The 57,671-nt window shown below is 43.5% G+C and carries 55 protein-coding genes, 2 tRNA genes, 1 rRNA gene and 3 pseudogenes; 7 read left to right on the top strand and 54 right to left on the bottom strand.

The window, feature by feature from the left end:
• Window positions 1-3: 3 nt before the first annotated feature.
• The 19 genes from rpsP to hflX all read right to left on the bottom strand — a co-directional run bounded on the left by rpsP (window position 4) and on the right by hflX (window position 19,585).
• Window positions 4-246: a 30S ribosomal protein S16 gene (rpsP, locus tag JOD02_RS00295; protein ID WP_204485898.1), complete on the bottom strand. Its 243-nt coding sequence runs from the start codon at window positions 244-246 to the stop codon at window positions 4-6.
• A 124-nt stretch (window positions 247-370) separates the two neighbouring features.
• Window positions 371-1,708, bottom strand: coding sequence for a signal recognition particle protein (gene ffh / locus JOD02_RS00290; RefSeq protein WP_204485896.1), 1,338 nt, complete (start codon window positions 1,706-1,708; stop codon window positions 371-373).
• Window positions 1,698-2,096, bottom strand: coding sequence for a YlxM family DNA-binding protein (ylxM, locus tag JOD02_RS00285; protein ID WP_204485894.1), 399 nt, complete (start codon window positions 2,094-2,096; stop codon window positions 1,698-1,700). The genes ffh and ylxM overlap by 11 nt, the downstream gene beginning before the upstream one ends.
• A gap of 145 nt (window positions 2,097-2,241) precedes the next feature.
• The gene (gene ftsY, locus JOD02_RS00280) at window positions 2,242-3,159 is read right to left on the bottom strand and encodes a signal recognition particle-docking protein FtsY (protein WP_204485893.1); all 918 of its coding nucleotides are present in this window, start codon (window positions 3,157-3,159) and stop codon (window positions 2,242-2,244) included.
• Between the two features lie 40 nt (window positions 3,160-3,199).
• Window positions 3,200-6,769 carry a chromosome segregation protein SMC gene (smc, locus tag JOD02_RS00275; RefSeq protein ID WP_204485891.1) on the bottom strand — a complete coding sequence of 1,190 codons (3,570 nt, stop codon included), beginning with the start codon at window positions 6,767-6,769 and terminating at the stop codon, window positions 3,200-3,202.
• 14 nt (window positions 6,770-6,783) lie between these two features.
• Window positions 6,784-7,488 (bottom strand): ribonuclease III, encoded by a 705-nt coding sequence (gene rnc / locus JOD02_RS00270; RefSeq protein ID WP_204485889.1) that lies wholly within the window; start codon window positions 7,486-7,488, stop codon window positions 6,784-6,786.
• A 144-nt stretch (window positions 7,489-7,632) separates the two neighbouring features.
• On the bottom strand, window positions 7,633-8,871 hold the full coding sequence (fabF, locus tag JOD02_RS00265) for a beta-ketoacyl-ACP synthase II (RefSeq protein ID WP_204485888.1): 1,239 nt from the start codon (window positions 8,869-8,871) through the stop codon (window positions 7,633-7,635).
• Between the two features lie 474 nt (window positions 8,872-9,345).
• Entirely contained in the window at window positions 9,346-9,579 is a 234-nt protein-coding gene (gene acpP, locus JOD02_RS00260; protein WP_204485886.1) for an acyl carrier protein, read from the bottom strand.
• Window positions 9,580-9,739: 160 nt separating this feature from the next.
• The gene (gene fabG, locus JOD02_RS00255; protein ID WP_204486584.1) at window positions 9,740-10,483 is read right to left on the bottom strand and encodes a 3-oxoacyl-[acyl-carrier-protein] reductase; all 744 of its coding nucleotides are present in this window, start codon (window positions 10,481-10,483) and stop codon (window positions 9,740-9,742) included.
• Entirely contained in the window at window positions 10,483-11,427 is a 945-nt protein-coding gene (gene fabD, locus JOD02_RS00250) for an ACP S-malonyltransferase (protein WP_204485884.1), read from the bottom strand. The genes fabG and fabD overlap by 1 nt, the downstream gene beginning before the upstream one ends.
• Window positions 11,428-11,688: 261 nt before the next feature.
• Window positions 11,689-12,684 (bottom strand): beta-ketoacyl-ACP synthase III, encoded by a 996-nt coding sequence (locus JOD02_RS00245; RefSeq protein WP_204485882.1) that lies wholly within the window; start codon window positions 12,682-12,684, stop codon window positions 11,689-11,691.
• Window positions 12,684-13,688 carry a phosphate acyltransferase PlsX gene (gene plsX / locus JOD02_RS00240; protein WP_204485880.1) on the bottom strand — a complete coding sequence of 335 codons (1,005 nt, stop codon included), beginning with the start codon at window positions 13,686-13,688 and terminating at the stop codon, window positions 12,684-12,686. The genes JOD02_RS00245 and plsX overlap by 1 nt, the downstream gene beginning before the upstream one ends.
• Window positions 13,689-13,711: 23 nt before the next feature.
• Complete coding sequence (gene fapR, locus JOD02_RS00235) at window positions 13,712-14,281, bottom strand: transcription factor FapR (RefSeq protein WP_204485878.1); 570 nt, start codon at window positions 14,279-14,281, stop codon at window positions 13,712-13,714.
• A gap of 188 nt (window positions 14,282-14,469) precedes the next feature.
• Complete coding sequence (gene pepF / locus JOD02_RS00230) at window positions 14,470-16,254, bottom strand: oligoendopeptidase F (RefSeq protein ID WP_394355725.1); 1,785 nt, start codon at window positions 16,252-16,254, stop codon at window positions 14,470-14,472.
• A gap of 196 nt (window positions 16,255-16,450) precedes the next feature.
• Window positions 16,451-16,624 (bottom strand): 50S ribosomal protein L32, encoded by a 174-nt coding sequence (gene rpmF / locus JOD02_RS00225; RefSeq protein ID WP_204485877.1) that lies wholly within the window; start codon window positions 16,622-16,624, stop codon window positions 16,451-16,453.
• Window positions 16,625-16,626: 2 nt separating this feature from the next.
• Complete coding sequence (locus JOD02_RS00220) at window positions 16,627-17,160, bottom strand: YceD family protein (RefSeq protein WP_204485875.1); 534 nt, start codon at window positions 17,158-17,160, stop codon at window positions 16,627-16,629.
• 226 nt (window positions 17,161-17,386) lie between these two features.
• The gene (locus JOD02_RS00215) at window positions 17,387-17,839 is read right to left on the bottom strand and encodes a carboxypeptidase-like regulatory domain-containing protein (RefSeq protein ID WP_204485873.1); all 453 of its coding nucleotides are present in this window, start codon (window positions 17,837-17,839) and stop codon (window positions 17,387-17,389) included.
• 75 nt (window positions 17,840-17,914) lie between these two features.
• On the bottom strand, window positions 17,915-18,262 hold the full coding sequence (locus JOD02_RS00210) for a hypothetical protein (protein WP_204485872.1): 348 nt from the start codon (window positions 18,260-18,262) through the stop codon (window positions 17,915-17,917).
• 246 nt (window positions 18,263-18,508) lie between these two features.
• Window positions 18,509-19,585: a GTPase HflX gene (gene hflX, locus JOD02_RS00205; protein ID WP_341534497.1), complete on the bottom strand. Its 1,077-nt coding sequence runs from the start codon at window positions 19,583-19,585 to the stop codon at window positions 18,509-18,511.
• 92 nt (window positions 19,586-19,677) lie between these two features.
• Between hflX and JOD02_RS00200 the strand changes: the two genes are divergently transcribed.
• From JOD02_RS00200 to JOD02_RS00190, 3 genes are all read left to right on the top strand, one after another.
• A tRNA-Leu gene (locus tag JOD02_RS00200) sits at window positions 19,678-19,766 on the top strand.
• A gap of 173 nt (window positions 19,767-19,939) precedes the next feature.
• Window positions 19,940-20,842 carry an ATP-binding protein gene (locus JOD02_RS00195; protein ID WP_204485870.1) on the top strand — a complete coding sequence of 301 codons (903 nt, stop codon included), beginning with the start codon at window positions 19,940-19,942 and terminating at the stop codon, window positions 20,840-20,842.
• A 39-nt stretch (window positions 20,843-20,881) separates the two neighbouring features.
• Window positions 20,882-21,649, top strand: a complete 768-nt coding sequence (locus JOD02_RS00190) for a tRNA (adenine-N1)-methyltransferase (RefSeq protein WP_204485868.1) — start codon at window positions 20,882-20,884, stop codon at window positions 21,647-21,649.
• Window positions 21,650-21,713: 64 nt separating this feature from the next.
• On the opposite strand, the gene JOD02_RS00185 is transcribed toward JOD02_RS00190, so the two are convergent.
• The 5 genes from JOD02_RS00185 to JOD02_RS00165 all read right to left on the bottom strand — a co-directional run bounded on the left by JOD02_RS00185 (window position 21,714) and on the right by JOD02_RS00165 (window position 28,286).
• Window positions 21,714-24,362 carry a GH116 family glycosyl-hydrolase gene (locus tag JOD02_RS00185; protein WP_204485866.1) on the bottom strand — a complete coding sequence of 883 codons (2,649 nt, stop codon included), beginning with the start codon at window positions 24,360-24,362 and terminating at the stop codon, window positions 21,714-21,716.
• A gap of 191 nt (window positions 24,363-24,553) precedes the next feature.
• The gene (locus JOD02_RS00180; protein WP_204485864.1) at window positions 24,554-25,531 is read right to left on the bottom strand and encodes a radical SAM protein; all 978 of its coding nucleotides are present in this window, start codon (window positions 25,529-25,531) and stop codon (window positions 24,554-24,556) included.
• 16 nt (window positions 25,532-25,547) lie between these two features.
• Window positions 25,548-25,973: a type VII toxin-antitoxin system HepT family RNase toxin gene (hepT, locus tag JOD02_RS00175; protein WP_204485862.1), complete on the bottom strand. Its 426-nt coding sequence runs from the start codon at window positions 25,971-25,973 to the stop codon at window positions 25,548-25,550.
• Window positions 25,970-26,413 (bottom strand): type VII toxin-antitoxin system MntA family adenylyltransferase antitoxin, encoded by a 444-nt coding sequence (gene mntA / locus JOD02_RS00170; protein WP_204485860.1) that lies wholly within the window; start codon window positions 26,411-26,413, stop codon window positions 25,970-25,972. The genes hepT and mntA overlap by 4 nt, the downstream gene beginning before the upstream one ends.
• Window positions 26,414-26,588: 175 nt before the next feature.
• Window positions 26,589-28,286 (bottom strand): AAA family ATPase, encoded by a 1,698-nt coding sequence (locus JOD02_RS00165; protein ID WP_341534496.1) that lies wholly within the window; start codon window positions 28,284-28,286, stop codon window positions 26,589-26,591.
• Between the two features lie 127 nt (window positions 28,287-28,413).
• Between JOD02_RS00165 and JOD02_RS11830 the strand changes: the two are divergent.
• Window positions 28,414-28,683: pseudogene (locus tag JOD02_RS11830) on the top strand (hypothetical protein); the annotation flags it as partial.
• 397 nt (window positions 28,684-29,080) lie between these two features.
• Here JOD02_RS11830 and JOD02_RS00160 read toward each other — a convergent pair.
• The 5 genes from JOD02_RS00160 to JOD02_RS00140 form a co-directional block, all read right to left on the bottom strand.
• Window positions 29,081-29,587, bottom strand: coding sequence for a hypothetical protein (locus tag JOD02_RS00160; protein ID WP_204485857.1), 507 nt, complete (start codon window positions 29,585-29,587; stop codon window positions 29,081-29,083).
• Between the two features lie 256 nt (window positions 29,588-29,843).
• Entirely contained in the window at window positions 29,844-30,623 is a 780-nt protein-coding gene (locus JOD02_RS00155) for a hypothetical protein (RefSeq protein WP_204485855.1), read from the bottom strand.
• A gap of 71 nt (window positions 30,624-30,694) precedes the next feature.
• The gene (locus JOD02_RS00150) at window positions 30,695-31,234 is read right to left on the bottom strand and encodes a hypothetical protein (RefSeq protein ID WP_204485853.1); all 540 of its coding nucleotides are present in this window, start codon (window positions 31,232-31,234) and stop codon (window positions 30,695-30,697) included.
• Window positions 31,235-31,253: 19 nt separating this feature from the next.
• Window positions 31,254-31,862 carry a J domain-containing protein gene (locus JOD02_RS00145; RefSeq protein ID WP_204485852.1) on the bottom strand — a complete coding sequence of 203 codons (609 nt, stop codon included), beginning with the start codon at window positions 31,860-31,862 and terminating at the stop codon, window positions 31,254-31,256.
• Entirely contained in the window at window positions 31,768-32,829 is a 1,062-nt protein-coding gene (locus tag JOD02_RS00140; protein WP_204485851.1) for a DUF5685 family protein, read from the bottom strand. Before JOD02_RS00140 ends, JOD02_RS00145 begins: the two co-directional genes overlap by 95 nt.
• Before the next feature lie 227 nt (window positions 32,830-33,056).
• On the opposite strand from JOD02_RS00140, the gene tnpA (JOD02_RS00135) reads away from it, so the two are divergent.
• Both tnpA (JOD02_RS00135) and tnpB (JOD02_RS00130) read left to right on the top strand, forming a co-directional pair.
• The gene (gene tnpA / locus JOD02_RS00135; protein WP_204485849.1) at window positions 33,057-33,374 is read left to right on the top strand and encodes an IS66 family insertion sequence element accessory protein TnpA; all 318 of its coding nucleotides are present in this window, start codon (window positions 33,057-33,059) and stop codon (window positions 33,372-33,374) included.
• Complete coding sequence (tnpB, locus tag JOD02_RS00130) at window positions 33,368-33,544, top strand: IS66 family insertion sequence element accessory protein TnpB (RefSeq protein ID WP_279380575.1); 177 nt, start codon at window positions 33,368-33,370, stop codon at window positions 33,542-33,544. Before tnpA (JOD02_RS00135) ends, tnpB (JOD02_RS00130) begins: the two co-directional genes overlap by 7 nt.
• A 334-nt stretch (window positions 33,545-33,878) precedes the next feature.
• Here the strand turns inward: tnpB (JOD02_RS00130) and JOD02_RS00125 are convergent, their stop codons facing one another.
• Both JOD02_RS00125 and JOD02_RS00120 read right to left on the bottom strand, forming a co-directional pair.
• Entirely contained in the window at window positions 33,879-34,289 is a 411-nt protein-coding gene (locus tag JOD02_RS00125) for a type II toxin-antitoxin system VapC family toxin (RefSeq protein WP_204485846.1), read from the bottom strand.
• Window positions 34,273-34,524 carry a type II toxin-antitoxin system Phd/YefM family antitoxin gene (locus JOD02_RS00120; RefSeq protein WP_207754184.1) on the bottom strand — a complete coding sequence of 84 codons (252 nt, stop codon included), beginning with the start codon at window positions 34,522-34,524 and terminating at the stop codon, window positions 34,273-34,275. The genes JOD02_RS00125 and JOD02_RS00120 overlap by 17 nt, the downstream gene beginning before the upstream one ends.
• Before the next feature lie 591 nt (window positions 34,525-35,115).
• Between JOD02_RS00120 and JOD02_RS00115 the strand changes: the two genes are divergently transcribed.
• Window positions 35,116-35,721: a hypothetical protein gene (locus tag JOD02_RS00115; RefSeq protein WP_204485844.1), complete on the top strand. Its 606-nt coding sequence runs from the start codon at window positions 35,116-35,118 to the stop codon at window positions 35,719-35,721.
• Window positions 35,722-35,886: 165 nt separating this feature from the next.
• Here the strand turns inward: JOD02_RS00115 and JOD02_RS00110 are convergent, their stop codons facing one another.
• The 23 genes and pseudogenes from JOD02_RS00110 to rrf all read right to left on the bottom strand — a co-directional run bounded on the left by JOD02_RS00110 (window position 35,887) and on the right by rrf (window position 57,512).
• Window positions 35,887-36,213, bottom strand: coding sequence for a hypothetical protein (locus JOD02_RS00110; protein WP_204485843.1), 327 nt, complete (start codon window positions 36,211-36,213; stop codon window positions 35,887-35,889).
• Entirely contained in the window at window positions 36,203-37,345 is a 1,143-nt protein-coding gene (gene wecB, locus JOD02_RS00105) for a non-hydrolyzing UDP-N-acetylglucosamine 2-epimerase (protein ID WP_204486577.1), read from the bottom strand. The genes JOD02_RS00110 and wecB overlap by 11 nt, the downstream gene beginning before the upstream one ends.
• Window positions 37,346-37,379: 34 nt before the next feature.
• A complete protein-coding gene (locus JOD02_RS00100; RefSeq protein ID WP_204485841.1) occupies window positions 37,380-38,654 on the bottom strand; it encodes a nucleotide sugar dehydrogenase in 1,275 nt (424 codons plus the stop codon).
• Window positions 38,655-38,989: 335 nt separating this feature from the next.
• The gene (gene tnpB / locus JOD02_RS11825; protein WP_204485839.1) at window positions 38,990-39,136 is read right to left on the bottom strand and encodes an IS66 family insertion sequence element accessory protein TnpB; all 147 of its coding nucleotides are present in this window, start codon (window positions 39,134-39,136) and stop codon (window positions 38,990-38,992) included.
• A complete protein-coding gene (gene tnpA / locus JOD02_RS00090) occupies window positions 39,130-39,447 on the bottom strand; it encodes an IS66 family insertion sequence element accessory protein TnpA (RefSeq protein ID WP_204485838.1) in 318 nt (105 codons plus the stop codon). The genes tnpB (JOD02_RS11825) and tnpA (JOD02_RS00090) overlap by 7 nt, the downstream gene beginning before the upstream one ends.
• A 63-nt stretch (window positions 39,448-39,510) precedes the next feature.
• Window positions 39,511-40,668 (bottom strand): glycosyltransferase, encoded by a 1,158-nt coding sequence (locus tag JOD02_RS00085; protein ID WP_243426247.1) that lies wholly within the window; start codon window positions 40,666-40,668, stop codon window positions 39,511-39,513.
• A 257-nt stretch (window positions 40,669-40,925) separates the two neighbouring features.
• The gene (locus JOD02_RS00080) at window positions 40,926-42,299 is read right to left on the bottom strand and encodes an O-antigen ligase family protein (protein ID WP_204485834.1); all 1,374 of its coding nucleotides are present in this window, start codon (window positions 42,297-42,299) and stop codon (window positions 40,926-40,928) included.
• Between the two features lie 240 nt (window positions 42,300-42,539).
• Window positions 42,540-43,598 carry a glycosyltransferase gene (locus JOD02_RS00075; protein WP_204485832.1) on the bottom strand — a complete coding sequence of 353 codons (1,059 nt, stop codon included), beginning with the start codon at window positions 43,596-43,598 and terminating at the stop codon, window positions 42,540-42,542.
• Between the two features lie 229 nt (window positions 43,599-43,827).
• On the bottom strand, window positions 43,828-45,198 hold the full coding sequence (locus tag JOD02_RS00070; protein WP_204485831.1) for a hypothetical protein: 1,371 nt from the start codon (window positions 45,196-45,198) through the stop codon (window positions 43,828-43,830).
• A 263-nt stretch (window positions 45,199-45,461) separates the two neighbouring features.
• A pseudogene (gene tnpC, locus JOD02_RS00065) lies at window positions 45,462-46,094 on the bottom strand (IS66 family transposase); the annotation flags it as partial.
• Between the two features lie 91 nt (window positions 46,095-46,185).
• Entirely contained in the window at window positions 46,186-47,961 is a 1,776-nt protein-coding gene (locus JOD02_RS00060) for a heparinase II/III family protein (RefSeq protein WP_204485829.1), read from the bottom strand.
• A complete protein-coding gene (locus JOD02_RS00055; protein WP_204485827.1) occupies window positions 47,921-49,132 on the bottom strand; it encodes a glycosyltransferase family 4 protein in 1,212 nt (403 codons plus the stop codon). The genes JOD02_RS00060 and JOD02_RS00055 overlap by 41 nt, the downstream gene beginning before the upstream one ends.
• Before the next feature lie 410 nt (window positions 49,133-49,542).
• On the bottom strand, window positions 49,543-50,616 hold the full coding sequence (locus JOD02_RS00050; RefSeq protein ID WP_204485825.1) for a glycosyltransferase family 4 protein: 1,074 nt from the start codon (window positions 50,614-50,616) through the stop codon (window positions 49,543-49,545).
• Between the two features lie 36 nt (window positions 50,617-50,652).
• A pseudogene (locus JOD02_RS00045) lies at window positions 50,653-50,811 on the bottom strand (polysaccharide biosynthesis protein); the annotation flags it as partial.
• Window positions 50,812-51,357: 546 nt separating this feature from the next.
• A complete protein-coding gene (locus tag JOD02_RS00040; RefSeq protein ID WP_204485823.1) occupies window positions 51,358-51,906 on the bottom strand; it encodes a hydrolase in 549 nt (182 codons plus the stop codon).
• A 66-nt stretch (window positions 51,907-51,972) separates the two neighbouring features.
• A tRNA-Lys gene (locus JOD02_RS00035) sits at window positions 51,973-52,048 on the bottom strand.
• Window positions 52,049-52,280: 232 nt separating this feature from the next.
• Window positions 52,281-52,415: a hypothetical protein gene (locus JOD02_RS11575; RefSeq protein ID WP_279380574.1), complete on the bottom strand. Its 135-nt coding sequence runs from the start codon at window positions 52,413-52,415 to the stop codon at window positions 52,281-52,283.
• Between the two features lie 18 nt (window positions 52,416-52,433).
• Window positions 52,434-53,201 (bottom strand): sugar phosphate isomerase/epimerase family protein, encoded by a 768-nt coding sequence (locus tag JOD02_RS00030; RefSeq protein WP_204485821.1) that lies wholly within the window; start codon window positions 53,199-53,201, stop codon window positions 52,434-52,436.
• Between the two features lie 116 nt (window positions 53,202-53,317).
• Window positions 53,318-54,478, bottom strand: a complete 1,161-nt coding sequence (locus tag JOD02_RS00025) for a Gfo/Idh/MocA family protein (protein ID WP_204485819.1) — start codon at window positions 54,476-54,478, stop codon at window positions 53,318-53,320.
• Between the two features lie 6 nt (window positions 54,479-54,484).
• Complete coding sequence (locus tag JOD02_RS00020) at window positions 54,485-55,345, bottom strand: TIM barrel protein (protein ID WP_204485818.1); 861 nt, start codon at window positions 55,343-55,345, stop codon at window positions 54,485-54,487.
• A 37-nt stretch (window positions 55,346-55,382) separates the two neighbouring features.
• Entirely contained in the window at window positions 55,383-56,156 is a 774-nt protein-coding gene (locus tag JOD02_RS00015; RefSeq protein ID WP_204485816.1) for a sugar phosphate isomerase/epimerase family protein, read from the bottom strand.
• A gap of 13 nt (window positions 56,157-56,169) precedes the next feature.
• Window positions 56,170-57,189, bottom strand: a complete 1,020-nt coding sequence (locus tag JOD02_RS00010; RefSeq protein ID WP_204485814.1) for a Gfo/Idh/MocA family protein — start codon at window positions 57,187-57,189, stop codon at window positions 56,170-56,172.
• Window positions 57,190-57,395: 206 nt separating this feature from the next.
• A 5S ribosomal RNA gene (rrf, locus tag JOD02_RS00005) occupies window positions 57,396-57,512 on the bottom strand.
• Window positions 57,513-57,671 lie beyond the last annotated feature (159 nt).

Below are 57,671 nucleotides of genomic sequence, written 5' to 3'. Positions count from 1 at the left end.
ATATTATAGCACTCCACACTTTTTCAGAAGAGCCCTCACCGTGTCGGTGGGCTGAGCACCCTTTTTCAACCAGGCTTGCGCTTTTTCCACATCGATCTTGACCTCTGCCGGGTCGCTGAGCGGGTTATAATACCCGATCTCTTCTATAAATCTACCATCGCGCGGAGACCTCGAATCGGCTACCACCACTCTATAATGGGGCGTTTTCTTGGCACCCATTCTCTTGAGCCTTATCTTTACGGCCACAGTCTCACCTCCGTTCCTTGCGGCTTTTTTTATATATTGCTACCGGCAACCTGCCCACATCACAGGTAGCCAGTTGCTTGCCAAACACAATAAACCGGAAAGCCATTTGCTCTATAACTTGGTATCATAGAAACGGGAACCTGAACCTTCCTCGTTTCATAGCCTTCTCTATGTTTGACATCTGCTTCATCATCTGCCTGAATTGTTCAAAGGATTTAAGCAATCTATTGACATCCTGTATGGTGGTACCGCTGCCCATGGCGATACGCTTTTTGCGGCTGGCGTTGATGATGGACGGATTACGCCTCTCCTCACGGGTCATTGACTGGATTATGGCTTCAGCTTTAATAAGCTCCTTCTCGTTAAGCGCTCCCGCCGCCGACAGCTTTTGCACATCAACGCCCGGCAGCATACCTATGATATCGGTAAGAGACCCCATCTTTTTAATCTGTTGTAGCTGGTCCAGAAAGTCCTCCAAGGTGAACTGCTGCTCCCTGAGCTTCTTCTCCAGCTCCTGGGCCTTCTTCTCATCGATGGAAGCCTGAGCTTTTTCTATCAAGGTAAGTATATCGCCCATGCCCAGAATGCGCGATGCCATGCGATCAGGATGGAACGGCTCCAGGTCATCCAGCTTTTCACCGGTCCCAACAAACTTGATGGGCTTGCCCGTAACAGCCTTTATGGACAGTGCAGCACCCCCGCGGGTATCCCCATCCAGCTTTGTCAGTATAACTCCATCCAGGCCCAGCCTTTCATCAAAACTTTTGGCCACATTTACGGCATCCTGGCCCGTCATGGCATCCACCACTAAAAGTATCTCATGGGGCTTTACCTGGGATTTAATCCTAGAAAGCTCCTCCATCAGCTCCTCATTTATGTGAAGCCTTCCCGCGGTGTCTATTATCACAACATCCCGCTGTTCCTTTTTGGCAAACTCCACCGCTTCCCTGGCAATTTGAACGGGGTCGATCTGCCCGCGTTCAAATACCGGTACCCCCACTTTTTGGCCCACTACCTGTAGCTGTTTGATGGCTGCAGGTCGGTATATATCACAGGCTACCAACAGAGGATTTTTCCCCTGTTTTTTAAAATACCCCGCCAGCTTACCGGCCGTTGTGGTCTTCCCTGAACCTTGCAGCCCCACCATCATTATCACCGTAGGTGGATTGGGCGCCATGTTGACCTTGCTCTGCGTGCCGCCCATCAGAGCTGTCAGCTCTTCATTGACTATCTTTATGACCTGCTGGCCCGGAGTTAAGCTCTGCATGATCTCCTGGCCAACAGCCCTTTCGGTAATTCTCTTTATAAGGTCCTTTACCACGACGAAATTTACGTCGGCCTCCAAAAGCGCCAATCTCACATCGCGCATGGCCTCTTTAACGTCTTTTTCGCTGAGCTTACCCTTCCCCGTCAGCTTCTTCAAGGCCGCCTGCAATTTCCCCGTCAGCCCTTCAAACGCCATTTTCCAACCTCCCGATCCACGTATCGCCCAATTCTACCAGCCTTTGCTTTAAGTTCATCAGCCTCTGTTTTATCTCGCCAGGCGACTCTGCAAAGCTCTCGTCCGGCAGCTGGCATATGTACTCCAGCTCCCTTATAGCCTGACACATTTTATCCTCAAACGCCGTCCATCGCCTGTAATAGTTCAATTTCTTGTCCAGCGCGTACAGCGCCTGCTCTCCCCTTTTGATCAGGTCATGGACGCCCTGCCTGCTTATATTGTGCATCTCGGCAATCTCACCTAGAGAGAGGTCGTAGTTGTAATAGAGGTCAAGCACATCCCTCTGCCTGGGCGTCAAAAGCCCGCCGTAAATATCCAGCAACAAGGCCACCTTGGCTAACTTCTCCATACATCCACCCGCTGTAAAGTACTTGTGCTTTACAGCGAAATATTATACCCCACTTCCTCACATAAAACAAGTGCTTTTTTGTGAACCACCTACCGCTTATATTCTTTGTTAAAAATTCCATACAAACTTTTGCGTTATACCGGCCTTAAGCTTCCTCAAACAGAGCCTCTACAAAGGCTTGGGCATCAAATGGTTGCAGGTCATCCATCCCTTCGCCCACGCCTATAAATCTTATGGGAATGCCCATCTCAGACTTGATGGCTATTATGATACCGCCCTTCGCCGTCCCATCCAGCTTTGTAAGTATGATGCCCGTCACATTGACCTTTTCCTTAAACATCTTTGCCTGGGAAAGTGCATTTTGGCCGGTGGTGGCATCAAGCACCAGGAAAACCTCTTTGTGGGCTTCCGGATACTCCCGGTCAATTACCCTATTTATCTTTTCAAGCTCGTTCATGAGGTTCTTCTTGGTGTGCAGCCTCCCAGCGGTATCGCATATCACCAGGTCCATGCCCCTCGACTTTGCAGCCTGCACGGCATCGAACACCACTGCAGCAGCATCAGCCCCTTCGGTATGGCGCACAATCTGGCAGCCCACCCGGTTTGCCCACACCTCAAGCTGTTCTATGGCAGCGGCACGGAATGTGTCCCCTGCTGCCATGAGCACTCTCTTGCCCTGGGTTTGGAACATATAGGCCAGTTTGCCTATGGTAGTAGTCTTCCCCACTCCATTGACGCCAACTACCAGAAAAACTGCCGGAAACCTCAAATTGAACTCCTCATGCTCGCCCAGCAGCGCCACTATCTCTTCTTTTAATACGGCCCGTACCCTCTGCGCCTCTTTTATCCTTTCCGCCTTGACGCGCTCTCGAACCTTCTCCATCAGCTTAGCGGTGGTGCTAACTCCCACATCTGCAAGTATCAGCAGTTCCTCAAGCTCGTCAAACAGCTCATCATCCACCTCATTGTGGTATTTAAACAGCTGGTCCATCTTCTCGGTTATATTCTGCCGCGTCTTGCTCAAACCTTCCTTCAGCCTGCTAAAAAAGCCTCTTTTCTCCATTTGTGCCAACTCCCCTTCATTTGCCTTGTGTAGTAAACCATTAACTGGCTTTGTCAAGCCGTACAGAAACCAGCTTGGATACCCCTTTTTCCTCCATGGCTATGCCATAGAGGGCATCAGCCACCTCCATGGTAGGCCTCCTGTGAGTGATTATTATAAACTGGGTATGGCGTGAGAACTCCTTTATAAACCGCCCAAGGTTAGCCAGATTGGCCTCATCCAGAGCGGTGTCGATCTCGTCCAAAACGCAAAACGGCGTAGGCTTTCTCTTCAATATAGCAAAAAGCATGGCTATAGCCGTAAGGGCTTTTTCTCCACCTGAGAGCAAAGACAGGCTTTGCAGCTTTTTACCCGGTGGCTGAGCCACAATGTCTATGCCGCACCCCAGCACATCATCTTCGTTCTCCAGTACCAGCCTGGCCACCCCTCCTCCAAACAGTCGCGAAAATACCTGCTGAAATTCATGGTTGATCAATTCAAACTCCTGGCGAAATCTCTCTTCCATCACCCTGGTTACATCCTGAATGACGTTGCTCAGGTTGCGCTTTGCCTCCACCAAATCGCGCCTTTGCGACTCCAAAAACTCAAACCTCTCCTTTATACGCTTGTATTCATCTATGGCGCTCACATTAACCTGACCAAGCACCTGTATACTTTCCTTAATATTTTGAATTTCCTGGTTTATATTATTCAGCTTAAGGCCTTTATCCAAATAGGCAAGAGCACTGTTATAAGTTACCCCATATTCATTCCACATGTTATTTTGAAGGTTTTCCAGTTCCGCCTCTAGCCTGGACCTTTGCACCTCGAACCGGTGCTTTTTGTCTACTATCTCTTCAATAGTACCGGAAAGCCGTTTTATCTCGCTTTGTAGCTCTTCCAACCGCTTTAAAAGCCCTTCCCTTTCGCCTTCCATTCCCTTTAACACATCGCTTAGCTGCTCTGCCTCTTCTTTTAAGCTTTCAAGCGCCCCAGAATGCTGCTCAATTTCATCCAGGCAACGCCTTATCTGCTGCCGATTGTCTTCCATCAAATCCCGCTTTTTAGCAATACCTTCTTGTCTTTGGGTTATATCAGCCTCAAGCTGACTTATACGCTGCTTTAAATTTTCAGCGCTAAGCTCAAGGGTTGTTAGATCAAGCCGCAAATCGGCAATGCGCTTTTCCAGCTCTTCCTTGCTCTCACCAAGGCTCTTGAAGCTAGATTCAATAGCCTCAATGGCGCAACGAACGCCTGCGCTTTCCTTCTCCAGCTGCGAAATCTCTTTAAGCCCACCTTCAATAGAAGCCTCAACTCGCTTTAATTCGCTTTCCAGCCCCTTTTGCTCCTCCTCAAGCCTTCTGACCTCTTCTTCTAGCTTCAAGAGCTGGGCTGTTGCATGGTGCAGCCTTTCCTCCTGGGCCGCCTTGGCCAGCTCGAGGCTGTGTGCCTCTTTGTTGAGTTGGTCCAGCTGCCGCTCCAGCTGGGCATACCGCTGTTCGAGCGCCCTCAACCTATCCTGTTCATCGGCTATGCCACGCTCCTGTTGAAAGATAGCCTCCTTAAGCTCGGCTATTTCCCTTTTTCGGCTCAATATACCCGTGCTTTTAGCAGTACCGCTGCTTCCCCCCGTTATGGACCCACCGGGATGCAGCACATCGCCTTCAAGGGTCACTATCCTGAAGGAGTACGAATACTTTCTAGCCATGGCAATGGCCTGATTAAGCGTCCGGGCAACAACCACTCTACCCAACAGATACTCAATCACCTTAGAGTATTTGGGGTCAAATTTGACCAACTCGGAGGCTATGCCTATGCACCCGTCAAGTTCCAGAGCGTCCATTTCGTGCTCGTTGAGGGTCCTGGGCTGTATAGAGGTCAGCGGCAAGAAGGTGGCGCGGCCATAGCCATTTTCCCGCAAAAACTCTATTATGTACTGCGCATCCTCTTCGGTTTCAGTCACTATATGCTGAAGGCTACCGCCCAACGCCGTCTCAATTGCCAGTTCATACTCCTGTGGCACCTCTATAAGGTCGGCCACCACCCCACACAAACGCTCAGCCAAAGCCTGATCACGCTTGCAGACTTCAAAGACCTTACGCACGCTCTTGCTGAAACCTTCGTAAGCCTCATCCATATCCTTCAGCAGAGCAAATCTGGACCTCATGCCCTCAAGATTTTGCCTTTTTATTTGAAGAAGGTTGCGCCGCTCAGCCATCTCCACCTTCAGGTCATTTAATATTCTTTTTACCTCTTCTCTGCGCTGAAGCACGCCCTGGCTCTCTGATATTATGGAGCTTAGGCTTTCTCTCGTCCGCCTTTGGCTTTCCAGCAAGGCTTCTTTCTGCTCAAGCCTTGAACGTATAAGTCGCTCAGTATTGCTGTACTTCTCCTCTAGGTTTTCCTTCAACGTTCGATACCGGGTTATGCTGTTTTTGCATTCTGCCAGCCTGTCCAATACCTGTGCAGCAGCACCACGCCGTGCATCCAGCTCCCGCTGCTTTGAAAGTAGCTCCTCGTTGATGTGCGCAAGCTCTAAAGCAAGCCTTTCAATATGTCCCTTTTTCTCTTCAACGGCCCTTTCCAGATTTGCAAGCTGCTCAATGCAGGCATTCCTTTCAGAGACGCTGCGATTAACATACAACCCCTCTTCTTGTATCTCCTTTTCAAACCGCTCATTGTCCTTCTGATACTGGCTTATCCTTTGCTCCAGCAACTGGATGCGCCCTTTGACTTTTTCCATCTCCTGAGCAAGGGCATATCGCCGTTTCACCAGCTGTTCAGCCTCTTTTTGCTTCCCTTCCAGCTCCTGCTGCAGCCTCAACCTCTCTTTCTCAAGCCGTTCCACATGCTGTCGGTGAAATGATATGTCACCTTCCAGCAAATGTATTTCATCATCAATCTCCCTCAACCTTGACACATACCTGTCATACTGTTGAATGAATCTGTTGACCTCCAGCAGCTTCAGCCGTTCCCGTAGGTTTAAGTACTGCTGTGCCACCTTGCTTTGGGCTTCCAAAGGCTTCAGCTGCTGGCCAAGCTCAGCCAATATGTCCTCTATGCGGGTTATATTTTCCTCGGTCTTTTCAAGCTTTTTTTGTGCCTCCTCCTTGCGTAGCTTGTACTTCATTATGCCGGCAGCTTCCTCGAATATGCCGCGCCTTTCTTCGACATGCATGCTGAGCAGCTCTTCCACTCTGCCCTGGCCAATGATGGAATAGCCCTCTTTGCCTATGCCGGTATCCACAAACAGCTCTACTACATCTTTTAAACGGCACGGCGTGCGGTTTATGTAATACTCGCTTTCACCCGACCGAAAAACCCGCCGGGTGATCGACACCTCGGAGTACTCTGTAGGCAATGTGCCATCCGAATTGTCCAATACAAGGGTAACCTCTGCAAAGCCCAGAGGCTTTCTGGTCTGGGCCCCAGAAAATATCACATCTTCCATCTTGCCGCCGCGCAAGGACTTGGCGCTCTGTTCGCCCAGAACCCAGCGTATGGCATCGGCTATGTTGCTCTTGCCGCTGCCATTGGGCCCCACTATAGCGGTTATACCTTTGTCAAACTCTATGCACACCCTGTCAGCAAAGGACTTAAAGCCATATATTTCCAAACGTTTCAGATGCAAAACCTCACACCTCTTTATTTGCCCATATCTTCTAAAGCTTTCTGGGCAGCGTGCTGCTCGGCCTCCTTCTTACTCCTGCCCACGCCTTCCCCTAGCAGCTTGTCGCCGTGATACACCTGTGCGATGAATATCTTCTGGTGGTCAGGCCCTGAATCCCGTACAATTCTATATTCGATGGCTTTATCCGACTCCCTTTGCAAAACCTCCTGCAGGTCGGTCTTGTAATCTCTGATCCCCTTACCGGTTAATGCATCATCAATAAATCCTGCTAGGTTTTTCAGCACAAATTTCCTGGCCTGCTCCAGCCCACCGTCTAAAAAGATGGCAGCTATAACCGATTCAAAAGCGTCTGCCAGGATGGAATCCCTGTCTCGCCCACCCGTGCGCTCCTCTCCTTTACCGAGTAGCATCCGCTGCCCCAGGCCAATACGTCTAGCAGCTTTTGCCAGGCACGCTTCCGACACCACCAGCGCCTTTATCTTTGTCAAGCTGCCTTCAGTAAGCTCAGGAAAATTGGTATACAGATATTCGCTTATCACCAAACCCAAAACCGAGTCGCCTAAGAACTCCAGCCTCTCGTTGTGCTGTAAGCCCCCACCTCGCTCGTTGGCATACGAGCTGTGCGTCAACGCTACGTCAAGCAATTGTATATTATCAAACTCATATTCCAAGTTGCTCTCAAACTCTTTCAACTGGCATTCCCTGTCTCGGGGCAACATACCTTTCTCCTTTCGAAGACCATATGGAAAAACATAGTGAAGCCGGTCTACCTCTATGCTAGATTATATTGTCAACAAATAGTTTGTCAAGCAAAAAAAAATAGAGCCAGAGGGCTCTATTCTATGGGTGAATGGAAATCTATTTTATTCATGATATCTCTTCATCAGTATGCAGGCGTTATGCCCGCCAAAGCCAAACGAATTGGACATGGCATACTCAATCTCCCATGGCCTCCCCTGATTGGGCACATAATCTAAATCACAGTCGGGGTCGGGGGTAGTATAGTTGATGGTTGGCGGGACAAACTGGTGTACAATCGATTTTACCAGCGCCACAGCCTCCACTCCACCCGCCGCCCCCAGAAGATGGCCCGTCATGGATTTGGTGGAGCTTACCGCCAGTTTGTAAGCGTGCTGCCCAAACACATTCTTTATGGCCATGGTCTCAAACTTGTCGTTGTAAGGTGTGGAAGTACCATGAGCGTTTATATAGCTCACCTGTTCGGGCGATACCCCGGCACTCTCCAAAGTGAGTTTCATGGCCCTTGCTGCCCCTTCGCCCTCAGGCGCCGGAGCAGTTATATGGTATGCATCATCGGTGGAGCCATATCCCACCACCTCGGCCAAAATTCTAGCTCCTCTCTTCTGCGCGTGTTCCAGGCTCTCCAAAATCAGTATCCCCGCACCTTCGCCCATCACAAACCCGTCTCTGTCCTTGTCAAACGGGCGACAGGCAGCCTTTGGGTCGTCATTTCTGGTGGACAGCGCCTTCATGGAACAAAAGCCGGCCAGAGCAATCCTAGTAATGGGCGCTTCACTGCCCCCTGTGATCACCACATCAGCATGGCCATAGCGTATGGCATTAAAAGCCTCCCCAATGGCATGGGTTCCTGAGGCACAAGCGGTCACCACCGTACAGTTAACGCCCTTAGCCCCCACCATGATTGCCAGCTGCCCTGCTGCCATATTGGCGATCATCATGGGCACCAGGAACGGGCTTATCCTGCCGGGTCCCTTTTGCATCAGCACCTCGAACTGCTCCTCCAGCGTCTGAATGCCCCCAATGCCGGTACCCAGTATGATCCCAAAGCGCTCCTTGTCGATTTGATCCAAATTGAGCTGCGCATCCTGTATAGCCATAAAAGCCGCTGCCACCGCAAACTGCGTGAACCTGTCCATTCGCTTGGCCTCTTTCTTGTCCATGTAATTTTCGGGCTTAAAGTCCTTCACGGTAGCAGCGATCTGCGTAGGAAATTCGCTCACGTCAAATTCAGTGATCCTATCAACTCCGCTTTGACCATTACAAAGGGCAGTCCAGAAGTCGTCTACAGTATTGCCGATGGGGGAAATAACTCCCAAGCCGGTTACTACAACTCTTTTCACAAACACACCTCCTTGAAACTTACGACATTACTTCCACCTTTGAAGAAGGTGGGCTTCCCTCTCACCAAAGAAATCTTATGCTGACTAGAGATTACTCCCTAGCACCTATGCAAAGTCCGTCCTTTTTAAGAAACTTCAATCAAGGCTGATCGATTCTATAAGATAAACTGCACATCATCCTACCGGTGAACTGACCCCACCTACAGAAAGATGGCTTCCTGTTTCCCACAATATTACCTGCAAAGCAGGCCTTACATATTCTCTACCTGCTTGAATCAAGGTATTTCTCTCCCAGTTATCACCAATTCATCTCCCTGAAAGATGAGAGACTTCTTGGCAGTTTGATAAAAGTAGGTTTCCTGGGCTTAAACTCATGATTGCATAAAAGTTTAAATATATAAATTTATAAATGAGTCCGAAAAAGCCTTTAATATTAAATGTGGGTTCCCCATTTTGTGGGGAACCCGCTTTATATTACTCTTTTGAATGAGCCTTGATGTACTCCACCACATCCCCCACCGTGGAGATCTTTTCGGCATCCTCATCGGGAATTTCCATGTCAAACTCCTCTTCCAAAGCCATGATGAGCTCAACGATGTCCAGAGAATCCGCTCCCAGGTCATCGATGAATTTGGACTCCAAGGTGACCTCCTCAGCATCAACCCCCAGCTGCTCAACGATTATGTCCCTAACCTTTTCAAAAATCATCCTTTTCACCTCCCTTCAACGTTCAAACTCTGTGCTGCATTTGTTGCTCCACATATGCTACATTTGTTAGTCCAACCTGTGGTACTATTTAACTTTGTGCACTGTAAGCAGTCATATTACTATGACAAGTATATTATGATTGCTTTTAATACCAATCATATTACATTATCATTCCACCGTCAACATGTATTACCTGCCCCGTTATATACTGGCTTTTGTCGGACGCCAAAAAACCCACCACATAAGCCACGTCCATCGGATCCCCGTATCTTCCCAAAGGGATTTGCTTGAGCATCTCCTGCTTCACCGACTCGGGCAGTGCGGCTGTCATGTCTGTCTCTATAAACCCCGGGGCCACAACGTTCACCTGAATGTTGCGCGGTGCCAGCTCCCTGGCTATCGCCTTAGAAAAGCCGATGACCCCTGCTTTTGCCGCAGCATAATTGGCCTGACCTGCATTGCCGGCTACACCCACCACAGACGATATGTTTATTATCTTTCCCCTGCGCTTTTTAATCATGATTTTAGCCGCTGCTTTGGAGCAGTTGTACACCCCTTTCAGGTTGGTGTCCAGCACGGCATCCCAGTCCTCCTGCTTCATCCTGATGAGCAGCCCATCGCGGGTAATCCCCGCATTGTTGACCAGTATATCAAGGTCACCAAACTCCTCCAATACCCTCTCAAACATGGCCTCTACTTCCTGCGGATTTGATACATCGGCTTTAACCGCAATCGCCCTACCGCCTTTCTCTTGTATGGCCTCCACCACCTCAAGTGCTCGCTGCTCAGAGCTTGAGTAGTTGACGGCCACCTGTGCTCCCAGCTCCGCTAGATACAGGGCAATGGCACGGCCAATTCCCCGTGAGGCACCGGTCACAAGGGCTGTTTTCCCTTCCAGTTCCATCACATCAACCCCTCCAGATCTTTCAGTGTGGCTTCCAGGGACTTTAGGTCTTCCACATTGTATCCCTTGACCTCACCGGAAATCTTCTTCAAAAAGCCATTAAGCACTTTACCCGGTCCTACCTCGATAAATACCTCTATCCCCTGGCTTAGCATATACCTGACGCTGTCCTCCCACCTTACAGGGCTGCTTACCTGCTCAACCAGCAGCTTGCGTATGTGCGCCGCATCTCGCACCGGAAGTGCCTCTACGTTGGATATAACAGGAATCTCCGGGTCTTTGATGTTTATTTTATCAAGCTCTTTTTGTAGGGCCTTGCCAGCCGGCTTGAGCAGCGAACAGTGGAATGGCGCGCTCACCGCCAAGGGCACAGTTCTCTTGGCACCCATCTCTTTGGCTATGGCACAGGCTTTCTCCACAGCAGCGACATGACCCGATATAACGATTTGACCCGGGCAGTTGTAGTTTGCAGGCTCCACAACTCCCACATCCGAAGCCAGCCTGCAGCACTCCTCCACCTTTTCTCGCTCAAGGCCCAACACAGCAGCCATGGTACCCTGACCCAAGGGCACCGCCTGCTGCATGAACTGTCCCCTTTTCATGACCAGAGGAAGAGCATCTTCAAAGGTTATAGAGTTTGCCGCCACCAAAGCGCTATACTCGCCCAGGCTGAGCCCCGCCACCATCTCGGGATAAACGCCATGCTTTTGAAGCACCCTCATGGCAGTCACGCTCACAAGGAGGATGGCCGGCTGGGTATTCTCGGTCTTCTTCAGCTCATCCTCGGGCCCTTCAAAGCATAGGCTTTTGATGCTCTTGCTCAGTATCCCATCAGCCTTATCAAACAGTTCTCTTGCTTCAGCATAGTTATCATACAGCTCTTTCCCCATGCCCACATACTGCGCTCCCTGGCCGGGGAATATAAAGGCGATCTTGTTTCCCATAAAATACCTCCTTTGTTTTCTATTATCACGGCTATCGTCCCTGAAGGCTATCACCCTTGAAAATCCTTGACTGTACTTTTTACCGATTTTGGCCGCCCATATCATGATGAAGGGTCATAATGAAATGTCATGGTTAAAATGTCATGGTTAAGGAACATATAGATAGTATGAAGGAACACGCCTATCTCAGTAGTTACACCGCCCATCTCGTGACTCAAGCACCAAAGCGCAACACACAATAATAGAATGATCGGTAATCAGTTATATCGCCCATTTCATGGCGCAGGCACCCCATGTGAGGCCGCCGCCAAACCCTACCATGACTATGTTGTCACCCTTCTTAATGCGCCCCAGCCTCACCGCTTCATCCAGCGCCACGGGTATGGATGCTGCCGACATGTTGCCGTAACGGTCAAGGTTTATATATACCTTATCCTCAGGGAGCTCAAGCCTCTTCCTTGCCGCCTCTATGATCCTTATATTGGCCTGATGGGGGATCAAGAAATCCACCTGCTCTTTTGTAAGCCCGGCTCTTTGCACCGCCTCTTCAGCCATGGTAGCCATGATCCGCACGGCAAACTTGAAGACCTCGCTGCCCTCCATGTGTATGTAATGCATCTCTCTTTCCACGGTCTCAAAGGATGGCGGCCGCCTTGAGCCCCCGGCCTCCAGCATGAGTAGTTCAGCCCCGCTGCCATCAGCTCCCAGGATCTGCGATAAAAAGCCATACCCTTCCTCCACCCGGCTCACTATAACCGCCCCTGCTCCATCGCCAAAAAGGACGCAGGTGTTGCGGTCCTTCCAGTTGACAAACTTGCTCAAGCACTCGGCACCGATCACCATCACATTTCGGTAAAGGCCAGTGGCTATAAACTGATTGGCCACAACTATTCCATATAAAAATCCGGCACAGGCAGCCTCCAGGTCAAAAGCTGCAGCATTGACCGCACCTATATTCCTTTGAACAAGGCAGGCAGTGGATGGGAAATGCATGTCTGGCGTCACAGTCGCAACTATGATCATGTCAATGTCTTGCGCAGAAAGATGTGCATTCTCGAGTGCCCTCTGTGCCGCTATTGTAGCCAGGTCGGATGTGGCAGTGTTTTGATCAGCGATGCGCCTCTCCCGGATACCCGTCCTTGTGACAATCCATTCATCAGAGGTGTCAACCATCTTTTCAAGGTCATGGTTGGTTATGACCTTTTCCGGCACATAGCTTCCCGTGGCAATTATGCCACCGTGAAACAGATTCCCCATTATTTGCCCTCCTCAGCCGACTTTACGTAATCACTTATATTGTCCAGCACGCTGTTCTGTATAAACAGCATGGCCTGGCGCACGGCATTCTTAATCGCCCTCGCATCTGAGCTGCCATGGGCCTTTATGACCCCGCCTCTTATGCCAAGGAGCGGAGCCCCACCGTGTTCGGCATAATCCATCCTGTTTTTGATCCTCTTAAACGCGGGCTTGAGAAGCATAGCCCCTACCTTGGTGACAGCATTTTTCGTGAGCTCCTCCTTAATCATCTGAAAAAGGCCCAGTGCCACGCCTTCGGTAAGCTTTAATATGACGTTGCCCACAAACCCGTCGCACACCAGGACGTCCACCACGCCTTCCAGCATATCCCGTGGCTCGACGTTGCCCACAAAATTGATGGACTTCTCAGCTTTGAGAAGTTTATATGCCTCTTTGGTCAGCTCGTTGCCCTTGGTCTCCTCCTGCCCTATGTTGACCAGTCCTACCGTAGGGCTTTTATACCCCATAACCTTCTCCATATATATGGAACCCATCACGGCAAACTGTACCAGGTTTTGCGGCTTGCACTCGGCATTGGCTCCCGCATCTATGAGCAGGGTACCTCTTTTCAAATTGGGTATCATGGGGGCAAGGGCCGGGCGGTCAATCCCTTTTATCCTGCCTGCTATAAGGAGCCCACCGGCCATCAAAGCCCCGGTATTGCCGGCCGAGACAAACACGGCCTTGGGGTCCTGCTTGAGCAGCTCAAACCCCTTTACCATGGACGAATCCTTCTTCGACCTTATGGCAGCCACCGGTGAGTCATCGGCATGTATTACCTCCGAAGCATGGATCACTGTAAATTTGCCTTCCGGCGCATTCCTCTTTTTTAATTCATCCCATATGACGTCCTCTTTCCCAACCAGCGTAAGTGAGACATCATACTCCCGTGCTGCATCGATACACCCCTGTATAATCTCACCCGGAGCATTGTCTCCACCCATGGCATCCACGATTATGTTCATAACTTAAACCTCCCAATAGATTTCTATTGCTCATCCTCCATCGAAACCAGTATGAATTTTCCCCTGAAGGCTTCCTGATGGTTTACCTTTGTCTTTACCCACACGAAATACTTGTTTCCCCTGCGCCTTACCACTTCAGCTTTGGCCACCAGCTTGTCACCTAGGTAAACCGGGACCTTGTACTTTATGTTGGCCACGCCTATCAAGGCTACCTTAGCGTCGATGACCGCAATGGCCAAAGACTCGGCCTGGGCATAGATGTAATGTCCACGCACTATCTTGGTCTTTTGAAATACCATGTCCTCAGTGGGGGTTAATATAGAAATGCCGCTTTTGCCCAGCTCCAGCTCAATCAGCTCTCCCACGATTTCCTGACCGCCGATGGCGCGAATCTTATCGTAATTCCGCTCGGCAACGCTTTTGATCCTCTCACGCAGTTCGGGGATTCCCAGCTCAAGCCTGTCTAAGCGAATGGTCTGCACGCTGACGTGGAATATATCGCTGAGCTCCTCATCAGTTAAAAATGGATCCGCTTTAAGGCGCTCCAGCAGCGCCTTTTGCCTGGCCTTTTTGGGCAGAGTAAGTCGCGCCATCCATACATCACCTCAGGGTATATTCTATGCTCATCAGCTACTATTAATACCAGGTACTAAAAGTAGTATACAAAATTTTGGGGTAGAATGCAATAGCCACATAATTATTTATGAAAAATTCTCAAAAATATTGAAAGGGCAGCGAAATCTACTGCCCTTATATCCTTTGTTCTCTAAGTAGGACGACATCACCTTTCAAACTCATCAAGCAGCCTCTCAAATACATCCAGCGCATCGTCAATTGGCTTTGGAACCGTGAGGTCTACGCCTGCTTTTTTCAAGATATTGAGAGGATAATCCGAGCTGCCGCTCTTTAGGAACTCCTTGTACCTTTCAACCGCCGCCCTGCCCTCATTCATGACCATCTGCGAAATGGCTATGGCAGCCGAAAAACCGGTCGCGTATTTGTATACGTAGAAACTCCTGTAAAAATGAGGAATTCTTGCCCATTCGTAGCTTATACCCTCATCCACCACCATCTCGTCCCCGTAATACAGCCTATTCAGCTCATAGTATTTTTTGCTGAGGGTATCGGCCGTGAGCGCCTCACCTCTTTCGGCCATCTCGTGGATTATCTTTTCAAACTCGGCAAACATCACCTGTCTGAACACCGTGGTCCTGAATTCCTCAAGGAAGTGGTTCAAAAGGTACAGTTTCTCCTTCTCATCGCTGGTGTTCTTTAAAAGATAGTCAATCAATATGGCCTCATTGCAGGTTGAGGCAACCTCGGCCAGGATAATCCTGTAATCGGCATACACATAAGGCTGGGTCGAATTCGAATAGTATGTATGAAGGGCATGCCCCATCTCATGGGCAATGGTGAACACGTCATTGAGATTGCCCTGGAAGTTGAGGAGCACATAGGGGTGTACTCCGTATGCCCCCCACGAATAAGCCCCCGAGGTTTTCCCCCTGTTTTCGTAAACATCAATCCACCGTGAAGAAAAACCCTCTTTCAAGAGGCTAAGGTACTCATCTCCCAGCGGCTTTAAACCTTCAAGCACCAGGTCTACCGCTTCCTCGTAAGTAAACTTCCTGTCATACTCCTGTATGAGCGGAACATAAAGGTCATACATGTGCATTTCGTCCAGCCCTAAAAGCCGTTTCTTTATGCCGACATACCTGTGCAGCGCTCCCAGCCTCTTGTGCACCGTATCTATGAGGTTGTCATACACGCTGACATCTACGTTGTCGTCAAACAGCGACGCCTCTAGGGACGAATTATACTTCCTGATTCTGGCATAAAAAACGTCTTTTTTGACGCTGCCGGCCATGGTGGCGGCAAAGGTGTTTATGTATTTTTTGTAGGTATCGTACATGGCGCTAAAAGCTGCCTTTCTTACATCCCTGTTGGCACTCTGCATAAAGCTTATGAAGTTGCCGTGGGTGAGCTCCACCTCGTTGCCCCGCTCATCCCTAATAAAGGGGAATCTCAAATCGGCGTTGTTTAACATGGTGTATATATCCGAGATTGATTGGGCCATAATCTGGGTCTCAGCCAGTATCTTCTCTTCTTCAGGAGAAAGGACGTGGGGCTTGTATCTTAAAAGATTATCCAGGTATTGTCGGTAAACCTTGAGTCCTTCTAATTCCTCTATCATGGCCCTCAGTTTGGTCTCATCTATGGACAAAATCTCGGGGGCTATAAAGGATGTGGCACTGGAAGCTTCAATACTAAGCCGCATTGCCCTGTCGGTCAAAGCCTGATACCTGGGATTGGCGTTATCCTCATCCCTTCGCATACGGGCATACGCAAATATCTTTTCCAGCTTCATGCCTATCTGGTCGTTTAATTTAAGCACTTTAAGCAGATTCTCAGCGGTATTTATCCTACCTTTAAAACCTGCAATCTCCTCAAGCAGCTGCTTTGTGCTCTGATAATCCTGCTCCCACAGCTCTTCGCTCTCGTATATGTCCTCCAGCCTCCATTTATACTTCTCATCGATCTCACTTCGATTTTTTAAAGTTCCCACCTGTATCCCTCCATATCACGGTGTTTTAAACATCTGAGGATATTATAGCATAAAATGTTTGTGATTCACCAAAAAACAGTAATCCACATGCAACAGCTACTCAACAGAAATATTTGTGTCAAATAACAGGAGCCGTCCAGGGGAATTTTCAGCGCCAAAAACAGAAGAACTGCCCTTCTCTCCGGGCAGATCCTTCTTACACCTCGATCACCTGTCTACGCTTGTAATAGCCACAATGCCTGCACGCCCTGTGCGAGAGCTTGGCCTCTCCACACTGCGGACACGTCACAATGCTGGGTAACTTAACCTTCCAGTTAGCTCTCCTTTTATCCCTTCTTGCCCTCGAGGTCTTTCTCTTAGGTACAGCCATCCTTACACCTCCTCACCATTTGCAAATAATGCTTTCCTCAGAGCCAGAAGGCGCAAATCCACATTGCCTTCTTCCTGATGCTCTACCTGCTCATCACAGTTACACTGCTCCACATTCAAATCACGCCCACAATATGGACACAGTCCTTTACATTCCTCGTTGCATCGCCTGCGCATCGGTAGCTCAAGCAGCAAAAATTCCAAGATTATATCCTTCAAATCCACTGTCTCGTCTTCATAAATAAAAATATCAGGGTCGTCTGGGTCGCTCACCTTGCTCAGCCTGGCAGTAAAGCTAAACTTCAACTCTTTATCATAGTACTTGGTGCACCTGCCACACTGCAGTGATAATTTAGCCACCGCATCAGCATCAACCACCAACAGTTTCCCCGTATTTGTGATATGGCCCGACACATCAACCGGCCCTAGAAAGCCTATCCTCTCTCCCTGATACATGATATCTTCCAGCAGCTGGCTTCCTCTAAACTCCTTTGAAGAGCCCTTTTCCTTCAAGATGTCCGACACATCAATAATCAATTTTATCACCCCATCCACAATCGTTTTTTATTATATAGACACCCTATATCTTTTGTCAAGTGTTCAATTTGTCGATTTTGTCGGGGTTTACCAGTATTACAAGCCCTGTAACGCCTTTGATGCAAAATATTAATGTTTGGCTTTTCTTTGCCTCCTCTTTATCCCTAATCGCGATATTCAAAACATAACCAGCACAAATAACAGCACCACACAGCTAAGTATAATATCACTTTAGTAATACTGATACATGTATTATTTGGCCGGGAAGTAGTTTAATAAAATGTGAATAATATTTTAAATCGCCATATTCAGCAGATAATGTGTAGTAACCAGGCGGTAAATCTTCGATAATAAAATTTCCATTACTATCAGAATTAGCCTCATATACTGGCATTAAGCTCTCATGACCAAAAAACAAACGTATCTTCACATTGGGAACAACTTTCTTGCTCTCTTCAATGTAAGTAACGCCGGTTAGCTTGGCAGCAAGACTGCCATTAGCACTACTTACGTAAATGTAAATATTTTGTGCATTTGTCTGCTTTGGATTCACATCAACCCTCTGCTCTTGATCCAGGTCCTGACAATTATACTGAACGCTTTTACTCTCTAATGTATCCCCTCTTTTTATTTCTCCCGTATCAGTTTTTCCCTCGAATATCCTTTCTTGCAGCTCCATAACAAATCCCCCCTAATATTTTTCCCATTCAGTTAATATGTATAAGGTGGGGAAGGTTCCCCACCGTAATTTCCATTAACCAAAGTATTTCCCTTTTTTGTCGGGTTCAACTTTTGATTCACTTTCAGACTTCGATTCGCTTTCAGACTTGGCTTTATTCTTGCTCTTTGCCTCGGCTTCAGCTTCGCTTTCAGATTCCACATCAGCTTCAGTCTCACTCTCAGCTTTCTGCGCCTGATACTGCTTCTGCGTCAAGATGTTGTAGTTGATTTGTTTGTTGTACTGCTTCTGGTTGTTATGCTCTTCCTCTTCCATTTCAACGTCTTGTTCTCCTTCAATCTCGGATTTTATAGCAGCCTTTAATTCAGCTTCAAGCTCGGCTTTCAATTGGGCTTTCAATTCATTAAAGTCGATATCCAGCATAAAGAACATTACCTCCTTGTTATCTAATTTTTTTGTTTACTAGCAAAATATTGATTTTTTGCCTTTTTACACCAAAAATCTACCAAACAAATTACGTTTATTGGCTTCTTAATATTTACTGGCAAACCACAGCAATATTTATTTGTTCTAATATATACTATGGGATATATCACTAAAAGGTGATAAATCAAAAAAATTTTTTAATGCAACAATATAGCGGTTTGTCTGCTTGACAAACCGCCAATCTCATTCAGACAACTCTTTTTCTATAGCCAGCTTCAAATTCTCTAACCCAACTCCATTTTTTGCCGAGATGAAAATGGCCTGCTTACGCTTTATATCAATCGAATTTACATCAATGAGGTCAATCTTGTTAAATACCTCTAACCTAGGTATAGATATAGCATCCAATTCAGATAATACTTTTTCAACCAGCTGTATCTTTTCATCAATATCCGGCGAGGTAATGTCGATCACATGGAGCAATAGGTCTGAATACCTAACTTCCTCTAAAGTAGATTTAAAGCCTTCAATCAAGTCATGTGGCAGTCGTCTTATAAAACCTACTGTATCAACAAGTATTACCTGCCTACCTGAAGGTAGAATTAGCTTGCGAGCCGATGTGTCAAGGGTGGCAAACAGCTTATCCTCAACGTAGCTTTCTGCTTTAGTAAGAACATTGAATAATGTGGATTTACCGGCATTGGTATAGCCTACTATAGACACCACGGGGACCCTGTTTTTTGCCCGCCTCTGGCGGTAAAGGTTTCTATGCCGTTCTATACTGGCCAGCTTTTTTTCTATGGCCTTTATCCTGTTTTGTATATGCCTTCTATCGGTTTCGAGCTTGGTCTCACCAGGCCCTCTTGTACCTATACCCCCACCCAATCTTGAGAGCTGCCCTCCCAAGCCTACAAGGCGTGGCAACCTGTATTTCAGTTGAGCCAGCTCCACCTGCAGCTTGCTCTCTTTTGTTCTAGCTCGCCTGGCAAAGATATCGAGGATGAGGCAAGTACGATCAACTATCTTTACCCCCAAAATGTCCTCCATGTTTTTAATTTGAGACCCACTTAGCTCGTCGTTTACTATAACAACGTCAATTTGGTTGGCTTCGATAAACGCCTTCAATTCCTCCAGCTTGCCTTTGCCGATATAATGGGCGCTGTCAACGCCCTTTCGCCTTTGCGTGACCATGCCCACCACGTGAGCACCGGCTGTCTCTGCCAACTCTTTAAGCTCTTCCATGCTCTCTTCATCTTTGGCAGACTCAATTAACCCTACTAAAACCGCCCTTTCAGCTGTTTGTTGCTCTATCGTTCTCACCAATGCACCACCTTTTAGAAGAATATTCAAAATCACTATTGCATTCTCATAACTAATATGCTATTATATTTGATGTCAAAAGTCAATGACATGCCGAAGTGGTGGAACTGGCAGACGCGCCGGACTCAAAATCCGGTGGGGCTTACACCCCGTGTGGGTTCGACTCCCACCTTCGGCACCAGTTTTAAAAATACCGTATTCACTAAAAGTTAGCGGATTAACCTCCTCAGAAAAATCCGGTGTGACTGAGGAGGTTAAATTTTTATAAGCCTTTATTCTTCAAGCGTTGTGCGGGATACCCTTCGAGAAGCGATAAATAAATTCAACACTACCGCAGGAAGGGAGAGGATGGACATGCGCTGCCGGCGTTGTGGCAAGAAAGGCGAAATCCGCCTTCCAAGGCATAATGCAATATTCTGCAAGGATTGCTTCCTGGTCTATTACACAAACCAGGTACGCCGAAACATAGAAAAAGAAAACATGTTCAGCCCTGAAGATCGAATTTTGGTGGCCGTATCGGGTGGAAAGGACAGCATGGCTCTGTGGCACATCCTGTTGCAACTGGGCTATAACGTCACGGGGATACATTTCAATGTGGGCATAGGAGAATACTCAGCTAAATCCCAGGAAGTAATAGAAAGTTTTGCACAAAAGCACAATGCGCCGGTCATAATTAGAAATATCCCCCAGGAACTTCATTTAGACGTAGAAAAGCTCTCGCGTAGGCTCAGACGAAGCACTTGCTCAATATGCGGCGCCATCAAGAGATACCTGATAAACAAGATTACCCAAGCCGAGGGGTTTGATGTGGTAGCCACAGGGCATAATCTAGATGATGAAGCAGCCACTTTATTGGGCAACATATTGGGTTGGCAAGAAGGCTATCTGGCAAAGCAGTCACCCGTGCTTCCCAGCTCTCACCCGAAACTGGCCAAGAAGGTAAAACCCCTTTATACCCTGACAGAAGAAGAAAATTTGCGTTATGCAATTTACAATGATATTGAGTTTGTACCTGATAGGTGCCCATTATCTAAAGGAGCAAGTTCAATACGGTACAAAGAAGTGCTAAATAGGCTGGAAGAGTTAAGTCCCGGGCTCAAGCAACACTTTCTCGTAGGATTCTATAAAAAGGGGAGAAAATACTTTGAGGAAGCTTCAGCTCCCGTGCAATTGAAGGAATGCAAGATCTGCGGCCAAGTAACCACTGCTGAAGTTTGTTCTTTCTGCCGACTGATGGAAATTGCCAAGCAGATATGATTATACATTCAATTTAAAATTAAAAATGAGGAGGGCAAAATGCTGTCAGATTTTTCCACAAAAAGGGTAATAGTCGGGCCGGATAATTTTAAAAAAGTGGTAGATATCGCTTCCCCAAATAAAATCGGGCTCCCCAATGGCCAGATAGATGCGGCCGAACTTGCCGAAATAAAACCGGGGAGCAGCTTTACGATAAAAGACAAAGTGTATTACGTTTTAGACTGTGACATTTACGATTACGTGATGCACTACTTAAAGCGCAAAACGCAGGTGGTATACCCCAAAGAGGGCGCTTATATCCTCTTGCGCCTGGATATCTCCCCTGGAAAGCGCGTGGGTGAAGCCGGGACAGGCTCCGGCGCCTTCACCGTATGCCTCTCCAGAGCAGTGGGCCCCCAAGGGCAGGTGTATACCTATGAACAGCGCGAGGAGTTCTACAAGCTGGCACAGGCCAACTTAAGAGGCTTCCTACAATTCGACAACGTGACGATGTACAACAGGTCTATCGAAGAGGGTATTCAAGAAAGGAACCTGGATGCCTTTTTCCTGGACGTGCGTGAGCCATGGACAGTTATAGGCGTGGTACGGGAAGCGTTAAAGCCGGCTGGCCACCTTGGCATCATAGTACCCACCACCAACCAGGTATGTCACACCTTGACCTCTCTAGAGCAAAACAACTTCTATATTTCAGAAGTAGTGGAAATCATAATGCGAAAATACAAACCCATCCCTGCAAGGCTAAGGCCGAAAGACCTGATGGTGGGCCACACCGGATATTTGATATTTGCCAGAAAGCTGGGAGAGTAACACTTTTGAAGTATCCTGATTAAACAAAAAAGGGGCTTAAAGCCCCTTTTTAAACTTAAATTTTTTATTCCAAAATAATGTGCATTTCTTGCCCTTTGTTAATCCTCACGATATCGCTAAATTCAATGTTTTGCCCTTCCTTTTTATAATTCACTTGCACATTCCCAACCAAAATCGACTTTATAGATCTATTTTCCACAAAAGGTAGACAGACTTCTCTCAAATTCAAATACCCGTACAAAACCTTCAGTTCTATTTTGTCACCGGCCTTTTCAAAAACTCCCCACCCAGAATCAAGCGACCAGAACACTCTGAAGTGATCGTCGTCGACGACCGGGTTAAAGCCTATCACGCCTCTTACCATATCAAACATAAACCCTGAAAGAGCTAAAAGCAGCGAGTAACTGGCCATAGACCTTGCGTAGTTGCTTCCACACTCAAACTCGTTCCATGGATTGCGTTTGTATCCGTCATACCTGCTGCGTATGGCCTCCACTATTTCCAAACCTTCCTTAACGAATCCTTCCTGAATTAGGTGGGCTGCTATCTGGTACTCAAAACCGTTCATGGTCTCCTGGGCATAAGGCACCGGGACAGCCGGCCTTCTCCTGCCCTCAGGATAAGAGCAGATTATCACGCCCTTTTCATCATTTAACGAAAACACCCTGCACGGATTGAATACATCCCTCATCCTCTTAAAATTGTTTTTGTATACCGAGTAGACGGCTTTTCGAACCTGTGCCGGATCAAATATCTCGCCCAATCCTATTAAATTGGCATGCCATTGGGCCAACACCTGATCCACAAGGCATCCTTCGCCCACCTGATATTTTATTTCACCCTTTTCCTCATTCCAGTAAGTACCCACCGTTGTCCCGCCGACCAGGGTATCGCTTTTACCCTCATCAAACTGCTCCAAAATAGATTTATCGTTCAAATCAATCAGGTGATAATAGTATTCGCCATTGAAGAGATTGGAATCCACCCACTTCTTTCCCCGGTGGAATATATCTAGATACTCCTGTGCAGTGTCCTTTTCTCCCAAATGCTCTGCCATCTCGGCACCGGCTTTTAAAGCCGCCAGATAGAAGCCCGTAAGCCACGAGTTGGGGCCAAACAGCTCCATATCGAGGGTGTGGTGTTGACGCCCTGTCAAAACGCCGGTACGGTCTGGGTCCCACTTGTCCCTATTGGTTTCAGCCCAAGCGTATTCAATGGATTTCTTTACCGATGGCCAAAGCCTACGCAGCCATTCAGTATCGCCGCATATCTTCCACTCCCTATAAACCTTCAAAACGCCGCCAAATTGGCCATCAGCACAAGGCCTGAACTCCCACCGCTGGCTCCCCAGCGGAAGCTGTAGCCTAAATGCCATGTCCCCGTCTTCACCCAAATTATATCGGTAGTCCAGTTCGCGCATGGAACGTTCCAGCCTGGGGAACAAAAATGGCAGCGCATAAGCGTAATTCCATACATGGGTACATGACCCTTCACAGCAACCGGAATCACAGTGACATCCTTCAAAGCCGTAAAACGAGCCATCTTCCAACCGCAAACAGGTGGGCGTTTTTAAAATGGATATATTGGCCGAAATGGCGTCTATAACAACTGGTGGAAGAGTCGATGAAAACAGGGCTTCTTTAAAGCACATAGTTTCCTCATACAGGCGATCCCAGTTCTGAAGCACGTACAAAGCACAATCAAAGGAATCACGGAATAAGCGTGAGTAATAGTTCTTCCATTGAGCCTTTATGTACATTTGGCAACCACAACAGCTTTGATCATTCCCCTGCTTTTTCCAATAGGTATAACAGTTGGGATAATACCACGTTAGGACAAAGCGCACCTTCTTGTACTCACCCGGTTTTAAGGAAAAATGTGCTGCCAGAGTGCACATATCCACTTCATTCCCGGAAGCAATCGTATAACTTCCTTCATTGCGCTTATACGTCCTGTTTTTAAACTTTCCAGGAGTATTAAGGTCACTCCAGTACATCTCAAGGTCATCAAACCAGCTTCCCCTATACCAGTACTCCTGATAACTTACATCCTGTTCATCGGTAGCTATGGTGAGCTCCCCATATCGCACATCGTCTGGTTCGACACCATCACACCCCATTCTGATACCTTTGACCTGTCCACACTGAGCAAACTCGTTATACCCTATATCCCGGCCGTTTACGTTACCAATACAGGATACCACGGCGTAATCTAGAAGTTCATTTGTCGTATTCTCCACCTGTATTTCAAAAAAAGCCGCTGGCAAACTTGAGTCTTTATCATTTAGAGGTATGAAAGGGTTGAACGCCGTCATGGTCACTTTGCCTGGAAAAGTGTCGTCTATAAACGAGATATTTGCAAACGGAAATTCTCCTCTAAACTCTGCGTCCTTAAAATGCGGAACTCCAGATAAATAAGCCCTTGGCGGTCCAAAACCGAAGCCCTTAAAACGAGGTTCACCAAAACTACCCGAGTAAGGAGGATGTAAGTCGCTGTTTAATACCCTCGCATCAATCACCCGACCATCCTTCTCTACCTTTACAGCAAAATGAGAATAGCCGTTATAGCTCCCTTTGTTGGGGCGGTTCTTAATCTCCCAATCGATCAGCCTGCCGTTACCCGCCAAGCCAATGCACCCTGTGCCTATTCCCCCCAATGGAAAGGAGATCTCGTTAAGCCTTTCTTTGGTGTATAAAAAATATGAGTTGTTCATAGGGCAAACACTCCTTTTATCTAATCTATTCCTATTTTATCAAATTTTGCCAAACGTTATCAACCTTTTTATCCCTCCATATCAATACCTTCTCTTAGCCATCGCTAGGCCAAATACAAGGAACAAAATGCCATAATCGGTGTAAGCATGGTTCCAATCAAACCAGACAATTGATAGCCCTTCTTCTTCCTTTACACATACCTATAATGCCCCTCCGGTTTAAGGTCGGGGAGGTTAAGTCCCCTCTCCAGCACCAAATAGTTCCTTATGTCATAGCAAAGGTCACACTCTCCTGCATACTCGGCTTGAGGATTGAACCCATATTCTTTCATTGCCAGCTCGGCAAGCCCTTTTACGCCTGCAGTCTCCAGTGTGTAAAATACACGATAGCGAGCCGGGTCAGCACCCTTTGCCAGCTCACTTAAGGGTATCGAAAGGCCAGGGCAGGATTGCGGAACGAAATTGCCGTATAGGTCAACGTGAAAATGATAAACGCCTGAAAGCAGTCTACATGGCCTAGATTTTTCTAATACTTGCTCAAAAGACTGCTTCTTCATCATGGATTTATAAGTCTTCAAAGCCCGCCCTTTCAAATTGAGTCCATATCTTTTAGAAAGCCGCGCAAGATAATTCTGTCCAAAAAGCCGTGCATATTCATCAAGGGAATGGGGCCTGCTGTCATCCATCGCATCTATATCGGACCAAAAATCCATAAGCCAGGGAAATACCCCCATTCCCACCCTTGAACATGCCGCCATGAGTGCCTTTACCTTCCAAAAAGGTATATACTCATTATGGTAGGGGTCTATAGATATGAGCAACGTGTGCACACCGTATTTCTTAAGGTCCTTAAGGACAGCATCAGCTGACGTTTCATCCCTGTACCACGACGCATTGGTCTCGATGTATTCTATACCAACTCCGTTCCTGCTGGCAGCCTCAAGTACGGGTAGAATTTTGTCAGGCTTAAGAAGGGGCTCCCCTCCGCCAATATGAACCGAGCGGCAGCTCAACCTCCGCAATGTGGAAAATATCTCATCAGCCATGGACGGCGTCATGTAATCATCCGGCCATTGGGGAGAACTGGAATAACAGCAATGCTTGCACTTGGATGAGCATTTGTAGTTTGTGATTATTCCCCCAGATACCAGGTAGCCAATTTTTAGCACAACCAAAACCCCCTATTTACTCCTCTTCCCTTTCCATCTCCTCAACCACTATCTGCGCAAACCTTTCAAAATCACCTAGCCTATTCTGAATTATATCATATATCATCTGTGCGTCTATATCCCAATAAAGATGAACAAGCCTGTTTCTGAACCGCGCCATCTTCTGAAGCTGCTCCGAAAAGTCAGCGGGTACAATCTTTTCTTCCTCCAGTACCTTAAAAATATCGGCATAATCTTTGGGACTCCTGTATCCCCTGGTTGCAATAATGTGATTGCCTATATTCTGGATAGTCTCAATTGCAACCTGTAATAACCTTTCCGCTGCAGCTCTTATCAGAGTATTTTCTTCAAATTCCTTTTGCGGTATATTTCTAATTGTCACTAATTCTCTTAAGTACCCATTTAACATAGCTAACTGCCTTAATACTTTTTGTTTATTCATAACATCCTACCCTCTTTTATTCTCCTTTTGAGGTAATAATTGTACTCCTCATAAATATGCTTGACGTCAAAATACCGCTGAAGTGCCCTTACTTGAAAATCGCACCTTTCGTCATGGTCTTTTTCGTATATCATTTTCCCATAAGCAATAACCTCGTACTGCATATAAGGCGGGCAATCGTTCAAAATTACCAGATCAAAATCATCAATCTCGAGGGCTTCAGCTATGTTGTTAATCAATTCAAGCTGCTTCTTCCAATCCCCCTTTTTCCGCAACAATACAGCTATATCTATGTCGCTCAAATCTGTGGTTTTTCCCGTAGCGTATGACCCGTAAACATATGCCGCTACAATTTGGGGGTCTTTTTCAAAAACCGCGGGGAGCTTTTCCGCAGCTCTAGCCAATATATCTTTTGGCAGCTTTTTGCCAAATTTTATCATAACTTTCTTCCTTTCATTAACTCAACTCTGTAATAAAAAACAAATCCCCCAATAATCCAAAATAAACTCATACTTTAAACTGCTTTTATATACAAAAAAATGGTTGCCTGTATACACTTTTAGTGCTTTTTCTACTGCCTGCTGGCAATGGAAGCGTATCAAATCCCATGGGCAATCATCCAATCTCAATTACCCGGTATTCATCTTTTCCTATAAATATGATGAGTGCCTGTTTTAAATCTTTTCTGCCCTGCAGGCCTTTGCTCTCACCATATCTCTTAAGCTGATTCAAACCTTCCTCAATTATCCTGTCTATGCTGTTTCTTTCACCCTTTTTTATATATTTCAACTCGATTAACCACTCGTATTTTACATCCGGTATCCTTGCATCCCTTTCCAGATATATGTCTATATATCCTCCAGCCGTTTCCTTTTCGCTTACCGGCCTGTAAGCTTTGCTGTTCACAAGGTAGGTGAGTAAAATCAGTTTGAGGTATTTTTCATCGAAGTTTATCATATCCCTGTTTGACAAAGTCTTCAGCACATTCTGGCTTATATATTCTACGTACGGCTCTATCTTTCCTTCATATGCCATCTTCTCTATCGTCTTTCTCAACTCGTTTAAGTCAAGGTCTATACTGTGCTGTTTCTTTAAGTTATTTTCGATATATTCCCACATCATTGCTTTAACTACATAATTTGGTATTTTTAAAAATAGCCTCGTCTTTTCCTGCCTTTCTATAGTGAGTAACCCCATATAGAATAACAGCGAAACAAAATATTCCTCATCGTACATCCTGTCAAATGAAAATTTTGTAACTATCTCAGCCACTATCCCTTCATCTTTTATGATTTTTTCTAATAATGACCTGTTCCGCTCATTCATTGTAAGCTTATTTAACCTTTCATAGTCTGTTTTCATGTTATCGTCTATCAAATATTCCGGATATCCTCCTGTGCTCTTAAACTGTGCCAAAAAATACAGAACCATATCGGGGTTGTAAACCCTAGTTTTGGCATTTTTATTGAACTTATAGCCATCATACAACTCTCTTAGGTGGTAAACCAGCTCATCTTTTTTCTCTACCCCTATCTCTTCTAATACCTTCACTACTTCTTCTTCCGTGAAGCCCAACATCTCATTCAAGCTTAAATCCATTGTAACGTTTAAAGCTATGTTAAACCCACTCGTTAAATCGTCCAGCATTACCGGAGATATCCCTGTTATGAACATTCTGTCTATTACCGTTTCCGTCCCTATCTTAAGGGTTTCGTAGAAATCCCTTACAAAACCCGATGCCCTGATTATTCCCTTATAAAATTCATTATCACCCTGAGCTATTATATCATTGGCAAAATGGTCGTATTCATCTATAATCAAGTATATCTTTTGCCCCACTTTCTTTACTTCATTTATCAGCTGACTCACCATCGACTTTATATCCGGGCTTTTGTAGATGCGTTGTTTTATCTGCTCTATATCATTAAACATATTCTGGTAATCATCCAAAAAAACACACATTGCATCGATCAGGTTTTGTTTAAACGATACCTCCAACCTGTCCTTATTGCTTGTATCCAAGCCCGAAAAATCCAACCTGAATATCATATAGCTGTTTCTTAGCTTAGTGGGGTTCTTCCCTATATAGAGGTCACCAAACAGCCTATCGAAATCTTTCTTACTGTTTATATCATAATAATGCTTAAGCGTAGAAAGGAAGAGGCTTTTCCCAAATCTTCTTGGCCTTATAAAAAACAGGTATTTACCGCTCATGTTCTCTATCTTCTCTATATACATCGTCTTATCGACATACAGATATCCTTCTTCTCGCATGGCCTTAAAATTGGACATACCATAAGGTATTTTCTTCACTGCTATCCTCTCCATCATATTTTCTCGGTAAATTTTTGGTTTTCTTTTCTTTATTATACCATCTAAACATAAAGTGAATCATTCAAACACCTATGGCTAATAACTCTCCTTTGATGCAGCTTCTTACAAAGTTCTCAAGAGCGCTGAAGAGAAGATAATAGAAGCGTATATTGCTTCTTTTGCTGTGACAGACCTTTATTATTTTATCTCAAAAAATTTGGGGAACGATAAAGCCGCTCTGGCGATCAAAGCCCTTTTGAACATCGTAAAATTAATCGGCATAACAAATAAAGATGTAGAAAAAGCCCTGGCCAATCCATCCATCAAAGACCTTGAAGATGCGTTATCACTTTTTCAGGCTGTACATTTTTTACAATTCTTTCAACAACTTCATTGATTTTTTCTTGTGGTATCACAGGCAATCACCTTATTCCTGATTGCTCGATACAAAATATTGATAGTTTCTATCTTTCTAACAAAATCCGTCGTTTACCGCATTTCATAACTTTACCTCATAAATATTATACCATATTAATGCGAAATAATAACATACACGTGTTGGGTGTAATCACTGATGATCATAAACGCTACTGAGTTTAAGGTGACAGTTTGCAAATATCTACGGCAATTGCAATACAAACGTAATTACCACCAAAACAATCATTGCATACAGCATATATGATCCTCTCAGTAATTTTTAACAAAGATGTATCTCATACAGATGTTTCGATAATATATTGGGTTCTTTTCTCTTAACAATCCTGCCTGAACTCACAACATTAACAACAAATCATCTACAATCCCCTCAACGCATCAAACTTCCCGAATATCTTCTCCGGTACAGAGCTTGAATTCAATTCCGTCAAATCAACCGTGGTACACACAACCCTTTTGATATCCCCATATCTAATCTTTATCTCTTCTGTTCTGGGTTGAGAAACGAAATATTTATATTTTCCTTCCATAGCCTGTTTCTCAAAAAAGTCATTTTCACGGATGACCAACGGGTCTGAAAACTTCCAGTGATCCGCTGGCGACACTCCTTTGGGCAACTTAGAAACATCCTCATATTCGAACTTTGAAAGGTAAACAACCGGCATGTCCTCAAAGTTTACTTCCATTACAAATACAGGTCCATTCCTCCATCCATTGTCCAAAAGCTCATCGTTTTTAGACTGGTAGAGCTTTATAAAGCTTCTTATAAACCATCCTTCTACATTTATGTCGGATTTATATCTCAAAAAGTATCTCGTTACAGATTCATATCCACAATCGCCAGAGATAGAATCACAGTATTTCATGAGTTTATCCACATTTTCATAGGTTTTATAAACCACATTGAATGCTTTCTTAAGATTTTCACCTAAATTCATCATATACGAGCGCAGGATACTCCATCTTCTTCAAGATAGAGAGGCATGCGCTCTCCCCTCCTTTCTAACATTAATGTCTTTGCTTTCTCTATAAGTCTTAACTTGCTGTGTTTGGCACTGTTATATATCTTTTCCCCAAAGAGACTTCTTATAGAAAAATAACCGCTGCTCCTTAAACCTACTATTATTCCAATCTACAACAATCCTCTACTGCAATATGGTAAATAAAGCTGAAATCTATGTCATAATAATCAAAACAAAACCACAGATCGCCATCTATATTGGGACACTCAATATTAAAACTCCTAAACCGCTCCAAACCCTTCCTCTTCAGTAAATCCACAATGTCTTTTATTATCAACCTCTCAAAATCGTTTAATTCCTGCTTATCAATTGACTCTTCCAAAGTTACTAGTATTTCTTCCCATGGTATATATCCCAGAACAACACCGTGTTCAATGATGTTTCTATCACAGGCTTCCCTGCAAATCGGATAACAAATGTGTTCAGGCGCAATAAATATCAACAAAGCTTTTTTATCGGCGCCCAATATCTTTTTCTTTAATATCCTTGATTCTCTGGACAGCTGATGCCTACTATCGATGGCCCCGGTGCTGGCTAAATTAACAATATCGTCGTCCGAAGACAACCCGCTGTAAAGCTTAACCTCAATACCGATGACTATATTATCAAAATCCATAAGTACGTCTAGTTCTCCCTGAGGGTCACTGGGCCAAAACTCAATGTTATGGTTCCAATAGGAAGCATCTATGTTCTCAATTTCCTTCAGTATCGCTGCAGATCCCTCATATAAAAATCTGGTTTTTAAAATAATCTGCTTTGCCACCTTGTTAAAAGGGATGTACCTTAAAGAACCGAAAAAATCCCCCGTCAGCTTATCTTCCAATCTCTCGCTGAGGTTAGACCCTGTAGAACTTATCTTACCTTTTATCTCTGCAATCAAATCTATCACCTGCTTAAAAATGTTTGGTCCTCATTCATAATATCCCTTTTTAAGAGCTAAATTGGATATACTTATCTAAACCACCCTCTTAAAACCCTCTCCAGCCTCCTGTGATAAAAGCCTATGAACATGGTATAGACGATGTCGTATACTAAAAACACAAATTGAGCGCCCAGCCATAAAAGAGGCAAAGGTAGCCTAGATGATATGCTTTCTCCAAAAACAAGGCTGACCAGAAAATACAAAATCAGCAGACTCACGTTGAATGCAGCAAACTTCAAGGTCCAGCTTATAACAGCGTTTCTTATCTGCTCGCACAAAAATTTTATGATGCCATATACCCCAAAAAAAACAATATACGCTAAAGCGATACTCCTTGACGGAATCATAAAAAATGCCAGCACAGCTGTTGCCACATAGAGCAAAACGGCATAAAGCAAGTCCACCTTCATAATCATAATTGACACAAAAAGAGAGCTGACCGCAAGGAAAAACAGCCTGTTCACGGGTATAAGGTAGGCAGCCACCAGAGACATCATAATAAAGCCGGCCAGTATACCACCCAAAGCCACTTTTCTTTGAACAGGCACTGAACGGTCTAACCAAATCACCTTCGATCACCACCTGCTTTTAGCAACAGGAAATCAAATCACCACCCATACACTCGCACAGGCAGTCGGCACAATACAAAGCAGTGCACAGCTTGCAGCAGTCGGAGTCATCTCTGGGCGATCTATCTGAATAGTGCTGATACCTGTAGTTGTTCATAGAACTGCTCAACATCATCAGCGCATTGCGGTACTCCAGGTTACCCGGATCCATATTTACGGCAGTTTGCAAATGTGAGTAAGCTTCGGAATACCATCCTCTTCTCCATAATATAAGGCCTTTCAAATAATGCCATTCAGCATTTCTATCGCGTATGCGGTTAAGCAGGGCCTCGGCCTGACTATAGTCCCCTGCATTTATCTTTTCTCTCACCTGCTGAAAAACATTTGTAGCCCCGTCATTATATTCATATGCTCTGCTGCTTTCCGAATATGTCCCGCTTCCAGATTTATTGCCCATCAAAAGGGAGTAGGCTTCGTTGACTTCCTGCATCTTCTCCTTGGCTACCTCTTCCAGGTCGGTACCGGCAAACTTATCAGGATGATATTTTTTGACCATCCTCCTGTAAGCCTCCTTTATCTCCTCCTGAGTTGCGCCTGGCCTCACGCCCAAAACCTTGTACGGGTCCATCCCCTTCTCTCCCTCCATTCAATATCATCTGCATTTTGTATGGCAACCCTAAAAATATAATATTTTCCAGCAATCCTCCGTTTCGCCTTATATCCAGAAGCTCATACGCCTTGCCTATTTCAGCCAGACAGGTGTTCAATATGAATTCAACCTCTTTTCTACTGTTCTCTCTAATGCGCAGGGCAAGGCTTTCCCTTTCACCTTTTTTGTTAAGCCTGTCTCCCCTGGTCTGCCAGGCAAAAAGACTTTTCCCTAGCTGGCGTACAAAAATGTCATCCCCGGATAATAAAGCATGGGTATCCTTCCCATACCTTGCAACCAACACATTGTAGTTGCCGGATCTAATGTCGCTCTCAATATCCGAAAAGGCATCCATTACATAAATCCACTTCCCCAGGTTGTACCCCATCCATTCTAAAACCCTTCGCTTATGTTTTTCCAGCTGAGGGAATGGCAGCACAATAGACAGCATCCTTGCAAAAGGCTCAGCAGCCGCATCCACCGATGAAACCTTTTCAGCTTCTACCTGTGCCTGCCTGTCAAGCTGCTCACGTACCGTCTCATATACCGCCGGATACGCAGACCTTACTCGTCTTATATAAGGGCTGAAAATTCGGGATGCCAGCAGCAATGGAATACTTTTCTCATCCCTCCAGCCATCTTCAAGCTTAAAATAGGCCATCAGTAGGTTTACCGCAGCGGCATAACTAATAGCTGCGTTTTCTCTAACCACCGGCTTGGGCTTGAATGGGTTAACCACGCACTTCTCAAAGCAAACCCTTTCCTCATCTTCCATCAGCGAGAAATTGAGCAGTGCAAGGAAAGCCGCATCATAGCTGACAGTAAAACGGCTCAGCTGGCCGTACTCGTCTCCCAGTGCCTTGCATACACCGCAATAGTAGCTCTTGTAGCATGCAAACTCCTTGATTTTCAGCTCGGGCTTTAAAGGTTGTACATAGCCAAACATTTATACACCCTCATAAAATAAATCTCTCTAACTAATCTGTAAGCCTCCTCCACATTGGGTATGAGGGCTCACTGCTCGAATACCTTTACAAATAACATTCGACATAAATCCAAAATTTCCTTGAATATAAGTATAATTTTTAAGTAAGCGTCAAATAGAGCACACCTAAAAATTTGCAAGAAAATGTAAGATAATTCCTCCATAGAAATGACAGGGAGGGATTATCCATGACACATAAGGAACGCAGGCAGCAATGGAAAGCTAGGATTGAAGCCTACAAAGCCAGCGGCTTGTCTGCAAGGGAATTTTGCAGGCAACACAACATAACCACAAGACAGCTGTACTACTGGCTAAGAAAAGAAACTTTAAAAGAACAGACTGGTAATACAGTGCAATGGTTACCTGTTAATTTAAGTGGCCAAGAAGACACATCTTTAAGCGACTTTTTAACCGTAAAAGTAGGTCCTGCTGTTATTGAGGTAAGACAAGGTTTTAATGAGAAACTGCTGCTAGATGTAGTAAAGGTGTTGAGCACTCTATGTTAGGACTGGTCAGTACTCAAAAGGTTTATCTTGCGTGCGGGAGTACCGACATGCGTAAATCAATAGATTCCCTAGCGGCTATTATACAGCAAAGCTTTGAATTGGATCCTTTTTCAAGTGCTCTGTTTGTGTTCTGTAACAAGAGCAGGGACAAGATAAAGATACTGCAGTGAGACCACATATGAAGTTGAGAAGCTGCCGAATATGGATATAGAGGATAAGGAAGCACTGGACGAGATTTTACCGTGGTCAACAAGTTTGCCGGATTGTTGCAGGGTGAAATAGAGATGGAAAGTCCCCACCTTAAATGAGGTGGGGATTGCTTTTATCCCAATGGTTTGGTATTGTCGGTTTAAGTTATCAGTTTGTCAAGTTAGAGTTTGAAAAAGCCTGAAATTAAGCAATTTTTTCTTTTTCAAATGCCCAAACTGCACCTACACAGTAATGTTACTTTCTCAAGGTGGGAATTATTTTACGCTTACATATGCTTTACTATTCTCGCAATTTTCAAGAAATTATTTTTAAAAACTCTTCTGGACTGACTGTTTTGACTGCCTGATCCGTAAATCCTTTTTTATCTCTGGTTATAATATAATCAACACCTTTACGCTTTGCAATCTGAACGGTAACTGCATCCTCAAAATCCGTAGCTTCCATCTTTAGGGCTCTTAAAATATCCGTTTTGGTAGTACTTACTATATCAACAAGCTTAAAATATTCGGTCAGCATTAACACCCGTTCTTGCTGTGTTCTATATTTTCTCATAATATAATAAATATCAGTTACCGATGAAGCCGATACATAAGCTTTTATATAGTTATCTTTAATCATGATCAATATTTTATTGACCGTCTCAAAAAATGGTTGCCTGTGAAGCAAAAAATCAAGAGATATATTTGTATCAAGTAATACTGTCATATTTATTTAACCTCTCTTTTCTCATGACATCTAAATCAATATCTTCAGTAACCGGTTCACTCTGCTTTATCATCTCTAATAGCCTGCTGTAAGCAATTTCTTTTTCATTTTTTGATACTGCTGTAAGTTTTGCAACAACCTTACCGTTTCTTAAAATTAGAATATCTTCTTTCTCAGAAAGCCTTATATATTTTCCGACATTATTTTTGAACTCTGTTGAACTAACCTGTATCATATGGTTCACCTCCTTTGGCCTATAATTATTATAGCTTATATTGGCTATTTTGTATACTATTGAACTTGGCTATTTTAGATAAAGTATATAATCATTACTTAATTTTGAAGAATCGAGACATCCCCCAAAATTGGCTATTGTGTTTTAAAGGGAAATGGTGTATAATAATCCATGCTTGCAAAAGCCGGGAATACCCGGCAGACAGGAGGTACAGATGCTTTCAAAAACTCATCATCTGCTTATACGCAAAACAACATCAGCGATGAAAAAGGCACACCTCCAAGAAAACGCCGTCTAAAAGCAGCATCGTAAAAAGCCATTAATCACAAAGATATCCTCACCGAAGAGAAAGCCCTTTCAATTCACATCCGCAAATAAAAAAAAGACACACCCGAAAAAGACGGGCATGACCCAACATGATAATGATCATTTTTTTGCCTGTTTATATTTTATGTACATTGCCCGGATATAAATACCATTTTTGATAAAATTTATAAACCAATTCACGCCGGCTTATCGACCACAATTTAATATTTATGCTTCTTGTGTATCTGCCATGCCAAAGCAAAACCAGAAAAGGAGGAAGATAATTTGAGAAAACGAGAAAATTATCTTGAAGAGGGCATAAGCGCCCTGCTCCCGGTTTACACCGAAGGCGTGGGAGACACCACCCTGCTAATCACCCTGGAAGGCCACCAAAGGGTAATACACAAGAAGATAAAGTCGGTGCTCAAAGGCATCGCAGCCAGCCTCTCCTACGACATTGTGGAGCTCCGACGAAAGTACAGAGAGATATTAGGTCAAAAGTCTAAAATACCTATACCATTTAAGCACGATTTGGTACTAATGCCGGTTTCAGTAAGACACCCTCTCATCCAGGGGGATGAAACATTCGGATATATAAATTACCGCTTAATAGAGCAGGTGATAAGGGAAGGCAAGTACTGCAAGGTGGTCCTCCAAAACGGCATCGAGATACAGCTTTTGCAGTCATACAGCACTACCCAGAAGAATATATTGAACGCCCAGCTTGTAGAAAAACATTTCATGCAAAATAACTATAAAGGCATCGAAAAGATAAGCTCTCTTCAGGAGCTTAGTGACGAACTGCACTGTCCGGCAACCCGCGGAGATATAATGGTACTTTATGAGCATATAAAGAAGGTCATTGAGATGCTGGAATCGAACACAAAGTGAGCTTTTTAAAGTGCAAAGTCGGGAGATGCCAAAATGATAACCGCTCTCTGGGGAAGGATATGTTCCTTCCCTTTTTCTTCTTTATAATTAACTTTCGAAAACTACTTTCCCCATTCAAACATTTGCTCTACATCGTACCCCACATCTTTCTTCACATCATCCATCTCAATTCGCCCCTGCTGATATTGCCGAATATACTGCAGAAAAATCCTCCTCCACAACATCCACCTTAACTCCCTCAGCATCGGGAGCAAGCTCTACAAACGTCTCAGCCCCTGCCTCTTTCAATGCACGCATGGTCCTCTCTGGCTCCAGCGTCAGCGCTATGATGGTGCCGCCGCCACCCGCCCCTGCCAGCTTAGCCGCCAGCGCACCATTTTCCCTGGCCACCTTCATCATATAGAGGTTTTGCTCGCCCGAGTCGGCCAGGCTGTTTTGTATCTCGTGGTTCTTGTTCATGAGATAGGCAAAAATGACAAACTTATATACCAAACTCCTCTGGCTTTTCACCAAAGCCAAATTTATGTAATATGGCTTTAACTATCCTTTCAGAAGCTTTACCGTCACCATATGGATTTACTGCTCTTGCCATTGATTCATATACCTCTTTATTTGTCAAAAGCTCAACAGCCATATTATATATGTCATCCTCAACAACTCCAGCCAATTTCACAGTCCCAGCCTCTATCGCTTCCGGCCTCTCGGTCTCGGTCCTCAATACCAAAACCGGCTTCCCAAGGGCCGGAGCTTCCTCTTGCAAACCTCCCGAATCGGTCATAACCATATAACACCTGGCCATCAAATTGTGCATGTCCTGCACATCAACCGGGTCTATCAGATAAACCCTCTCGGTACCCCCTAAAATTGAATTAACCGTTTCCCAGACGGCGGGATTTAAATGCACAGGGTAAATAATATGCACATCATCAAAATCCTGTATAAGCCTCTTTACTGCTCTGCAGATGTTTTCAAGCGGCTCACCCAGGTTTTCCCTCCTGTGTGCGGTCAGCAAGACATACCTCCCTTTTGAAAAATCAATGCCTTTGAGGGTTGAAGCTCTGAATGTATAATCAGATACAACGGTATATTTCAACGCATCTATAACTGTGTTGCCCGTCACATAAATTCCCTGCGTAATATTTTCCCTTATGAGGTTTTGTTTATTTCTAACGGTTGGAGCAAAGTGCATCTCGGCAATATCGGCGGTAAGCATTCTGTTCATCTCTTCGGGATACGGAGAATATTTATCGTATGTCCGGAGCCCCGCTTCCACATGCCCCACAGGGACTTTGTTGTAAAACGCTGCCAAGGCTCCTGCCAGTGTGGTGGATGTATCACCGTGCACCAGAACAATATCGGGTTTCAGCTCGTTTATAACCTTATACAAACCTTCCAGAGCCTTTGTAGTTATGCTTACAAGGCTCTGTCTGTGCTGCATGATGTTCAAATCGTAATCGGGCTTTATATTGAATATCTCCAGCACCTGGTCGAGCATTTCCCTGTGCTGTGCTGTAACGCAAACATAGCTCTTTATAAGAGGTTCTTGCTCCAATTTCTTTACAAGTGGCGCCATCTTTATTGCTTCGGGCCTTGTACCGAATATGGTTAAGACTTTTATATTCATATTATTCACAGTATCTACCCCTATAACAATCATTTTACCTGCTTGCCCCATTACCCAGCAATATATACCTGAAGCCTTTGCTTTCAACCTCTTCTTTGCTTAAGAAATTTCTCGTGTCAAAGATGTTCCTGTTTCTCATAACCTTCGCCATGTCATCAAGCGGCAAATGTTTAAAACAGTCGTGATGCACGGCCAGCACCACCAAGTCGCTTCCCTCCGCCACTTCAATCAAATCCTTTGCCTTATATTTATGGGCCTTTACATAAGGGTCGTATACCCGGATTTCATAGTCCCCTCTTTTCTCCATCAGTTCTATCAGTTCAATAACAGGGCTCTCCCTCACGTCGTCTATGTTGGGCTTATATGTTATACCCAGAATCGATACTCTTCTTACGCCCTCGACATCCTTCAAAATTTCGTCTATCCTGTTTAGGACATGCTGCGGCATGCTGTCATTGGTTTTCCTGGAAAGCTCTATAATTTTTGCCAGATCAGGAACCTTTTCAACTATAAACCACGGGTCCACCGCCAGGCAGTGTCCACCCACCCCCGGACCGGGCTGATGAATGTTCACCCGCGGGTGCTTGTTGGCCAGCTCTATCACTTCCCAGACGTTTATACCCATCCTTTCACATATTCTGGCCAGTTCGTTGGCAAGAGCAATGTTTACATCCCTGAAGGTGTTTTCCACCACCTTACACATCTCTGCCGTTCTCACATCAGTTAAATATATTTCGCCGTTAACAAATATTTTATATAAATCCCGTATTTTTTCAGCGGAAACCCTGTTTACTCCCCCGATTATACGGTTATTATGTACCAGTTCCCACAGTATCTTCCCCGGCAGGACCCTCTCAGGAGAATGTCCTACATATAATTCCTCCCCTATTTTTAGACCGGACTTTTGCAGTATAGGTACCATAAGTTCTTCCACCGTTCCTGGAGGTGAAGTGGACTCCAGTATAACCATGTTTCCTTTTCGGAGATAAGGCACAATGGCTTCTGTAGCCGCAACCACATAGCTCATATCGGCTTTTTTATCCTTGGTGACGGGGGTTGGAACTGCTATAATAAACGCATCAGCCTCGTGAGGCTTGGTATCGGCAATCAGGTTTCCGGACCTGACGGCTGCCTGTACCATAATATCCAGATACGGTTCTTCGATTGTAATCTCACCCTTGTTTAAAGCATTTACGATTTTTTCATTTACATCTACCCCGATCACCTTGCATCCGTGGGTTGCAAATATAGCACTGGTCGGCAAACCTATATAACCTAAACCTATGACACATATTTTTGGCTGACTCATTGTCCTAACCTCTCCTCGTAATCAAAAAATAATATCCACGCTAACAAAACAACAATTATGTAGGAACAATTTAGGCGTTTTAAAAAATAGCTTAATTTTTCAGGCTTCTTTAAACTCCAACTGATAAAACTAATAACTTAAACTGGCAATCATCAAACTATTGCAATGAAAACAATCCCTACCCTGTTTAAGGTAGGGATTGTCCATCTCTATTCCACTCTGCAAGCAATCCGACAAACTCGTTGACGATGGTAAAATCTCATATAGCGCTTCCTTTACTTTATATCCATATTTGGCAGTTTCTCAACTTCATATGTGGTCTCACTGCAGTATCTTTATCTTGTCCCTGCTCTTGTTACAGAACACAACAGAGCACTTGCAAAGCTTTGCTGTACGATAGCCGCCAGGGAGTCTATTAATTTCCGCATGTCGGTACTACCGCACGCAAGATAAACCTTTTGAATACTGGCCAGTCCTAACATAGAGCGCTCAACACCTTTACTACATGAAGCAGCAGTTTCTCATTAAAACCCTGCCTTACCTCAATTGCATCAGGACCCACTTTTACGGTTAAAAAGTCACTTAAAGATGTATCTTCTTGACTGTTTAAACTAACAGATAACCATTGTACTGTATTACCAGTCTGTTCTTTTAAAGTTTCTTTTCTTAGCCAGTAGTACAGCTGTCTCGTAGTTATGTCGTGTTGTCTGCAAAATTCCCTTGCAGACAAGTCGCTGGCTTTGTAGGCTTCAATCCTAGCTTTCCATTGCTGCCTACGCTCTATATGGGTCATACATAGATAATCCCTCCTTATCTATTTTCATGGAGGAATTATCTCACATTTGCTTGCAAATTTTTAGGTGTGCTCTATTTGACGCTTACCATTTTTCAAAATTTCTTCATACATCCTACAGTGACCTTGCGCACAATACTTTATCGAAAAAGTTTCAGCCTTTTTGGAGGCTGCTCGAGAAAAATTCTGCCTTAAATCAGGATTAATAACCAGCAAATACAAAGCTTCAGCTAGTGCCTCACTATCTCTGGTGGGAACTATCAATCCATTCATTCCGTTATCGATGATTTCATCGTTGCTCCCTGCATTCGTTGCTACTACAGGAAGACCAGAAGCAATAGCTTCTATTAAAGCTATCGACAAACCCTCATAAAGTGAAGACATAACGTAAACATCACTCTCTCTCAAAATATCCGGTATATCACTACGTTTTCCTAGAAAGTTTATGTATTTTTCCAAACCCAATTCACTGGCAAATTCTTTTAGATAACAGTCCAAGCTTCCTCCCCCTACTATATTTAGTGTTGGAACTTCACGACCTTCACTCTCTAATCTGTCCTTCAGGATTTTGAAAGCAACAATTAATGTAGGATAGTCTTTTTGTTCTTCAAGCCTTCCAACAGCAATAATATTTTTAACATTCTTTCTGAACACTCGATCCAGAGTTCTAAATTTCTCAAGTGGGATACCATTGTAAATTAGGTAAACTTTTTCTTCGGGAATACCTAATTGTTTTAGTACTATCTCCCTTACTTTGCGAGAAATTGCAACTGAAGCACTCAGTCTACGATTTATATACCACTTATGCAGATAGGGATAATTAATTACTGTATTGTGAATAGTCTCAACAATTGGAACTTTTCTGAAAAGAGATCTCACAACGTGAAAAGTCACGGTTTCCAAATGCGAATGAACAACGTCTGGCTTAAACTCTTCATAAAAAGTATTCAATTTTTCTTTTATTCTTGGCCAATCCTTCCTAAACCTTCTTTCGACAAATTTCACACTCACATCATTTTCAACAAGCTCCTTTACATAACTTATTTGAAATTCTCTTGCTTTCTCATCATTATATGGCAAGTCTTCAACTTTGTAAATCACCCATATTTCAACATCTAAGCCTTGCTTTTTCAATTCTAAAACAAGTGATTTCACAAATACCTCCGCTCCTCCAGGACTACACGAGGAAATGACATGTGCGATCCTCACAGCAATCACCATCCCAAAAAATTAGTTTTTAGAACTATTCATACCAAAAGAATGGTATATTATTTTTCTGCTCTAATGTGTAGAAACCTAACTAAAAACTGTAAAATAAGAACACTCATTTTTTCTATACTTCGTGGGTCTAAACAGCTACCTTTCAAATTCAAGAGAAAGAGAATTGGCAACAATAATTATAGGCATGTGTCTAGGATCCATATGTCTGTAATTTTATTCTCCATATCTACACTATTTGAAAATCCCTTTACCTCCAGCTAGTATTCACAAGAAACTCTTGTGAACTTATCAGTGTACGCAAGACTAATCGAGATAAGAAACCAAACAAATTCTTTCCATTCCCACGAAAGTGATAATCCGGCAAACAGGACCGAAAGAAGCGAAATCATTGGTATGATAATGTGCAAAGATCTAATCTCACTAGTCTGCTTAAGTATATTAGGAATTCCACCTATGGCTTTCATTATTATTAGCATAAACAAACCTATCCCAACTATCCCTAATTGTAATATTATTTCTACATAAATACTATGTAGAACAGTTGGTATACCGTATTTTTCAAAATTAAGCCACTCTTGAAGCATGGTCGCAGATGTTCCCCAACCAATTATCGGACGCTCCAACCATTTTTCCAATGCAGCCATCCACCAATCTATCCTCCTCGCAGTTAACTTAGACAGACTATTCTGTATCCAGGTTGAAGAAAATCTTGCTTGAACTTGCGAAATATCTATAAATTGCGTCAGAAAAACTAATGCGAGAGAAAGAAAAAATATCAACAAGTAGTGTTTTCCTCGGCCTTTCTTTAAAAAAAGGAAGAATAAGACCATCAATGTGAAGATAAGAGTTAACAATCCTCCTCTAGACAAAGTCAAAATTATAGAATAAATCGTAAGTATAACACTTGAAAGAGAAGCTATTTTCCAAAACACTGCCTCTATAGAGAAAAAAACCCAAAAAGAAAAAGGTAAAAGAGCAGAAAGTAAACATGCAAATTCATTCGGATCAGCTCCTAAAAAAGTTACCCGAGTCAGAGACCACCATGCAAATTGTTCATAACCAAAAAATATAAAGTAAATGTTCACTATTATGAGTCCAAGCGTAAGCGATTTGGAAGAAAAATACATTATTTGTGAAAGCTCCTCCTGTGTTTCATCCATAAGGTAAATGTATATTAGCATAGCAAAGAAAATTTTGGAAACTGCATAGATGACCCCTTCATATAGTGCTTGTGCATAATTCCAACTAGAAAATGCACCATCTGGAAATAAAACTATATGATTAAATATTCCTACCACAGTCCATGTTAGGAAAACTATTATCACCCCTAGTCCTTTGGTCATGTGAATCTTTTTCCACCTTATTATATGAGCAACCAAGTAAATTAGCAATAATATTGAAAAGATCTTTGTTATAGTCAAACCTTCTCTAAAAACCATTAGAGTTTCCACAATCGGCAGTAACAATAAAATAGCAATAAAAAAACTCTTCTCAAACGCGATAAGTATCAAAAGCATTGCTACAGAAAGAATCACGTTTCTTATGTAGAGACAGAGAAAAAAAATTAAAACAAATGCAGTAAACTTAAATACTGTTGAGAAGCTATCCTTATAGCAGAACCCTAGTTTCATTGTTCTACCTCCAACTCCCATGTTGAACACCATAACAATCTGCGATAGTGTATTTATCCGTTTGAACCTCACCCATTCAGTTCAATTGTTGCCATATTAACAAAGCTCTCGAAGGAGTATTCCCTTTATAATAGTATAGGCAGAGCTGGTTTGCGATTTCCAAACCCATCAATGCGAAATTTCTGGAGTAGACACTGTTCGTGTTCCAAGATGAAGATTTGTGTGTGCTAGCCGAAATGTTCATTTACTAGCATCCACCAGAATATCACTCAGCAGCTTTGACAGAACCCTTCTATACTCGTAAACAGCAGCCCTTTTCCTAGAGTTATCTGACTTCTCAACCAACTGTTGAGGATCAACAAGAACCCTCAAAAGAACCTCCTTAAAATTTTCCTCGTCGTTTGTCTTAAAAAGATAGCCAATCTCATCAGTAACTATTTCTCCATTACACCCAGCATCAGATGCAACAATAGGCAGACCTGCTATCATTGCATCAATCAAAGCACCTGGAAATCCTTCCTCCACATGGCATGTTGGAAAGATGAAAAGATCGTATTCTGCTAGTTTAGTATATGCATTTTCACTTTGGAAATCAAGCACGCCTTGATAAAATGCATAATTCGAATTACGTATTTTTTCAAAAAACATTTCTTTAAATTCGATATTTTCAAATGGGCCGTAAAAATCTATAGTAATTTTAACATTCTGCGAATTTATTTCATCCAAACACTCCAACAAGAATAAAACACCCTTTTCCCTAGTCATTCTTGAGACAAAAACAGCCCTTACGGGAATTCGTGGAGTTCTTTTCTTGACTTCCCTTATTTCAGGAATCTCTTTGAAATTAGGTAGCCATTCAACATTCCTAATCCCCAATGTGATAAGGTCGCGCGCCATGGTTTTCCCTTCAACATAGATTCTCGTAACCGCCTTAAGGAGCTTATTCAAGTTCGGGTTCTCTCGAACTTTTCTCACTATAGTTCCACCAATTACTACATAGTAAATCCTTTTTTTGAAGATATTGAAGCACTTTGCTAATTTCAGTATCTTTATAGCACCTGGAGAAGCCTTTGAGATAATTATACTTTTAATATCACGTGATAAAAACACACTAAGTATTCTTAGAAAGAGCGCAATTCTGCTTCTTACCGTGTAAGGTTTATATGCCTCAACATCTATAACATACACCTGAATTCCATTTTCAATAAGATACTTGGTAATAAGCTGATTCTTCAAGGTCTCACCACCAAGGCTCTTTTCGGTAGAGACTGAACCTATGAAGGCAAAGCTGTATTTCATAAAGGTCTTACCTCCACTTTGTCTATTGTTACGGAACACAAAGACATTTTAAAACTCTATAAGACTGGTAGGTATCCCTATCTCTCTATTCTGAACAGTACTTTAGTAACACCGTTATATTAATTGGTATGAACCTTTCGCTGCTCTGCACAAATTCTCGAATCATATGACAATCAACAAGACAGCACGGAATATAATTAATCCCTTTGTACTCTTTCGAAAATAACATTTAGCTCTTCTCTTCCTCACTCAGCGTAGACACAAGATATGGAACTTTTCCCCTTTTGCTGAATACAATCTGGGATTCATCACAGATTAGAAAATCTATGTCAAAGTTCTTGAGCTTCTCGATAAACTCCCTTTTAAGATCTTCAAAATCTCTCTTCCTCAACTTCTCAAATGGTACAAGATAAACTGATAGTTTTCCAGGGGTGTCTTGTCTGAACTGTATGTACTTGAAGTTGTATTGGGCAAAGGAATGTACATTTACGAGAGTCATTGATATCTTATTACCATACTTATCATACACAAAATCTTTCCCCCATCTTCCGGAAATTTCCGTTAGACTCATTGGAATCCCAGAAGACGTTGCCTTATGGACCCTGGCAAAATCTCCCGTTCTGTAACGTATTAAAGGAAGAGTTTTGTTTATGAACGTAGTGCACGTTACTTCCCCAAATCCCCCCTCCGGTACTCTTCTCCCATGTTCATCAAGGACTTCTATCAACCCATAAGTTGGGAATACATAATAAATTCCTTTATTCTCGGGAATTTCTGCAGCGAAACCTGCTCGTTCCGAGTGACCATAGAAACTTGTTACACAGCATGAAAAAGTCTCCTCTACAAGTTTCCTCTGCTCTTCGGTAAAATTCTCACTAACAAATGAAATACCTCTGAGTTGCATTCTGATCCTTCTGCCTTGAATCAACTTAGATAGTCTGGTCCATGCTGATGGATAACCGTGACCAAATTCTGGATCAAAATTTTCAATCTCTCGAACAATAGCATCTATGTTTTTTTCATTCATCAGAAATATGTTTATTAGTAATTCATTGTATATTGGGTTGTATTTCCACAACCTGTCACCAAGGTTCACACCTCTAAGCGTCAGCTTTCTGCATTTCCTGTAATACCCGTTTCTGTACCAACTCCACAACACATGTTCATAGTCTCTATAGTAGGCATCGTCAGAAATTCTTATCAACAAAGGATTTCGTCCAGTTCCGCCGGTAGTTGTGTAATAACCGTTTACGGATTTCACCACAAACGAATTCAAGCTTTTTCTCACCGTTTCAGAATCTATAGGCTCAAGAGATTCTAGTCCATTCACATCCAGATTTCCATTAATCCTTTCAATTTTATCGGCATAATACGGTACTTTAACACTCAGTACATGTTCAATTATCCTTGTTAGGCCGTTTTCAACTAGAAGGAGAAAAAATGTTTCATCTTCAGAAAATCGTCTAAATTGTTTGTCAAGCTCAAAAACCTTGCTCCAGGCTTTTTTTGAGCTGACATAACTTAAACCAAACGTCTGAACTAGGAAACCTGCAACTGGTTCAGGTATAGTTTCGTATATTTTTTTTAGCAAACCAAGCATACCTACACCTCACGTTTTAAACATTTTTACAAGTTTTTTGTTACTCTACAAAATATTTATCAAGTGGCTTTTTGAAATTTTCTCTTTTCTATGGGTTTTTATTAATACATATCTTCCTTTTGAAAAATCAATATCTCTAAAAATAATGTAAGCGTAAAATAATTCCCATCTTGACAAAGTCACATTACTATGTAGGTACAATTTGGACATTTGAAAAAGAAAAAATTGCTTAATTTCAGGCTTTTTCAAACTCTAACTGACAAGCAGTAATCAAGCCCATTCTTTGCCACGCTTGCTATTCCTTCACTAGTCCCAGGTATTGCCTTCAATGTTTCATCAAACTCCCTCATCGCATGTGCCCAACATCCCACCAATACTACATCAGGTATGCCATTGTATCCTTCATACCCATCTACATGCAGATACCCTTTGAATTCCTCTAAAAACTTCTTCGCATGCCTACCTGCCCTCGTCGTCTGATAATCATAAAGCACTATTGCTGGACCATCCCTGCCTGTACGATAAAGCCACATGTACGATACAGCCTCTGCTGCTCTCCCTGGCCCGTGTAATACCTGCAACGTCGTCTCATCGGCATGCAGTATATCCCTCTTAATTAGATGTTCCCTCATCCTCTCATATACAGGCCTCAGCCATCTCTCTGACCCCTGTACCATCCAGTTAGCCATAGTCTGCCTCGATAGCTCTATCCCCATCCGTTCCCACTGCTGCTCCTGCCTATAAAACGGCATCCCTTCCACAAATTTCTGTGTCATTACATACGCAATAGCAGACGGTGAAGCAATACTTCCAGGAGGTGCAGCTTTAGGCATTGTCGCTGTTACTATAGGCGTGCTCACTTCACTTTGCTCGCATTTGCGGCAGGCATACATATAATGTGTCATGGATAATCCTTACCATTTCTATGGAGGAATTATCTCACATATGCTCGCAAATTTTTAAGCGTGTTCTATTTGATGCTTATAATTAATCTACTTTTCTAAAGAGAACCTTACATCGCACAGTATTGCTATAAAACACAATTCTCACATTGTCTCGCTCACCAATATGCATATAATGATAAGAACACAAACTTTTCAACTTTTCCAGTTTAAATTCTTCTGCAGATTCTACAAGCATTATAATATCATTGTCTATCAAAACCTTATTTTTATTTAGAATCTGAACATGTCTATCTGGATGAAAATGAAAATTAATTTCTGGGAAAGTATTAAAGCAACTTTTTATTATATCCTCCACACAAACTTCTTGTTCAGCTATCAATATCTTTCTAACATGTCTTGAACCATTTTTATAAATCACTTCTCCTTCAAAACCACTATTACTTTTTCTCAAAGTTGTAAATGCTTGATCCACCCATCTAAAACTTCCCACTTGGGTGCTTTGATCGGCACCTAGAAAAGCCGTGTTATGTGCCCGTGTGGATCTAAAATATCTCCTCAAATTTTTGTTCAAATTATAACTATAGGTACCGGAATCGGTTAGTACGTGTTTGCCTCCAAAGCTGAGCTCTATAGCTAGCCCATCAGCATGCGCGTGAAATATTTGTTCTTCATTATTTATGAAAACATATATTTGGTAATCCTTATATACACCGTATTTCCCATAACTAAACAGTTCGAAAATAGGATATGAACTATAAAAATCTGGAACCACTAAGCTTTCCCCATAAATATTTCCGAAAAACGCCTCCAAAAAACTTATCTCTACGTTTTTTATTTCATGGTAACCAGCCATATACCCAAGTGAATCTACAAAATCTCTAAAATTTGTAGGAGACTTAGATGAAGTTCTATAAAAAACACCATCATCCCAATCACCAAATTGTGGATATGTACCATCTTGCTTTTCAATACAACAAAAAAACTTATATGACTGGGTAATCATTCTTTGAAATTCATGTTCGAGAAAATCATCTCCCAGTCTTTTTGACAATAAGTACACCAACAAATACATCTGAATTGCGAATCTGTGATAAGAAAGGCTGCTTTCAATATATGTTCCATCATCTCTAAAAAAAGAAATACAATCTTTAAGAATTCTTTTTGAACGTCTTAGGAAATTATCCGAATATTCCGTTTTGAGCAAACTTCCAACTAAATAAAGCGCTGCAGCCTCCCCAATGAGATGGTTATTGGGCATGCATTTCTCAGTATATTCTATATCTTTATATACACGATAAATATGCTTAAATAAAAGCCTTTCAATATAATCATTCCTTGAGCCAGTATATGTAATATAAACTATATACGCCAAAAATATTGAAACCGATCGAATTGCAATCTCCAGATTGCTTACCCAATTAAGTCCATAATTGTATGGATTTACTTCTTCCCATCTACGCAAAAACGCAACAAGTTTCTCTGGATTATTTTGTCTAATAGCTAAAATAGCATATATTGGAAGGAACTGTAATCTATTCTTTTCCCAAAATACCCTTACATCATCTTTGTAGTTTTTGATATTAATGTCATACCAGGGTACATTCTTAAATTCATCGTTTTGATAGTTTTCTATGCCTTCAATTTCATACGTGGTACCCATAACTTCAAACATATTAAAAAATTGTATAAATTTAAAGAACTCAAACTTAAACGTAATAATCTGTGAAAAGTCAAAAATACAAATTGTGGGAAGATAGAACTTTCGTTTTATCAAACCCGTTTTTCTTTCAATTAACCTTTTTGTTCTTGCAAATAGTTCACCTTTGTATAGTGCTTTGAAATTTTTGAATATGGGCATAATACGCATCTTCTATAACCTCTGCAAATCTTTTTGCAAGTATTGGTCTCAAATACCTTTTCTCAAGAATAGGGTTAACTTCGTACTTCCATAAACCTTTATTAAGAATATATTTTAACTCTTCTAATGCTCTTTCTAGATCAGTTACATTACCCGGCTCAAAAGCAATCCCAGCTTTCATTTCATCCAATATTTGTTTTGTTACACCTGTAACTCCATATATTACTGGCTTTCGTGTTGCAACATATTCAAAGACTTTAGAAGGTATCGTTTTTGAAAACATGGGAATATTTCTTAAATGAACAAATAGTGCATCCGCAGCCTCATACTCTTTTAAAAGTTTTTGCCTTTCTATTGGTAACCTTAACTCTATGTTCTTAATGCCTTTTCTGTTTATTTCCCTTTCTATTTCCTTGCGCTGTGAACCATCACCAATTAGAACAAAATAAAAATCATTGAAAATTCGGTCATTCAATTCCGTAAGTATCTTTATATCCTGTGCTAGACCAAGATTCCCTGCGTATAAAATTCTAAAAGGTTTACGCGGTGGTGACATGATATCAATTTTTCTAAAGTATTCAAAGAATTCCATATCTACCCCGTTTGTAACCAAGTATATGTTTTTATTTCCCATATTTCGAATATACTCTTCGAATGCAGGAGAGTTTATTACTATTTTGTCTGCTTTTTTATACATATATATCTCAATTTTCTTTAGCATCTTATATACAAAAGAATTAATTCTAGTTAGTCCAAGATCTACCATAGCATCAGGCCAAAGATCTCTAATATCGAGCACAAAAGGTTTCTCATCATTAACTATTAATGCACCAAGAAATCCAGAAAAAATTTGTGGTGAAGTTGCAACAACAACATCATGTCCTTTAACAAGTTTTCTTGCGATAATGTAACTTTTCAAGAAGAAATCTAAAAAAGAAATACCTCTTTGAAAAAGATTATTAGACTGCTTTAAACTCGGAATCCTAATAACTTTAACATTTTCATTAAAGTTATCTTTCATTTCCACTTTAATACTTTTATATCTGTTTGGATATGCAGTAAGAACCGTAACTTGATGTTTCTCTGACAAAAAGCGAATAAGCGATTCCATTCTAAAAGAAGCAGCCCCAAGATCAGGTGGAAAATTATGTGTAATAATTAATATTTTCAATCTTTTCACCTCTTAACAAATTAACAGTCTGTTTAACTCAGCAATATCTCTATTCTTACTTTTATGAAAAATGTATTTTAAATTTAATTTACATGTATTGGTTAAGTCACAAATATACCACTTAGGTTTTATGTTTTTCTCTATAAAACTGTTTTAAAGATTTCTCGTTCTATAAACTTAATACATCTTTTTAGTTAAAATTATTTGTATGGTAGTCTACTAATATTGGGAAGTAACTTCTTCTTTTAACATTTTCTCTTCAGCAGACTCAATAAGTTCCTTTTTACCACATTAGAATGTTGCTTCCAAGCTTGCTTTAAAAAAGTAAATATTTTAAAATAAAATATAAGAAAGCCACTTTTTTTAATTACAACTACGAATTTCATTTTGTATACTTAAATTATCAAAAATCACCTATTAAATGTATGCCTTTCCGTGGTGGAAGCCATCTCTTTATACATTTTTTCTACAAATTTCTCTATTCTTACCAACCCACCAAAACTAATCACTATCCCTAACACCACAAGCAACCCTACCACTACAACCCCAAAATAAAACCACCGCTTAACATCCACAATCACTCCAACCAACGCAGCTAGCACTGCTAAGCTGTAAATTATAAACACTGCTTGTCTCTGGCTAAAGCCTTTTGCTATGAGCCTATGATGAAGGTGATTCTTATCCGCTGAAAACAATGGCTGTCTTTGTGCGATTCTTCGCAATATTGCCAGGCCTGTATCGAAAATCGGTACCGCCAAAATAATTATAGGGGCCACCATAGAAGCAGGATTTTCTGGTATATCCAAAGCTATTATGCTTAATACAGCCAACAAAAGCCCTATGAATGTACTACCCATATCTCCCATAAATACTTTGGCGGGATAAAAATTGTAGAGAAGAAATCCAATGATTGCACCGGCAAGCGATAACGCAATTATATATCCGATATAATCTGACCCTTCTCTCCCCAAAATAATTATAAATGCAATAGAAGCGATAAATGATACTCCCCCCGCTAAACCATCCAGGCCATCTATTAAGTTAACCGCATTGATTATACCAATAATCCAACATATGCTTATAAGTCCATCAATTAGAAAAGCTAGATACACATTATCAGTTATGTACTCACTTATATTAACCCTTATCCCTGCTACCACAACTAAAACGGAACACAGTATTTGCACGGCCAACTTTTTCTTGGCTTTAATGTCGTAAATATCGTCAAACATTCCCACCACAACAAGTATAACAGATGCAACTACTATGCTAACAACCTTAAAATCTATATTTGAAAACATAACAAAGGGAATGATAAATCCTATAAAAATAGCGGCTCCACCTAATAGCGGAACGGGTTTTTTGTGAATTTTTCTGCCGTTGGGTTTGTCCACAATGCCGTTTTTATTGGCAAACTTAATAACCAACGGCATTCCTAATAGTGAAATCAGGAATGCAATAACAAAAGCCCCTAAATTTTTCATATGTATCACCTTCAATTAACAATTAGCTTGTCAATACTTTATCTCCACATCCGACTCAAAGCCCGACAGGCGGATGAGGTCACGGGCCAGGTCCACTATCTTGACCGGCTCGCCCATATCAAGAACAAATATCTCGCCCCCTTTGGCCATAGCTCCTGCCTGTATCACAAATTGCACCGATTTGGGTATGGTCAAGCAATTCGGCAAGATTGACACTGATGACATCAAGCTCCACAAATGCTATCTCACCTATTAATGCAATCACATTTAAGCTATGCTTTCATAAAGCATTCCTTTTCGCACAAAAAATCGCCGTTTATTCCTGCTAAGATGATGCTTTAGTACTATGTACCAAGTCTGTGTCACCTACTATAATTATCTACGATGAATGTGTACATTTTTGAGAGGGAAATCATTTTTGAAGTGTTTGCCGGACAAATCCTGGAGGAAAGCATGATGCTGCCATTTCTCCTCCATAACGAAGGAGAAAACTGCTGCGTCTCATCCCCCTATGACCTCCGTCAGGAAAGTTATGCGCCGAAACAGCAAAACCTTCCTTCAGGATTTTGTCCATTCTAGTTAAAAATCATAGCACATGTGGTATAAGATGTCAACACTTTTTATTTTTTGAGACATAAATAATGTATAATTTTTGCCCATTTTTTTAATCCACAGGCTACGGTTTATATTTCGATACACATCTACTTTTTCCTGCATGCTGGAACAAAAATTCTTGTTTTTTTATTTTATAAGCCTTGAGAGCTCCTTGAACTCTGGCGTGCCTGCCGTTTTCAAAAGGTCAAAGAGCACGGTCTCGGTATTGGTGATAACAGCCCCCATCCCCTCCATCAAATCAAGGCCATTTTGATGATTATCCTGCGTCCTCGAGCATACCGCATCTTTAACTACAAAAGCTTGATAACCGGCTTGCAGCAGCTCCCTCACCGTTTGAAATACGCATACATGCGTCTCCATACCGCATACAATCACCTTTTTACGTCCCAGCCTGGCAAGCTGTGCGGCAACCTCGGGGATATACGCAGAAAAAGATAGCTTCTCAAAGGCCTGAAAATCGCCAAGCATATCGCTAAGCTCCTTTACCGTCCTGCCCAGACCTTTGGGGTACTGTTCGGTCACTATGACAGGTATATCAAGCCTTTGAGCTGCAGAGATAAGAATTTGAGCATTTCGGATTACCTGGTCGCGCCTTTCCATCACCGGCACCAACCGTTCTTGGATGTCGATGACCATCAAAACACTTTGTTCCTTTTTAAGTTCAAACTTGTCCATACCAAACACCTCCTGCAAAAGTGGAAAAATAAAAAAGTACCAAGACCTTTCCTGGCCTTGGTACTATGGTGAGCCATCAGGGACTCGAACCCCGGACACCCTGATTAAGAGTCAGGTGCTCTACCAACTGAGCTAATGGCCCATCTTGTCATCAAGCAGGATTTATTATAATCCATAACATACGGTAAATTCAATGCAGATATTCGCTGTAAATAAGCGATATAAAGCATTAATGTGAGTATATCTAATGATTTCTCGTTTTTGCTCCGTATTCCTTCTTGTTTCTCTCATTAAATCTCATAAACAAAAAAACGGGATGCCCCTTTTAAGTACAGGGACATCCTGAAGCTTTTCGCTGTCGTGGCTCATCAGCTTCAAATGTAATTTTCCCTGCGCCCGCACTTTACAAACTCATCGCAGGCATACTCCTGCCATTTAGGCTCCAATCCGATGTAGGCATGAGAGGCATCGTAATTTAATGTGCTTGCAACTATCTCTCTGGAATCCATAGTCTACACTCCTTAAACTCACTTGCTCAGCTCTCTCAAGAGCTCGAGAGCAACCGGCGCCTCCTCATCAACGTCTTTGATGCCTGCCTCAATGCTTATGCGCTCTTGATACCCAATTTCTTTCAGCCCCTTAAAGAAAAGGTCATAGGCATCCTCTGCCCTATCAAGAGGACATACCCGTCCATTGCTGTTGGCTATATGAAGGTGTGCAAGCATAGAAGATGCGTCAAGCAGTATGTCCATATCTTCATTTTCCCGGCGCATGTGATAAAAATCGGCCAGCAGCTTTACATGGCTGTGATCGACATCCTTGACAAACTCTATGCCTTCTCTCACCGAATTTAAAATGTTTGTTTCCGATGTGTTCAAAGGCTCCATGGCAATCGTCAAGCCGTACTCTGCCGCCACATCGCCTGCTATCCTTGCAACCCTCACAAGCTGCTTCCACCCTTCCTCCCTGCTCCAGCCATCGGGTATCTTGCGTGCCCCGCCGCTTCCGAATACCACCACTTTGGCCCCCAGTCGGCTCACCTTTGAAAAGGCGGATTTCAAATACGCCTCTATCGCCTTTTCGTCAACCCCGGAGCCGGTAAGCCTCACGTCTCTGGGGAACAGCACATTAAAGGCTTCACACTTTATGTTGCTGCCCTCAACCAATTTAAGTGCAGCGTCAAATTCCTCATCATTCATCTTTACAATGCTGACAACCGATGGCTCTATGTAGTCAAACCCTATACCCTCCATCTTCTTTATATTCTCAACAGCCGTACATATACCGATCTTCATAGATTTCCCCCTTTCCTCTCTTTCCCAGCTTAGAAGCTTAAAATAATATGCTCCAAGCATCTTAAATAGTAGACCCTCCCACTCTTATGTGAGAGGGTCTACCACCCCGCATATAATCAATACGTCCCTTCTACGTCCAAAACCCTATCCTCTTTTTTATCACTTTTAAGTCTGGAGCTCTCTATCCTTTCTTTGAGCTTTTGATAGAAAAGGTCTTCATCAAACGGAATCTCCACCCAGTCATCCAGCCAGGAGGACAGATGTATGGCATTTGATATGGTCAGGCCATTTATCCCTTCCACGCCGGGCGCCAAAAGCGGCGTGCCTTTCAATATGGCGTTTACCCAGTTGGCGGTAATTCCCCTGTGCGCCGTTTCAACGCCGTGTACGGGAACTTCACACTTCCAGCACTCTGGCGAACCAAAACCACCCTTGTATTCTTTGTTGAACTGCCTCTCTGAAACGCGCAGGCGCCAGAAGGTCAGCTTCCCATCCTCCACCACTATCTTGCCTCGATCGCCGGAAATCTCCCAGCGGTTGGTGCCGGGCGCTTCACCGGTGGTGGTTATAAACAAGCCGGTAGCGCCGTTCTCATATTCCATGTAAGCGGTGACATCATCTTCGACCTCAATGTCGTGGTATTTGCCGTAGTAGCAAAATGCCCGTACCCGTTTTGGCATTCCGCAGATCCACTGCCACAGGTCAAGATTGTGTGGGCATTGGTTGATCAGCACGCCACCGCCTTCACCGGCCCACGTGGCCCGCCAACCACCCGAATCGTAGTAGCTCTGCGAACGGTACCAGTTTGTGATAATCCATATGATGCGCTTTATCTCGCCCAGCTCGCCTGACTTTATGAGGTCCCTCAGCTTTTGATAGACAGGATTGGTCCTCTGGTTGTACATGATGCCAAAGACCTTACCGCTCTTTTCAGCCACCTCGTTCATTTCCCTTACCTGCTTTGTATAAACCCCTGCGGGCTTTTCAATGAGCACATGTAAGCCCCGTTTAAATGCGCTGATGGCCAAAGGCGGATGGTAATAATGCGGCGTGGCGATGATGACGCCATCCACGGTCCCCGACTCAAACATGGCCTCAGCATTGTCAAAAAGCTTAACATTTGGTCCCAGATTTTCCTTGGCCCACTCAAGCCTCTTGGGGTTTACATCGCAAACAGCGGTAAGCTCCGCATTCGGGATGTCCCCGGCCGCCAAATACTTGGCGTGGGCCGAACCCATGTTCCCTATGCCAACTACGCCTATCCTCACCTTATCCATCTGTTTTTACCTCCCCTCAATCTCTGACAGTATCTTTTTTAAGGCACTGGCGGCAACGCCAAACAGCTTGGGACCGCCTTCCGGCAGGTTGGGGTCAACCATCCCCTGCTCCAGCTGGCTAAACCCTACGAAGTTGCCAAGATGGGGCTCTATGGACAAAAATCCCTCATAGCCCATGTTATAGAGCTCAGCAAGTATCTCCTTTACCCTGCCGTCGCCATATCCTGCCGGTACCACGCTGTGGTTGCTGTACAAAGCATCTTTGATGTGCATGTAGGCTATATAATCCTTTAGCAGATTGAATGCATGGGGATAAGTCTCAACATCGCACTGCACGAAATTGGCCGGGTCAAATGTGAACTTTACGTACTCGCAGTTGAGCGTCTTTAAAAGGTCAAGGCAGCGCTCGGCGGTATCACCATAAATGTCCTTCTCATTCTCATGGAGGAGGGTAAGCCCCGTTCCTTGAGCGGCTTTTATGAACTCCTCCCACCTGCGCAGGACCTCGTCCCTGTATTTTGCAGGGTCATCCCCTTTAGGGATGTAAAAGCTGAACATCCTGATATAATTGGTTTCTAGGATCTTTGCAATCTCGATGGTGTGCTTAAAGAGCTTAAGATGTGGCTCAAAGTCATCTAGTATCCCTATCTTGCCTATAGGCGAACCCACGGCGGAAATCTTGAATCCCCTCTCATCCAGCTTCCTCTTTATATCCTTCACTTCGTCCAACGAATACTGGACAATGCTTTTCCCATATACACCCCTCATCTCTATGTACCCAATGCCGTGCTGCTCCAACACATCCATCTGCACCTTCAAGTCTAGGTCGATCTCATCTGCAAAAGCCGAAAGTATGAACTTGCTCACCCTTCTCTTCCTCCCCACACCAATCGTATTTTAGGACTTAAGGATTAAGTCCCAATTTCTTAAGGTTGTTCAGGCTTATTGCCAGGCTCTCAAAGGGGTCCCTCTGGCAGACGTCCTGCTCCACCAGCGCCCACTCTACACCGACCTCGATGCAGGCATCGATGATATCGGGCCAGTTGAGATTGCCCTCGCCCACCTCGGTCATCATCTGCTGCCTGTTGCTGTCCACCCCCATGTCCTTGAAGTGGACCACCTTCATCCTGCCCTTGACCTTCCTGATCCAGTCAACGGGATTGGCACCACCTGCCTGCACCCAGTATGTATCGATTTCAAAGTCAAACACTTCAGGGTCGGTTTCGTTGAGCAGAATCTCCATGCCCGTTACCCCGTTAAATTTCATAAACTCGAAGTTGTGGTTGTGGTAGATAAACCTAAGCCCGTTATCGGCCAGTACCCGCGCAATCTCAGATGCTTCCTTGGCAAACTTCACATACCCTTCGGCGCTTTGAGCGTACTGCCGCGGCATGGCACCAAGGCCCACATACTTGCAATTCCACAGCTTGTGCTGGTCAATGACCCCCTGCAGGTCATCCTTGAGCCTGTCGTATCCTATATGGGTAGCACAAATAGTTAACCCTTGTGCATCCATTATTTCCTTGACCTTATGCGGGTCCACAGGGCCAAAGGCTGACACCTGGACGGCATTGTACCCTATCTCCTTTATCTTTTTCATGCTGGAAACGATGTCTTCAGGCGTCTGGGTAAACTGCCTTATGGTATACAGCTGGGCTCCTACTCTGGGCTTACTCATAAAAAATTCCCCCCTAATTAATGTTTATTACATTCCCTGTAGAAGAGGATTTATATATGCCGTCGATTATCTTTAAAGACTCCATACCCTCTTCAACAGAGATGATGTGCCTGGGGTTGCCGCTCAATATCGCCTTATAAAACTCCTCTATCAAAATGGCGTGGCTTCTGCCCCAATAAGACTTGTATGCCGTCTCACCCGATCCCTTGCTGACTAAACGCTGGTAGCTTCCGCCCTGTTCCATCACCAATGTGCCATCGTAAATCCTAAGAGTTGCCTTCTCGCAGACTATTTCGATCTCCACCGGCGAATTGGCAACATAGCAGTTGGTAGCATAAAAGATTCCCCGCGCTCCATTTTTGAAAAATAGAAGCGCGTCGGCGGTATCCTCCACCTCTATCACATCGCCCAAAAGGTTGGTGGCGACATTCCCTTTTACAGCCTTGACTCCCCCGCCCAGCCACTGCATTAGGTCAAGGGTATGAATGGCCTGGTTTATGAGCACGCCGCCACCTTCGGTGGCAAACCTTCCCCGCCACCCGCTTTCGGTGTAATACTCCCTGGTCCTAAACCATGTTACGATGCCCTTAACGCCTTTGACCTGTCCAATTGTACCGCTGTCGATGACCTCCTTGGCCTTTTGAGACTCAGGATTAAAGCGGTTCTGAAAGCATACCCCTATATAGCGCCCATGCTTTTTGCTTTCCTCAGCCATCTCCTGTGCCTGGCTTACAGATATGGCAACCGGCTTCTCAACCAAGACGTGCTTTCCGGACCTTACAGCCTCAATAGCCATAGAAGCGTGCAAGTAATGAGGTGTACAGATATGTACCACATCCACTTGGTCATCGCTGAGAACATCACGGTAATCAACATACCAACGGCAATTGTACTTTGAAGCAGACGCCCGAGCTCGTTTCTCATCTATGTCAACCACACTCACCAAACGGCTCAATTCGCTTGACACTATGGCATCTGCGTGCACTCCGTGTATACTGCCGCAGCCTATGATGGCTGCCCCTAATCTTTTCATATATTTCACCCCAAAAAACAGGGACAATCCCCTTGATTTTATAAACACCGACATCCAAGTCGCTTACCATACAGTTTAGGAAACCGTTTACCTTCTGCATTAATTATAAAACACGTTGCAGCTTGGTGTCAATAAAAAGGTCAAAAATAATACAAGCTGTACAATTAAAAAAAGCCTGGCTTACAAACCAGGCTTTTTAATTGGAGCTCCGGCGACGACCTACTCTCCCAGAGGGTCTCCCCTCTAGTACCATCGGCGCTGAAGGGCTTAACTTCTGTGTTCGGAATGGGAACAGGTGTTTCCCCTTCGCCATGGTCACCGGAATCTTTTTTACCTCTCTCATTCACCTTGTTTTCCTTGCTTAACTGCTTCCTAACCTTACCTTCTCTATCCTACCCTCAAAGGGACCTCCTTTATCCCCTTCTTGCACCCTCAAAACTGCACAATGCAGGTCCTATCGGTCAAGCCCTCGGCCTATTAGT

The sequence above is a fragment of the Caldicoprobacter guelmensis genome, assembly GCF_016908415.1.
In the GTDB taxonomy this organism is placed as follows: Bacteria; Bacillota; Clostridia; order Caldicoprobacterales; family Caldicoprobacteraceae; genus Caldicoprobacter; species Caldicoprobacter guelmensis.
This window is presented reverse-complemented; position numbering and strand designations above follow the sequence as displayed.

Bases quoted from the DNA above. Each gene is read 5' to 3' on its own strand.
- ffh (WP_204485896.1), bottom strand. From the start codon at position 1,708: ATGGCGTTTGAAGGGCTGACGGGGAAATTGCAGGCGGCCTTGAAGAAG.
- ylxM (WP_204485894.1), bottom strand. From the start codon at position 2,096: ATGGAGAAGTTAGCCAAGGTGGCCTTGTTGCTGGATATTTACGGCGGG.
- ftsY (WP_204485893.1), bottom strand. From the start codon at position 3,159: ATGGAGAAAAGAGGCTTTTTTAGCAGGCTGAAGGAAGGTTTGAGCAAG.
- rnc (WP_204485889.1), bottom strand. From the start codon at position 7,488: ATGTTGCCCCGAGACAGGGAATGCCAGTTGAAAGAGTTTGAGAGCAAC.
- acpP (WP_204485886.1), bottom strand. From the start codon at position 9,579: ATGATTTTTGAAAAGGTTAGGGACATAATCGTTGAGCAGCTGGGGGTT.
- fabG (WP_204486584.1), bottom strand. From the start codon at position 10,483: ATGGAACTGGAAGGGAAAACAGCCCTTGTGACCGGTGCCTCACGGGGA.
- fabD (WP_204485884.1), bottom strand. From the start codon at position 11,427: ATGGGAAACAAGATCGCCTTTATATTCCCCGGCCAGGGAGCGCAGTAT.
- JOD02_RS00245 (WP_204485882.1), bottom strand. From the start codon at position 12,684: ATGGGGAATCTGTTTCACGGTGGCATAATTGCCACGGGAAGCTATGTG.
- plsX (WP_204485880.1), bottom strand. From the start codon at position 13,688: ATGAACATAATCGTGGATGCCATGGGTGGAGACAATGCTCCGGGTGAG.
- fapR (WP_204485878.1), bottom strand. From the start codon at position 14,281: ATGGCGCGACTTACTCTGCCCAAAAAGGCCAGGCAAAAGGCGCTGCTG.
- rpmF (WP_204485877.1), bottom strand. From the start codon at position 16,624: ATGGCTGTACCTAAGAGAAAGACCTCGAGGGCAAGAAGGGATAAAAGG.
- JOD02_RS00215 (WP_204485873.1), bottom strand. From the start codon at position 17,839: ATGGAGCTGCAAGAAAGGATATTCGAGGGAAAAACTGATACGGGAGAA.
- JOD02_RS00210 (WP_204485872.1), bottom strand. From the start codon at position 18,262: ATGCTGGATATCGACTTTAATGAATTGAAAGCCCAATTGAAAGCCGAG.
- JOD02_RS00195 (WP_204485870.1), top strand. From the start codon at position 19,940: ATGCGCTGCCGGCGTTGTGGCAAGAAAGGCGAAATCCGCCTTCCAAGG.
- JOD02_RS00190 (WP_204485868.1), top strand. From the start codon at position 20,882: ATGCTGTCAGATTTTTCCACAAAAAGGGTAATAGTCGGGCCGGATAAT.
- JOD02_RS00185 (WP_204485866.1), bottom strand. From the start codon at position 24,362: ATGAACAACTCATATTTTTTATACACCAAAGAAAGGCTTAACGAGATC.
- hepT (WP_204485862.1), bottom strand. From the start codon at position 25,973: ATGAATAAACAAAAAGTATTAAGGCAGTTAGCTATGTTAAATGGGTAC.
- mntA (WP_204485860.1), bottom strand. From the start codon at position 26,413: ATGATAAAATTTGGCAAAAAGCTGCCAAAAGATATATTGGCTAGAGCT.
- JOD02_RS00160 (WP_204485857.1), bottom strand. From the start codon at position 29,587: ATGAAATACTGTGATTCTATCTCTGGCGATTGTGGATATGAATCTGTA.
- JOD02_RS00145 (WP_204485852.1), bottom strand. From the start codon at position 31,862: ATGGACCCGTACAAGGTTTTGGGCGTGAGGCCAGGCGCAACTCAGGAG.
- JOD02_RS00140 (WP_204485851.1), bottom strand. From the start codon at position 32,829: ATGTTTGGCTATGTACAACCTTTAAAGCCCGAGCTGAAAATCAAGGAG.
- tnpA (WP_204485849.1), top strand. From the start codon at position 33,057: ATGACACATAAGGAACGCAGGCAGCAATGGAAAGCTAGGATTGAAGCC.
- tnpB (WP_279380575.1), top strand. From the start codon at position 33,368: ATGTTAGGACTGGTCAGTACTCAAAAGGTTTATCTTGCGTGCGGGAGT.
- JOD02_RS00125 (WP_204485846.1), bottom strand. From the start codon at position 34,289: ATGACAGTATTACTTGATACAAATATATCTCTTGATTTTTTGCTTCAC.
- JOD02_RS00120 (WP_207754184.1), bottom strand. From the start codon at position 34,524: ATGATACAGGTTAGTTCAACAGAGTTCAAAAATAATGTCGGAAAATAT.
- wecB (WP_204486577.1), bottom strand. From the start codon at position 37,345: ATGAATATAAAAGTCTTAACCATATTCGGTACAAGGCCCGAAGCAATA.
- JOD02_RS00100 (WP_204485841.1), bottom strand. From the start codon at position 38,654: ATGAGTCAGCCAAAAATATGTGTCATAGGTTTAGGTTATATAGGTTTG.
- tnpB (WP_204485839.1), bottom strand. From the start codon at position 39,136: ATGTTAGGACTGGCCAGTATTCAAAAGGTTTATCTTGCGTGCGGTAGT.
- tnpA (WP_204485838.1), bottom strand. From the start codon at position 39,447: ATGACCCATATAGAGCGTAGGCAGCAATGGAAAGCTAGGATTGAAGCC.
- JOD02_RS00085 (WP_243426247.1), bottom strand. From the start codon at position 40,668: ATGGTGATTGCTGTGAGGATCGCACATGTCATTTCCTCGTGTAGTCCT.
- JOD02_RS00080 (WP_204485834.1), bottom strand. From the start codon at position 42,299: ATGAAACTAGGGTTCTGCTATAAGGATAGCTTCTCAACAGTATTTAAG.
- JOD02_RS00075 (WP_204485832.1), bottom strand. From the start codon at position 43,598: ATGAAATACAGCTTTGCCTTCATAGGTTCAGTCTCTACCGAAAAGAGC.
- JOD02_RS00070 (WP_204485831.1), bottom strand. From the start codon at position 45,198: ATGCTTGGTTTGCTAAAAAAAATATACGAAACTATACCTGAACCAGTT.
- JOD02_RS00060 (WP_204485829.1), bottom strand. From the start codon at position 47,961: ATGCCCATATTCAAAAATTTCAAAGCACTATACAAAGGTGAACTATTT.
- JOD02_RS00050 (WP_204485825.1), bottom strand. From the start codon at position 50,616: ATGAAAAATTTAGGGGCTTTTGTTATTGCATTCCTGATTTCACTATTA.
- JOD02_RS00040 (WP_204485823.1), bottom strand. From the start codon at position 51,906: ATGGACAAGTTTGAACTTAAAAAGGAACAAAGTGTTTTGATGGTCATC.
- JOD02_RS11575 (WP_279380574.1), bottom strand. From the start codon at position 52,415: ATGGATTCCAGAGAGATAGTTGCAAGCACATTAAATTACGATGCCTCT.
- JOD02_RS00030 (WP_204485821.1), bottom strand. From the start codon at position 53,201: ATGAAGATCGGTATATGTACGGCTGTTGAGAATATAAAGAAGATGGAG.
- JOD02_RS00025 (WP_204485819.1), bottom strand. From the start codon at position 54,478: ATGGATAAGGTGAGGATAGGCGTAGTTGGCATAGGGAACATGGGTTCG.
- JOD02_RS00015 (WP_204485816.1), bottom strand. From the start codon at position 56,156: ATGAGTAAGCCCAGAGTAGGAGCCCAGCTGTATACCATAAGGCAGTTT.
- JOD02_RS00010 (WP_204485814.1), bottom strand. From the start codon at position 57,189: ATGAAAAGATTAGGGGCAGCCATCATAGGCTGCGGCAGTATACACGGA.